50 protein-coding genes are annotated in these 50,564 nt (G+C 70.9%); 28 read left to right on the top strand and 22 right to left on the bottom strand.

What is annotated here, in order from left to right; all coding sequences use genetic code 11:
* Nucleotides 1-215 precede the first annotated feature (215 nt).
* Complete coding sequence (locus ACIRB1_RS45845) at nucleotides 216-1,022, top strand: SDR family oxidoreductase (RefSeq protein WP_403469909.1); 807 nt, start codon at nucleotides 216-218, stop codon at nucleotides 1,020-1,022.
* A gap of 44 nt (nucleotides 1,023-1,066) precedes the next feature.
* On the opposite strand, the gene ACIRB1_RS45840 is transcribed toward ACIRB1_RS45845, so the two are convergent.
* The 3 genes from ACIRB1_RS45840 to ACIRB1_RS45830 form a co-directional block, all read right to left on the bottom strand.
* Nucleotides 1,067-2,131 carry a biotin/lipoate A/B protein ligase family protein gene (locus ACIRB1_RS45840; protein WP_403469908.1) on the bottom strand — a complete coding sequence of 355 codons (1,065 nt, stop codon included), beginning with the start codon at nucleotides 2,129-2,131 and terminating at the stop codon, nucleotides 1,067-1,069.
* Between the two features lie 317 nt (nucleotides 2,132-2,448).
* On the bottom strand, nucleotides 2,449-2,982 hold the full coding sequence (locus ACIRB1_RS45835; protein ID WP_403469906.1) for a hypothetical protein: 534 nt from the start codon (nucleotides 2,980-2,982) through the stop codon (nucleotides 2,449-2,451).
* A 210-nt stretch (nucleotides 2,983-3,192) separates the two neighbouring features.
* Complete coding sequence (locus tag ACIRB1_RS45830; RefSeq protein WP_403469905.1) at nucleotides 3,193-3,372, bottom strand: hypothetical protein; 180 nt, start codon at nucleotides 3,370-3,372, stop codon at nucleotides 3,193-3,195.
* A gap of 233 nt (nucleotides 3,373-3,605) precedes the next feature.
* On the opposite strand from ACIRB1_RS45830, the gene ACIRB1_RS45825 reads away from it, so the two are divergent.
* From ACIRB1_RS45825 to ACIRB1_RS45810, 4 genes are all read left to right on the top strand, one after another.
* Nucleotides 3,606-4,802, top strand: a complete 1,197-nt coding sequence (locus ACIRB1_RS45825; RefSeq protein WP_403469904.1) for an IS110 family transposase — start codon at nucleotides 3,606-3,608, stop codon at nucleotides 4,800-4,802.
* Nucleotides 4,803-5,449: 647 nt separating this feature from the next.
* A complete protein-coding gene (locus tag ACIRB1_RS45820) occupies nucleotides 5,450-6,292 on the top strand; it encodes an alpha/beta fold hydrolase (RefSeq protein WP_403469903.1) in 843 nt (280 codons plus the stop codon).
* A 392-nt stretch (nucleotides 6,293-6,684) separates the two neighbouring features.
* Nucleotides 6,685-7,125: a GNAT family N-acetyltransferase gene (locus ACIRB1_RS45815; RefSeq protein WP_403469902.1), complete on the top strand. Its 441-nt coding sequence runs from the start codon at nucleotides 6,685-6,687 to the stop codon at nucleotides 7,123-7,125.
* 302 nt (nucleotides 7,126-7,427) lie between these two features.
* Nucleotides 7,428-7,766: a hypothetical protein gene (locus ACIRB1_RS45810; protein WP_352181727.1), complete on the top strand. Its 339-nt coding sequence runs from the start codon at nucleotides 7,428-7,430 to the stop codon at nucleotides 7,764-7,766.
* A 205-nt stretch (nucleotides 7,767-7,971) separates the two neighbouring features.
* Here ACIRB1_RS45810 and ACIRB1_RS45805 read toward each other — a convergent pair whose 3' ends face one another.
* Nucleotides 7,972-8,253, bottom strand: a complete 282-nt coding sequence (locus tag ACIRB1_RS45805; RefSeq protein WP_352181728.1) for a zinc-ribbon domain-containing protein — start codon at nucleotides 8,251-8,253, stop codon at nucleotides 7,972-7,974.
* Nucleotides 8,254-8,574: 321 nt separating this feature from the next.
* On the opposite strand from ACIRB1_RS45805, the gene ACIRB1_RS45800 reads away from it, so the two are divergent.
* Nucleotides 8,575-9,726 (top strand): acyl-CoA dehydrogenase family protein, encoded by a 1,152-nt coding sequence (locus tag ACIRB1_RS45800; protein ID WP_403469901.1) that lies wholly within the window; start codon nucleotides 8,575-8,577, stop codon nucleotides 9,724-9,726.
* Between the two features lie 582 nt (nucleotides 9,727-10,308).
* Here the strand turns inward: ACIRB1_RS45800 and ACIRB1_RS45795 are convergent.
* From ACIRB1_RS45795 to ACIRB1_RS45770, 6 genes are all read right to left on the bottom strand, one after another.
* Nucleotides 10,309-10,836 (bottom strand): PaaI family thioesterase, encoded by a 528-nt coding sequence (locus ACIRB1_RS45795; RefSeq protein ID WP_403469900.1) that lies wholly within the window; start codon nucleotides 10,834-10,836, stop codon nucleotides 10,309-10,311.
* Complete coding sequence (locus ACIRB1_RS45790; protein ID WP_403469899.1) at nucleotides 10,829-11,803, bottom strand: LLM class flavin-dependent oxidoreductase; 975 nt, start codon at nucleotides 11,801-11,803, stop codon at nucleotides 10,829-10,831. The genes ACIRB1_RS45795 and ACIRB1_RS45790 overlap by 8 nt, the downstream gene beginning before the upstream one ends.
* Nucleotides 11,800-14,217, bottom strand: a complete 2,418-nt coding sequence (locus ACIRB1_RS45785; protein WP_403469898.1) for a GNAT family N-acetyltransferase — start codon at nucleotides 14,215-14,217, stop codon at nucleotides 11,800-11,802. Before ACIRB1_RS45785 ends, ACIRB1_RS45790 begins: the two co-directional genes overlap by 4 nt.
* 23 nt (nucleotides 14,218-14,240) lie before the next feature.
* Entirely contained in the window at nucleotides 14,241-15,320 is a 1,080-nt protein-coding gene (locus ACIRB1_RS45780) for an amidohydrolase family protein (protein WP_352181733.1), read from the bottom strand.
* Between the two features lie 85 nt (nucleotides 15,321-15,405).
* A complete protein-coding gene (locus ACIRB1_RS45775; protein WP_403469897.1) occupies nucleotides 15,406-16,371 on the bottom strand; it encodes an electron transfer flavoprotein subunit alpha/FixB family protein in 966 nt (321 codons plus the stop codon).
* A gap of 35 nt (nucleotides 16,372-16,406) precedes the next feature.
* Nucleotides 16,407-17,168, bottom strand: a complete 762-nt coding sequence (locus tag ACIRB1_RS45770; RefSeq protein WP_403469910.1) for an electron transfer flavoprotein subunit beta/FixA family protein — start codon at nucleotides 17,166-17,168, stop codon at nucleotides 16,407-16,409.
* Between the two features lie 163 nt (nucleotides 17,169-17,331).
* Between ACIRB1_RS45770 and ACIRB1_RS45765 the strand changes: the two genes are divergently transcribed.
* The 7 genes from ACIRB1_RS45765 to ACIRB1_RS45735 are packed head-to-tail and all read left to right on the top strand — an operon-like array spanning nucleotide 17,332 to nucleotide 24,235.
* Nucleotides 17,332-18,651, top strand: coding sequence for a phenylacetate--CoA ligase family protein (locus ACIRB1_RS45765; RefSeq protein WP_403469896.1), 1,320 nt, complete (start codon nucleotides 17,332-17,334; stop codon nucleotides 18,649-18,651).
* On the top strand, nucleotides 18,651-19,382 hold the full coding sequence (locus ACIRB1_RS45760; RefSeq protein WP_403469895.1) for a hypothetical protein: 732 nt from the start codon (nucleotides 18,651-18,653) through the stop codon (nucleotides 19,380-19,382). Before ACIRB1_RS45765 ends, ACIRB1_RS45760 begins: the two co-directional genes overlap by 1 nt.
* A gap of 2 nt (nucleotides 19,383-19,384) precedes the next feature.
* Nucleotides 19,385-20,296 carry an SDR family oxidoreductase gene (locus tag ACIRB1_RS45755; protein WP_403469894.1) on the top strand — a complete coding sequence of 304 codons (912 nt, stop codon included), beginning with the start codon at nucleotides 19,385-19,387 and terminating at the stop codon, nucleotides 20,294-20,296.
* A gap of 1 nt (nucleotide 20,297) precedes the next feature.
* On the top strand, nucleotides 20,298-20,741 hold the full coding sequence (locus ACIRB1_RS45750) for a Zn-ribbon domain-containing OB-fold protein (protein WP_403469893.1): 444 nt from the start codon (nucleotides 20,298-20,300) through the stop codon (nucleotides 20,739-20,741).
* Nucleotides 20,738-21,886 carry a thiolase family protein gene (locus tag ACIRB1_RS45745; protein WP_403469892.1) on the top strand — a complete coding sequence of 383 codons (1,149 nt, stop codon included), beginning with the start codon at nucleotides 20,738-20,740 and terminating at the stop codon, nucleotides 21,884-21,886. Before ACIRB1_RS45750 ends, ACIRB1_RS45745 begins: the two co-directional genes overlap by 4 nt.
* A gap of 16 nt (nucleotides 21,887-21,902) precedes the next feature.
* A complete protein-coding gene (locus ACIRB1_RS45740) occupies nucleotides 21,903-23,123 on the top strand; it encodes an acyl-CoA dehydrogenase family protein (RefSeq protein WP_403469891.1) in 1,221 nt (406 codons plus the stop codon).
* Nucleotides 23,120-24,235, top strand: coding sequence for an acyl-CoA dehydrogenase family protein (locus ACIRB1_RS45735; protein WP_403469890.1), 1,116 nt, complete (start codon nucleotides 23,120-23,122; stop codon nucleotides 24,233-24,235). Before ACIRB1_RS45740 ends, ACIRB1_RS45735 begins: the two co-directional genes overlap by 4 nt.
* 60 nt (nucleotides 24,236-24,295) lie before the next feature.
* On the opposite strand, the gene ACIRB1_RS45730 is transcribed toward ACIRB1_RS45735, so the two are convergent.
* From ACIRB1_RS45730 to ACIRB1_RS45705, 6 genes are read right to left on the bottom strand one after another with little or no spacing between them, the layout of a single operon-like run.
* Nucleotides 24,296-25,453, bottom strand: coding sequence for an acyl-CoA dehydrogenase family protein (locus tag ACIRB1_RS45730; protein ID WP_403469889.1), 1,158 nt, complete (start codon nucleotides 25,451-25,453; stop codon nucleotides 24,296-24,298).
* Between the two features lie 17 nt (nucleotides 25,454-25,470).
* On the bottom strand, nucleotides 25,471-25,989 hold the full coding sequence (locus ACIRB1_RS45725) for a DoxX family protein (RefSeq protein WP_403469888.1): 519 nt from the start codon (nucleotides 25,987-25,989) through the stop codon (nucleotides 25,471-25,473).
* Entirely contained in the window at nucleotides 25,986-26,897 is a 912-nt protein-coding gene (locus ACIRB1_RS45720; protein ID WP_403469887.1) for an SDR family NAD(P)-dependent oxidoreductase, read from the bottom strand. Before ACIRB1_RS45720 ends, ACIRB1_RS45725 begins: the two co-directional genes overlap by 4 nt.
* 3 nt (nucleotides 26,898-26,900) lie before the next feature.
* Nucleotides 26,901-28,067: a CaiB/BaiF CoA transferase family protein gene (locus ACIRB1_RS45715; protein ID WP_403469886.1), complete on the bottom strand. Its 1,167-nt coding sequence runs from the start codon at nucleotides 28,065-28,067 to the stop codon at nucleotides 26,901-26,903.
* 41 nt (nucleotides 28,068-28,108) lie between these two features.
* On the bottom strand, nucleotides 28,109-28,888 hold the full coding sequence (locus tag ACIRB1_RS45710; RefSeq protein WP_403469885.1) for an enoyl-CoA hydratase/isomerase family protein: 780 nt from the start codon (nucleotides 28,886-28,888) through the stop codon (nucleotides 28,109-28,111).
* A 1-nt stretch (nucleotide 28,889) separates the two neighbouring features.
* Nucleotides 28,890-29,645 (bottom strand): SDR family NAD(P)-dependent oxidoreductase, encoded by a 756-nt coding sequence (locus tag ACIRB1_RS45705; RefSeq protein WP_403469884.1) that lies wholly within the window; start codon nucleotides 29,643-29,645, stop codon nucleotides 28,890-28,892.
* An 85-nt stretch (nucleotides 29,646-29,730) separates the two neighbouring features.
* Between ACIRB1_RS45705 and ACIRB1_RS45700 the strand changes: the two genes are divergently transcribed.
* The 6 genes from ACIRB1_RS45700 (at nucleotide 29,731) to ACIRB1_RS45675 (ending at nucleotide 36,386) form a co-directional block, all read left to right on the top strand.
* Nucleotides 29,731-30,873, top strand: a complete 1,143-nt coding sequence (locus tag ACIRB1_RS45700) for an acyl-CoA dehydrogenase family protein (RefSeq protein WP_403469883.1) — start codon at nucleotides 29,731-29,733, stop codon at nucleotides 30,871-30,873.
* Between the two features lie 91 nt (nucleotides 30,874-30,964).
* Nucleotides 30,965-32,455 carry an aldehyde dehydrogenase family protein gene (locus ACIRB1_RS45695; RefSeq protein ID WP_403469882.1) on the top strand — a complete coding sequence of 497 codons (1,491 nt, stop codon included), beginning with the start codon at nucleotides 30,965-30,967 and terminating at the stop codon, nucleotides 32,453-32,455.
* A 35-nt stretch (nucleotides 32,456-32,490) separates the two neighbouring features.
* Nucleotides 32,491-34,068 (top strand): AMP-binding protein, encoded by a 1,578-nt coding sequence (locus ACIRB1_RS45690; protein WP_403469881.1) that lies wholly within the window; start codon nucleotides 32,491-32,493, stop codon nucleotides 34,066-34,068.
* 4 nt (nucleotides 34,069-34,072) lie between these two features.
* Nucleotides 34,073-35,224, top strand: coding sequence for a thiolase family protein (locus tag ACIRB1_RS45685; RefSeq protein WP_403469880.1), 1,152 nt, complete (start codon nucleotides 34,073-34,075; stop codon nucleotides 35,222-35,224).
* The gene (locus tag ACIRB1_RS45680; RefSeq protein WP_403469879.1) at nucleotides 35,221-35,622 is read left to right on the top strand and encodes a Zn-ribbon domain-containing OB-fold protein; all 402 of its coding nucleotides are present in this window, start codon (nucleotides 35,221-35,223) and stop codon (nucleotides 35,620-35,622) included. Before ACIRB1_RS45685 ends, ACIRB1_RS45680 begins: the two co-directional genes overlap by 4 nt.
* A gap of 5 nt (nucleotides 35,623-35,627) precedes the next feature.
* Nucleotides 35,628-36,386, top strand: a complete 759-nt coding sequence (locus tag ACIRB1_RS45675) for a FadR/GntR family transcriptional regulator (RefSeq protein WP_403469878.1) — start codon at nucleotides 35,628-35,630, stop codon at nucleotides 36,384-36,386.
* 7 nt (nucleotides 36,387-36,393) lie between these two features.
* Here the strand turns inward: ACIRB1_RS45675 and ACIRB1_RS45670 are convergent, their stop codons facing one another.
* From ACIRB1_RS45670 to ACIRB1_RS45660, 3 genes are read right to left on the bottom strand one after another with little or no spacing between them, the layout of a single operon-like run.
* Nucleotides 36,394-37,416, bottom strand: a complete 1,023-nt coding sequence (locus ACIRB1_RS45670; protein WP_403469877.1) for a TIGR03617 family F420-dependent LLM class oxidoreductase — start codon at nucleotides 37,414-37,416, stop codon at nucleotides 36,394-36,396.
* Nucleotides 37,413-38,558, bottom strand: a complete 1,146-nt coding sequence (locus ACIRB1_RS45665; protein WP_403469876.1) for an acyl-CoA dehydrogenase family protein — start codon at nucleotides 38,556-38,558, stop codon at nucleotides 37,413-37,415. Before ACIRB1_RS45665 ends, ACIRB1_RS45670 begins: the two co-directional genes overlap by 4 nt.
* A gap of 21 nt (nucleotides 38,559-38,579) precedes the next feature.
* On the bottom strand, nucleotides 38,580-39,347 hold the full coding sequence (locus ACIRB1_RS45660) for an enoyl-CoA hydratase/isomerase family protein (protein ID WP_403469875.1): 768 nt from the start codon (nucleotides 39,345-39,347) through the stop codon (nucleotides 38,580-38,582).
* A gap of 102 nt (nucleotides 39,348-39,449) precedes the next feature.
* Between ACIRB1_RS45660 and ACIRB1_RS45655 the strand changes: the two genes are divergently transcribed.
* Together ACIRB1_RS45655 and ACIRB1_RS45650 are read left to right on the top strand one after the other, a co-directional pair.
* Nucleotides 39,450-40,307: a crotonase/enoyl-CoA hydratase family protein gene (locus ACIRB1_RS45655; RefSeq protein WP_403469874.1), complete on the top strand. Its 858-nt coding sequence runs from the start codon at nucleotides 39,450-39,452 to the stop codon at nucleotides 40,305-40,307.
* Between the two features lie 577 nt (nucleotides 40,308-40,884).
* On the top strand, nucleotides 40,885-42,273 hold the full coding sequence (locus ACIRB1_RS45650) for a family 1 glycosylhydrolase (protein ID WP_403469873.1): 1,389 nt from the start codon (nucleotides 40,885-40,887) through the stop codon (nucleotides 42,271-42,273).
* On the opposite strand, the gene ACIRB1_RS45645 is transcribed toward ACIRB1_RS45650, so the two are convergent.
* On the bottom strand, nucleotides 42,274-42,774 hold the full coding sequence (locus ACIRB1_RS45645; protein ID WP_403469872.1) for a MaoC/PaaZ C-terminal domain-containing protein: 501 nt from the start codon (nucleotides 42,772-42,774) through the stop codon (nucleotides 42,274-42,276).
* Nucleotides 42,775-42,815: 41 nt separating this feature from the next.
* A complete protein-coding gene (locus ACIRB1_RS45640) occupies nucleotides 42,816-43,637 on the bottom strand; it encodes an enoyl-CoA hydratase/isomerase family protein (protein ID WP_403469871.1) in 822 nt (273 codons plus the stop codon).
* Between the two features lie 107 nt (nucleotides 43,638-43,744).
* Between ACIRB1_RS45640 and ACIRB1_RS45635 the strand changes: the two genes are divergently transcribed.
* From ACIRB1_RS45635 to ACIRB1_RS45620, 4 genes are read left to right on the top strand one after another with little or no spacing between them, the layout of a single operon-like run.
* Nucleotides 43,745-44,866, top strand: coding sequence for an acyl-CoA dehydrogenase family protein (locus ACIRB1_RS45635; protein ID WP_403469870.1), 1,122 nt, complete (start codon nucleotides 43,745-43,747; stop codon nucleotides 44,864-44,866).
* 17 nt (nucleotides 44,867-44,883) lie between these two features.
* Nucleotides 44,884-46,062 (top strand): acyl-CoA dehydrogenase family protein, encoded by a 1,179-nt coding sequence (locus ACIRB1_RS45630; RefSeq protein WP_403469869.1) that lies wholly within the window; start codon nucleotides 44,884-44,886, stop codon nucleotides 46,060-46,062.
* The gene (locus tag ACIRB1_RS45625) at nucleotides 46,059-46,571 is read left to right on the top strand and encodes a nuclear transport factor 2 family protein (RefSeq protein WP_403469868.1); all 513 of its coding nucleotides are present in this window, start codon (nucleotides 46,059-46,061) and stop codon (nucleotides 46,569-46,571) included. The genes ACIRB1_RS45630 and ACIRB1_RS45625 overlap by 4 nt, the downstream gene beginning before the upstream one ends.
* Nucleotides 46,571-47,326 (top strand): SDR family NAD(P)-dependent oxidoreductase, encoded by a 756-nt coding sequence (locus tag ACIRB1_RS45620; protein ID WP_403469867.1) that lies wholly within the window; start codon nucleotides 46,571-46,573, stop codon nucleotides 47,324-47,326. Before ACIRB1_RS45625 ends, ACIRB1_RS45620 begins: the two co-directional genes overlap by 1 nt.
* A gap of 5 nt (nucleotides 47,327-47,331) precedes the next feature.
* On the opposite strand, the gene ACIRB1_RS45615 is transcribed toward ACIRB1_RS45620, so the two are convergent.
* The gene (locus ACIRB1_RS45615; RefSeq protein ID WP_403469866.1) at nucleotides 47,332-48,528 is read right to left on the bottom strand and encodes a CaiB/BaiF CoA transferase family protein; all 1,197 of its coding nucleotides are present in this window, start codon (nucleotides 48,526-48,528) and stop codon (nucleotides 47,332-47,334) included.
* A 145-nt stretch (nucleotides 48,529-48,673) separates the two neighbouring features.
* Between ACIRB1_RS45615 and ACIRB1_RS45610 the strand changes: the two genes are divergently transcribed.
* Genes ACIRB1_RS45610 through ACIRB1_RS45600 form a run of 3 tightly spaced genes read left to right on the top strand, consistent with a single transcriptional unit; the run spans nucleotide 48,674 to nucleotide 50,483 of the window.
* Complete coding sequence (locus ACIRB1_RS45610; protein ID WP_352181765.1) at nucleotides 48,674-49,165, top strand: PaaI family thioesterase; 492 nt, start codon at nucleotides 48,674-48,676, stop codon at nucleotides 49,163-49,165.
* Between the two features lie 4 nt (nucleotides 49,166-49,169).
* The gene (locus ACIRB1_RS45605; protein WP_352181766.1) at nucleotides 49,170-50,015 is read left to right on the top strand and encodes an enoyl-CoA hydratase-related protein; all 846 of its coding nucleotides are present in this window, start codon (nucleotides 49,170-49,172) and stop codon (nucleotides 50,013-50,015) included.
* A gap of 15 nt (nucleotides 50,016-50,030) precedes the next feature.
* The gene (locus ACIRB1_RS45600) at nucleotides 50,031-50,483 is read left to right on the top strand and encodes a MaoC family dehydratase N-terminal domain-containing protein (RefSeq protein WP_403469865.1); all 453 of its coding nucleotides are present in this window, start codon (nucleotides 50,031-50,033) and stop codon (nucleotides 50,481-50,483) included.
* Nucleotides 50,484-50,564 lie beyond the last annotated feature (81 nt).

Raw genomic sequence — 50,564 nt, 5'->3', positions numbered from 1 at the left:
GTGATCTACACCGTCTTCGCCGCGCTCTCCATCCCCTTCGTCCTCAAGTTCGTCAAGGAGACCAAGGGCAAGAAACTCGAGGACATGGGCTGACGCGGGCCTGCCGACGCCCGGGGACGCTGTCACACCGTTGGTTCTGCTCTGGTCCACTCCTGACGGGGCGCCACTGCGGATACCGCGAGGCGAGGCCCGTCCCTATGGAGAGAGGTATAGCCATGAAGGTGGTTGTCTTCGGCAACGGTCTGCCCACCCAGGCGGAGACCGCGCAGCGAGTGAGGGACCACGGTCATGAGGTCGCCGTGGTCTCGGCGCCCACCGGTGGCGACAACCTCACGGAGGCCGACCTGGCGGGCGCACTGACCGGCTGCTCCGTGGTGATCGACCTCTCGGGGCCGCCGTCCCTCGCCGACGGCACTCTCACCGAGGACGACGGCCTGGTCATCGATGAGGAGGCTCTCGTGGCGCGGCGGGGCCGCGCCACGGCCGGTCTCCTCGCCGCCGAAGCTGCGGTCGGCGTCGCGCACCATGTCTCGCTGTCCGTGGTGGGCGTGGACCGAGTACGCGCGGAGGGAGCCTTTCGGGCACTGCGGGCCCAGGAGGAGATGATCCGGCGATCCGGCATCCCGTACTCGATCGTCCGCGCCACCCAGCTGTTCGAGTCGGCGGTCGAGATCGCGGCCGCGACGACAGAGGACTGGATCGTCTGGGTGCCGCCCGTCGGAATACGCCCGGTCGCGGGCGCCGAAGTGGCCACGCTGCTCGCCCACACCGCCGCGTTCACACCGTCACATGCCGTTCAGGAGATCGCCGGCCCCGAGCAGTTCAGGTTGGACACCTTCGTCCGCGCGGCTCTCACCGCGGACCAGGAACACCGCCGCGTCTTCGCCGACAACCGCAGCACCGTATTCGGCGCTCGTATTCGGCACGCGGATCTGCTGCCCGGCCCTGGGGCCCACATCGCGCGGCAGCGCTACGGAGACTGGCTGGCCGGCCAACCCGTGCCCGAAGCGGCGAAGCCCTGACGGGCCGGGCGGTCCTCCCCGGCCGCGGTCCGGGCCGCCGGATTTCAGGGAACCCGGGCCGTCCATTCCGCCGTGGTGAACTTCGTGTCCACGAGTTCCCGCGCACGCTCCATCTCGGCGTCCGTCACCCTGCCCACGGTGAGTCCATAGCGGTTCGTGAAGGAACTGATCAGTCCCGCGATGACGGCCTCCCGTTCCAGGCCGGTCTGCCGTCGCAGCGGATCCACTCGCTTCTTCGCGCTCTTCGTGCCCTTGTCCGACAGCTTCTCCCGCCCGGTGCGCAGGACACTGACCATCTTGTCGGCGTCGATGTCGTAGGCCATGGTCACGTGATGCAGCACGGCGCCGGGCCCTCCGCCCGGCCCCACGACGCGCTTCTGGGCCGCGCCCGCGATCTTTCCCTGGTCGGTCGCAATGTCGTTCAGCGGCTGGTACCAAGCCTTGATCCCCATCTCGCCGAGCGCGTCGAGCACCCAGTCGTCGAGATAGGCGTAGCTGTCCTGGAAGGAGAGCCCCTGCACCAGCGCGTCGGGCACCGAGAGCGAGTAGGTGATGGTGTTGCCGGGTTCCACGAACATCGCCCCTCCGCCGGAGATGCGGCGCACGACCTCGAAGCCGTGCTCGCGGGCGCTGTCGAGGTCGACTTCGTTGCGCAGGGACTGGAAGCTGCCGATGATCACCGCCGGGTCCGCCCATTCCCACACCCTGAGCGTCGGCGGCCGACGTCCGGCGGCGACCTCGGCCGTGAGGGCCTCGTCCAACGCCATGTGGAGTGCCGGGCTCTGCGGGCCGTCGTGGATCAGCTGCCAGTCGTAGTCGGTCCAGTCACTGGCGTGCGCCAGGGCCCTGCGTACGGCGATGCCCACACCTTCGGACGTCAGGCCGTACATGACCGTGCCGTCGGGCAGCTCCCGGTCGATGCGCGCCGCCAGACCGGCTGCGTCCGTGTCGGCCGGGGCGCCGTCCAGTGCACGGTTCACGGCGTCGAGGGCCTCGTCCGGTTCGAGAAAGAAGTCCCCCGCGACCTGGGGGCGGCGCAGCACGCCGTCCTCCACCTCGATGTCCACGACGATCAGCTTGCCGCCAGGAACCTTGTACTCACCGTGCACGGTCTTACCGTCCTTTCCGCTGTGCGGTGCAACGGTGTGCGGGTCAGGCGTGTTCCCGAGATCAGGGTCGCGGAGCGCGCGGTTCGAGCGGAGCGCACAGGACGGTTGATCCGCCGTCTCGGCTACGGCTCTGGGCGGTGCCATTGTTCAGATCGAAGAGTGGCAGACGCAGGTATCCTCATCACAGTGTTCTGGGAGGGCGCGGAATGTTCGCGGCTGCTCCAGCTCCTGCTCCTGCTCCTGGGACACAGTGGCGCCCGCCTCGGTCCCGCGTCAGACCCCCCGCGGATCGCGTCCGAGGCATGGCACCCCATGCGTCACAAGGCTCGGTAGAGTCCCCGGCCGGCCCGCCGGATCCGGGACGTGCCGACGAGGCGGTCGAGCGTGCTGCGCACGGCGTTGATGCTCCCGCTGTCGGTGTCACGGCCGAGCGCCGCGGCCACGTCACGAGCCCGGACCTCCTTGTCGGCCGTGTGCGTGAAGAACTCCATGATCTGTTCGGTGAGCTGTCCGTACTGCTGCTCAGTCGTCCTGGACCGGGACGTGCCGTCCGCAGGTGGCTCTTCGACGGGAGAGGGGGCGGCTTCCTGTACCGCCTTCACACCGTGATGCCGGTCGGCGTCGCCGGCTGACGTGGAGCGCGCGGGGGCGGCGGGGGCGGCGAGGTCGGTGGGGTTGGACATCAGAACGGACAGGGCGCCCAGAGCACGCTGCACGGAGTCGAGGTGCGCGGCGACGGCGGCCAGTTCCCTCTCCAGCGCCCGCTTCTGGATTTCCAGTCGGGCCAGATCCTCCTGGAGGCTCTCAGCGGTGTTCTCGATGTTGTTCGCCGCGCGAGTTGCCGGGACCATGGCTTCCTCTCATCCTCACCCCCATGCGCCGGGCTGTGCCCAGTCAGGCGTTGGGGCCGCTGGCTCGGAATCCGGCATGGGATACCTCGTGACATCGTATGCAGGATCATACTCATCACCGCAGACGCACCAGTGCGAGTCGAAAGATGCAATCGAGTGTCCCACCGTCATGAGCGCACCGCCAGGCAGAGACGACAGGGTGCCGAACGGTCAGGGCCGACAGGGAGCGGAGCGCCGACGCAGCCTGTCGGCGGTCTCCTGGATGCGGGCATCGACGTCGTCCAGGTGCTCCCGAAGCATGCGGACCCGCTCCGTGAGCAGGGCCGCCTCCGCTGCCAGGAACACGGCGGTGACGGCGGGACGGTCGCTGTGATCGAAGCCGTGAGTCATTGAGTGTCCTACCTTTCAAGCGTGGTTGCTCTGGTCATTCGTAAGATCGGAGGGCCCAGGGGTTCTGGGTATGGCTGTCATCGAGGCGCCGTAGGCAAGGCTCAAAGGACTTGGCCGCCCGGAGCCCCGCGACGACCCGACCGCCAATGGGGAGACGCGACTCCGATCGCTGCTGTAGGACAACGTCGGCGAGGTCGTCTGCGGGTGACATGTGAGACGGCGAGCTGGCGGAGGTGGCGGTGCCCGAGATCTGGGCCGGGGTGGACATCGGCAAGGAACATCACCACTGCGTGGTGATCAACCCAGACGGTGAACGGCTGCTGTCGCGCCGGGTCCTCAACGACGAGAGCGAGCTGCTTGAGCTCATCGGCGAGGTCCTGGCGATATCCACCGACGTGCTGTGGGCTGTCGATCTCAGCCATGGCGGCGCCGCGCTGCTGATCGGCCTGCTCCTCAGCCAGGACCAGCCCCTGGTCTACTTGACCGGCCTTGCCGTCTGCCGTGCCTCGGCCACGTACAAGGGCGAGGGCAAAACGGATGCCAGGGACGCGTTCGTCATCGCTGACCAGGCACGCGTCCGCCGCGACCTCGGCCTGCTGCGGTCCGGCGACGAGATCGCCGTGGACCTGCGCACCCTGACCAACCGCCGACTGGACGTGGTTTTCGACCGCACCCGGCAGATCAACCGCCTGCGTGCCCGGCTCCTTGAGATGTTCCCCGCGTTGGAGCGGTCGCTGGACCTGGTCAACAAGGGCCCGCTCATGCTCCTGACGGGCTTCCAGACCCCCGCCGCGATCCGCCGCGCCGGCGTCCGGCGCATCGAGACGTGGCTGAGGAACCGCAAAGTCCGCGGTGCCGGCACACTCGCGAAGAAGGCTGTGGAGGCTGCGCAGGCTCAGCACACCGCGCTGCCCGGCGAGAAGCCGGCCGCCGCCATGGTGGTCCGCCTCGCGAAGGGGGTGATGGCCCTTGATGAGGAGATCGCCGAACTCGACGCCCTGATCGAGGCCAGGTTTCGCGAGCATCCGCACGCCGAAGTGATCCGCAGCCTGCCCGGCATGGGCCCCAGGCTCGGCGCCGAGTTCCTTGCCGCGACCGGCGGCGACATGGACGCTTTCGGCAGCGCCGACCGCCTGGCCGGCTTCGCCGGCCTGGCACCCAGGCCCCGTGACTCCGGCCGCGTCAGCGGCAACCTGCGCAGGCCCAAGTGGTACCACCGCGGCCTGCTGCGGTCGATGTACCTCTCGGCGATGGTCAGCATCACGACCTGCCCCGCCTCCAAGGCGTTCTACCAACGCAAGCGCGACGAGGGGAAGGGCCACAAGCAGGCCCTGCTCGCTCTCGCGCGCCGACGTCTTAACGTCCTGTGGGCGATGATCCGTGACGGTAAGTGCTATCAAGGCTCACCTCCCGTCGCGGCCGCGGCTTGACAACACGATTGGGAAGTCCTTTCTCGCCGGACGATGCGTCAGTTCACACGTCCGGACGGGGCCGGCGCGGGCAGGTCCGCCCTCGTGCGGGTGAGCTAAGTGGCCGTCCGGCGTCACCGGATGTGCCCGCTTTCCTGACCGAGCAACGAGGGTTTCTGTGACAGCCGGAGGTGTCGTCCTGCGATGGCGATGGCGAGGCCGATGGCGACGACGATGACGACGCAACAGGGATTCGGCCGCAACATCGGCGCTTGGATCGTTCAGTAGATCCGTGCCGAGGTGAACCCCTGTGGCATCAGGGCAATGTGACCGCACGTCATAACGGGAGTCGCGCGACCCTGCTCGGCGAGGCCAACGGTCCGCGACCGCCTCCGTCCCTTCTGACGGTCATGGAGTGTCACCTTTCAACAAGCTCTTCGGTCACATGAAGAGATCGCGGCACATGGGAGTTCGCCGCACTGAGTACCCCAAATCCCCCGACCGACAGCGGCCTTGACTCCGAGGCCCGTTTCAAGACGCGGGCACTGCCATCTCGGCGATGACTTCCCTCTGCCGTCGATGACTGCCACCGAACGTCCACGGGGCAGCGCCCCACCCGACTCCGCAACGTGACGCGACCACCAACCACATTCCGAAAGGCACCCCTTATGAACCCTTCATCCCGCATGCGCCGTGCCAGGACTCCGCTCACCGTCCTGGCCGGGGCCTGTATTGCCGCAGCCCTCACCGCCACGACCATCGCGCCGGCGTCCGCGGACAAGGACACGGCCACTCAGCGGCCCAAGCCGACGGTGGTACTTGTCCATGGCGCGTTCGCCGACTCCACCAGCTGGAACGGCGTCGTCAGAGAGCTCCGCCACGACGGCTATCCCGTAGTCGCCGTCGCCAACCCCCTGCGGTCCCTCAAGGGAGACGCCGCCTACCTGAAGGACATCCTGGCGAGCATCGACGGCCCTGTCGTGCTCGCGGGCCACTCCTACGGCGGTTCCGTCATCAGCAATGCCGCCACGGGAGACAAGGACGTCAAGGCGCTCGTGTATGTCGCCGCCTTCCTCCCGGAGAAGGGCGAGAGCGCGGGCGACCTGTCGGGCAGGTTCCCCGGCAGCACCCTCGGCGACGCCCTGCGTCCCGTGCCGATCACCAACCCCGATGGCTCCCAAGGCACCGATCTCTACATTCAGAACGACAAGTTCCCGCACCAGTTCGCCGCCGACGTGCCTCGTGGCCAGGCCGACCTGATGGCGGTCACGCAGCGACCGGTGACCAGCGCCGCCCTGGCCGAGGGCGCGGCCGAACCCGCCTGGAAGACCATTCCGTCCTGGGTGCTGATCGCAACGCAGGACCTCAACATCCCTCCGAAGGCCCAGGAGTTCATGGCCCAGCGGGCGGGCGCACACATCACGAAGGTCCGTGCGTCCCATGCGGTGAGTGTCTCGCAGCCCGGGAAGGTCACCGACGTCATCGAGGACGCCGCTCACTCGGTGCGATGAGGCCGCGAGGGTCCCGGTGCGCACACCGCGCCGGGACCCTCGGCGCGGGCACGGAGGTCGGGACACACCGAGCGGCCCACCGACCCCCTTCGGGTGGTGCTCCACGTCCGGGACACCAGGTTCACGTCTCCGACCGGGGCATGCGGTATCCGCCGCGCGTCGACGGCAACCCGATCAACGTCGGGGAATTCGTGCGCCCCTCCGCTCTTCATGAGGGGCCAGCTCTCGCTATGCGACAGGTCACGTTGGCGCACGGGTCACACCAGCGCCAGGAGGAGTCGATGAACCAGCCACCGCGCATCACCTCGGCAGGTCCCGGCGATCTCGACGCCGCCGTGGCTCATCACAGACGATGCTCTTCACAGACCTCGTGGAGCCGCTACCACCGAGCCATGCCCGACGCGCGCAGCTACCTGCCCCTGCTGCTGGGCCGCCCCGGATCGGTTCACCTGGCTGCCTGGGACGACTCGGATCGCATCGTCGCCCTGGGGCACCTCATGCCGGACCGCTCAACAGCCGAAGCGGCCCTGCTCGTTGAGGACTCCTGGCAGAACCGCGGGCTGGGGACCAGGTTGCTCCGTGCCCTGGGAAGCCATGCCGCCGGCGGTGGCTGGAAGACGGTCTACGGTCTCGTCCTCCCCGGCGACGAACGGATCGACGCTGTCCTGCGCCATGCACCCGGGCCGGTGCACCGGCATGACGAAGGTGGCGTCATCAGGGTCTGGACGCGTACGCGCGACCTGGAAGCCCTCCACCCGGTCCCGGTGAGGCGCGGCTCCGCAGGAACCAGCTGGTCGTCCGAGCCGTCGCCGGCCTTGTCGCGGAAGACGTGACGGCCCAGGCTTGGCGGCGCGGATTTCTATTCGGCGTGCGGTGTCACACGCCAGCTCTCGTACCGGTCTCATGAGGTGAGAATCTCAGCCTCGCTGCGGTTGCCGCGGGCTCGACCACAGCCGTCATGGCGGCCAACCGGCGTCCTGCGACCGACACCGCGCTCTCCGAGGGTCCGTTCACGGCCTGGAGGGATATCCCCTCGTAGATGCCGAGCCCGGACCGGTGATCGGGTCTGCGGACGGTGAGCGCGTCCACGGGGGTCCTGACAGCAGCACGTTCGACTTCGGAGCACACAATGGACATGGGAAAGCAGACAGCGGCTCGCGGCCTGATCGACATCGAGGCCCATCTGTACCGGGAGGCCCACCTCGGCGCGGCCCGTCGGCGGCTGGCCGAATTCACCGAGCGGGCCACGGACTTCAGCGCCGGTCAGAGACGCGATCTGGAGCGTTGGTACCTCGATGAGCAGCAATACGTGGCGCGGATGGTCACCGATCACATAGCCGACAGCATCAACGCGGTGGAGGAGGCGCACCGCCGCCGATTCGGACGGTGGCTGCGCGGAACACTGATCGCCATGACACTGATCAGTGTCGTGCTGTTCGCGTGCGCGGCGCTGGTGGTGGGCTCGGTCGCCTGATCAGCCGGACCTGGGCCGGCGTGGCCGTGTCCTTCTGCCTGCGCCGCTCGTGGCATTCGCCTCGTATTCCGGCGGCGAGCGATGAGAGCCGCGTGAGCGTGGGTCCGTACCGGACGGGCAGCACCGTAGTCCTCCCTCTGGAAGTGTGCCCGGCCGGGCACAGGGGCGCACCGAACCCACCCGCTCACTCGCGGCGCAGCCCCTGCTACTGCTGATAGGGCTGCTGCTGCGGCTGTCCGTACGCCTGGTTGCTCGCGGCCTGCGCCTGCAACTGCTCTGCCTGCTCCTTCGTGAGCTTCTGCTCCGCGCCGCAGAAGGTGCACTGCGTCGCGTACTTCGTGGAGAGGGGGAACAGCGGCACGAAGAACAGCGTGAACTTGGTGACGCGCTTCCTGAGCGTATGGGCGGCGGGATTCCCGCAGTTGGCGCACACCAGCGTCAGTATCGCGAGCTGGTAGAGGTACCCCTTGGTGCCGAAAATGATCATGTCGTTGTCTCTCCCGGGACAGTGCCGCCCGGCATGGCGTCACCGGGCGGCGGATGCGGTCACGGCGCACAGTCTCTTACACGGGGATGAGTGGGCGGGACGGCAGGGCGCCCGGCACGTTCCTAGCCCTGAGCGGAGGCGCGCGGAGGCGCGGCGTCCGGGACCGGTTTCGCGCATCGGCGTGGCCCGCCGGGGGAGTGGACCGGGGTCGCGGGATGCCTCGGTCCGACCCACCGCTCTACCCGCACGCTACCCCGGACGCCATCCGCTAACGTAGAATAATTAGCTAGATGAATAGACTGGTGCGGGCAAGGAGTGACCGTGGACTTCGGACTGACCGACGAGCAGAACCTGTTGCGCGCGACGGCACGGCAGTTCGTCGCCGACGTGTGCCCGGCCGAGCGGGCCAAGCAGTGGGACGAGGAGGGACGCGTACCGCCCGAGCTGTTCCGCGGACTGGCGGACCTGGGGTGGTTCGCCCTCCCGTTCAGTGAGGAGGAGGGCGGCGACGGCGGTAGTCCGCTCGAACTCATCCTGATCGCGGAGGAGTTGGGGCGGGCCAGCTTCGACGTCGCCATGTGCTACATCGGTGTCCTCATCCCCGGAATCACGGTGTTCCGGTGGGGCAGCGAGGCGCAGCGCGACTTCATCCGCGAGCAGGTGATGACGGGGCGGCACCGGCTCGCCGTAGGTCTCAGCGAGCCGGACAGCGGGTCCGACGCCGCCGCGCTGCGCACCACCGCCGAGGACCACGGCGATCACTTCCTCGTGCGCGGCCAGAAGGCCTGGTGCACGGGCGGCGGTCTCCCCGACACGACCATCGCGGCCTACGTGCGGACCGGGCCCCGTGAGCCCAAGCACGGCGGCATCAGCCTGCTCCTCGTCGACCCCGCGACGGACGGCGTCGAGGTGCGCCGTACGCCCACGCTGGCGCGGCACATCCTGGGCACCAACGAGGTGTTCTTCAACGACGCCCTGGTCCCCAAGACCAACCTCGTCGGTCCGCGCGACGAGGGCTGGAAGGTGATGCTCTCCAACATCGAGCTGGAGAAGGTGATCATCACCGGGGGGTATCTCGGCGCCGCGCAGGCCACGTTGGACGAGATGCTGGACTACTCCCGGAATCGGCACGCCTTCGGCCGGCCGATCGGGAACTTCCAGGCCCTCGCGCACGCCATGGCCGATCTCCAGACCGAGATCGACTCGGCCCGGCTGCTCGCCTACCGTGCGGCCTGGCTGCTCGCCCAGGGCAAGCCGTGCACCCGGGAGGGTTCGATGGCCAAGCTGAAGGGGTCGGAGACGTATGTCGCGGCGGCGCGGCTCGGGATGCAGGTCTGTGCCGGGCACGGGTTCTCGACCGAGAGCGTGATGAGTTTCCGCTACCGGGAGTCGATCGTGGCCACGATCTCCGGTGGCACCAGCCAGATCCAGCGCAACGGGATCGCCCGGAGCATGGGCCTGCGGTCCTACTGACCTCGGCCCCTGCCGCCCACGGCGTCGGCGTTTGTGGGCTCGCTCTTCCCTGCGCGGAGCGTTGGGTTGGTGTGTGGTTCTTCTGACCGAGGCCCCTTGCCGTCGGCGGCCTCGGCGTTCGCGGGCCCGCCCTTCCCTGCGCGGAGCGTTGGCGTGCGGACCTACTCACCCCGGTCCCCGCCGCCGTCAGCGGCCTCGGCGTTCGTCGGGTTCCCCGTCCTCGCGCGGAGCGTCGGGCCGGGGTCCTTCTGACTTCGGCCTCCGCAGTCCTGGCGTCCTCCGAGACTGCGGGCTGCCTGTCGATCGCAGGGAATGCGGGGCTGTGGTCCTTCTGACCGAGGCCCCTGCTGCTGGCGGCGTCGCGTTCGTAGGCCCCCTTCCTTGCGCCTTCCTTGCGGGGAGTGTTGGGATGCGGTCCTCTCACCGCCGCCCCCTGCCGCCGTCCGCGTCGGCGTTCGTTGGCTCCCCCTTGCCTTGCGCGGAGCGCTGGGCCGCGGTCCTTCAGACTTCAGCCCCCGCAGTCCCGCCGGCTTCCGAGACCGCGGGCTGCCCGCCCATCGCGGGGAGCCCGGGGCTGCGGTCCTACCGACCCCGGCCCCCGCCGTCCGGGGCAGCCGCGTCGACGGCTTCCCCGTCCGAGCCCAGTTGCCCAGCCAGCCACGTCTCGTGCCGTGCGAAGTGGCCCCGGTCGCGGGTCACCCAGATCCCGGAGGCCCGGGCCAGCACGGCACGGGTCGGCAGCAGCACCAGCTCGCCCGCGATGTACCAGCGTCGGCCCTCACGCCGCTCCACTCGGGCGCGGACCTCCAGCGGTCGTTCCACCGGCACCGGCTTCACGAAACTCACGCTCAGTTCCGCGGTGACGCTCAACACCCGGTGCAGCAAAGGGATATGACCCAGGCAGTCGTCCAGCACGGCCGCCGTCCAGCCGCCGTGCGCGACATGGGGACCGCCCTCCTGGTCGCGGGGGCAGGTCAGCTCGAAGACCGCCACGCCCTCCTCGTCGAGCCGCTCGCCCGTGACACCCAGACGGCACGAACCGGCCACGCGGCACGCGCCGCACAGCGCCACGCCGCCGGGGGTGCGGGGCGGCTCCAGGAAGTCAGTCATCGGCGAGCAGTGGACGGAGTTTCCCGGCGATGAGCCGGACCTGGCGGGCCACCATCTCCTCGGGCATCCCGGCCAGCGAGGCCCACAGGAACACGCCGTCGACCGGCAGGCCCGCCACGTACGCTCTGATCGCCTCGGCGACGTCCTGCGGGGTGCCGTAGAGGAACTGGCCGACGCCGGTCGCCTGTAGTCCCGTCCGGCGCCACTTCTCGGGGTCGATGGGGCGGGGGACGGGCTGGTCGGTTCCCTCGACCATGTACCGGCGGTAGCTGTCCCACTGGTACGCCAGGTGTCCGCGCACCACCGGCCAGTCGCCGTCGGGGTCGTCGGTGACGAACGTGGTGAACGAGCCCTGCATCCGTGCGATCGACGTGTCGTGGCCGCTCTCGGCGAGTCCGTCCCGGTACGGCGTCAGCAGCGCTGGGTTGAGGGACAGCAGGCCGGTGCCCAGTCGGCCGGCCCTGCGTGCGCCCTGCGGGCCCTGGTAGCCGAGCCAGATCGGCAGCGGGTCCTGGACCGGGCCGGGGGTGACCAGGGATTCGGACCACAGGGCGCGGATCTCCCGGACCCGCTGATCCGTGAGGGAGTAGCGCTTGGCGAGGTCGCCGCCGTAGAGCCGGTACTCGGGTACGCGGTAGCCGGTGCCGAGTCCGAGGTCCAGGCGGCCGTCGCTGATGATGTCGACGATCGCGGCCTGTTCGGCCAGTTCGGGGGCCGCGTGCAGGGGGGCGGGGATGACCGCGGTACCCAGGCGGAGGCGGCGGGTCCGGGCCGCTGCCGCCGCTGCCATGGTGAGCGGCTGGGGGAGGTAGCCGTCCTCGAAGCCGTGATGTTCGGAGAACCAGACCGAGTCGAGGCCGAGTTGGTCCGCCTCCTCGCACATCTCCAGGGCGAATCCGTAGAGACGCGACCAACTCTGCCGCCAGGGAGGGGGATTGCGCATGTCGAAGTAGATGCCGACCTTCATGAGGGGCCGCCTCTCCTTGTGTCGTGGGCGAGTCGGATCGTCGCGCGGGCGACGGCGACGCCGTCGCCGGGCGGCAGCAGCCGGATCGGGCGCAGGTCCATCGACTCGATCTCGGGCAGATCCTCGACCATCGCGGAGATCCGCAGGACGGTCTCCTCCAGGGCGGCCAGGTCCACGCCCGGGCCGCCGACCCTGCCGTCCAGCAGCGGGGCCGCCCGCAGCGAGCGGATCATCTCGCGGGCGTCGCGGTCGCTGAGCGGGGTGATCCGATGGGCGACATCGGCCATGAGGTCGGCGTAGTCCCCGGTGAGGCCGAACGCGATCACCGGGCCGAAGACCGGGTCGGCGCGGACGGAGAGGAACGCGTCCGGGCCCTCGGACTCCGTGTCCCGTACGGAGACGCCGTACGAGTGCAGCAGGTCGGCGGCGGTCCTGGCCGGCACAGGTCCGGGAGCGCCCCCGGCGAGCAGTGAGCGGGCCCGGTCCGTGTCGATTCCCGGGAGGTCCGGGACGACGCCCGCGGGGGTGCTGCGCCAGGCCTGGTAGGCGGCGGCGTGGCCGAGCGAGGCCGCCGCGGATTCGGGGAACGCGTAGGTGGGCACGACGAGTTGGCCCCGGTGTAGGAGATCGGCGACGCCCGCGCCACCGAGGAAGCTCGCCACCACCGGCTTCCCGGGCGCGCTCTCGGCCGCGTCGAGGATCGCCGCCGCGACCTCGTCGGGCTTGTCCGCCAGCGGGGGCATGAAGAGGACGACGGCGGCGTCGATGGAGTCGTCGGCCAGGACGGCGTCCAGCGCCCGGCGGTAGTCGGCGGCGGTGGCCATGGGGGTGAGGTCGATCGGGTTGGTGACCTCCGCGCGGGGCGAGAGCGCCGCGCGGAGTGTGTGCCGTAGGTGTTCGCCGAGGACGGGCACCCGCAGTCCGCTCGCCTCGCACGCTCCGACGGTCAGCGCGGCCGGGCCGCCCGCGTTGGTGATCACGGCGACGCGGTTGCCCGGTGGCGGCGGCTGGTGCGCGAGCAGCAGGGCGACGTCGAAGAGTTCCTGGAGGCTGGAGGTGCGGATGATGCCGGACTGGGCGAAGAGGGAACCGACCGCCGAGTCCGCCTGTCCCGGATGCACCGCGACGATCGGTTTGCGCGGGGCGATCCGGCGTGCGATGCGGGCGAACCGGCGCGGATTGCCGAAGGTCTCGACGTGCAGCAGGATCACCGAGGTCTCGGGGTCCTCCTCCCACCACTGGAGCAGGTCGTTGGTGGAGACGTCCACGGCGTGGCCCACCGACACGAAGCCCGAGAAGCCGAGGCGCAGTCGCCGGGCGAAGTCGAGCACGGCGAGGCCGAGCGGCCCGGACTGGCTGGACATCGCCACCCGGCCCGGTGTGGGCAGCGCGGGCGAGAAGGTCGCGGCGAGCCGGGCCGCGGGCGTGGTGTTGACCACGCCCATGCAGTTGGGGCCCACCAGGCGCATCCCGGAGGCACGGGCGAAGCGGGCCAGCTCCAGTTCGGTGGCCCGGCCGGCGGCGCCGGTCTCCCCGAAGCCGGTGGAGACGACGACCACCGCCTTGACCCCGGCCTCGGCACACTCCCGTACCGCGTCCGGCACCGCCTCGGCCCGTACGGCGACCAGCGCCAGGTCCGGCACCTCGGGCAGCGCGACGACGCTCGGGTACGCACGCGCCCCGGCGACCTGCTCGGCCCGCGGATTGACCGGGAACACGGTGCCGCGGAAACCGCCCCGCAGCAGGTTCGCCACGATCTCGTGCCCGATGGTCAGGGGGCTCCGGTTGGCGCCGATCACCGCGACCGAGCGGGGTTCCAGCAACGGGCGCAAGGAGCGCCGCACGGCCGTGTGCTCGCGGCGTTCTGCGCGGGCGACGGCCTGGGCCTGCGGGTCGACGGCGATCTCGAAGTGGACGATCCGGCCGGGCGGACCGGCCTCGACCCGGAAGCCGGAGTCGAGGAAGACGTTGATCATGCGGGTGTTGTCGACGAGGACGTCGGCCTCCAGGACCCGGATGCCCCGGGTGCGGGCGGCAGCGGCGATGTGCTCCAGGAGCAGCCTGCCGAATCCCTCGCTCTGGTGGTCGTCGCGGATGGTGAAGGTGACCTCCGCGTGCTCCGGCTCGTCGGGGTCGCGGACGTAGCGCACCAGTCCGGCGATCTCGTCGCCGGCCAAGGCGACGAGCGCCAGCTCGTTGAGGTAGTCCACGTGGGCGCCGCGCCGGATCACGTCGTCGCGGGCACGGACCACCGGACCGAGGGAGCGGTAGGCCAGCGTCGCCCGGGACAGTCCGCCGACGAAGGCGACCAGGCGGTCGGCGTCCTCCGGCCGGACCGGTCGGACGAAGGTCGACCGTCCGGTCCTGACGAGCCCGGGCCGTTCGAGATCCTCGGGGTACGGGGGAGTGGTCACGGGTGTGCCGCCGTCGGTCCCGCTCAGACGGCCGCGTCCTGGGGAGTCCGCTCGGGCAGGCGGAACAGTTCGTCGAAGGTGCCGCGGGTGACGCGCTCGCGGATGTCCGCGGGCACTCCGTCGAACAGCTGGTGCAGCGTGGACTGCGTGTGGCCGTAGGTGCCTTCGAGGTGCGGGTAGTCGTCGCCCCACATCACGTTGCGGTAGCCCGTCGACTCCACGATCTCCACCGAACTCTTGTCGTGCTGGAAGGAGGCGTACACCTGCTGCCTGATGATCTCGCTGGGCAGCCGGCTGAGCTTCGGGCGGACGAACATCCCGTGCTGGCGGTAGGCCTCGTCCATCCGGTCGCCGATGGCCGGCACCCAGCCGGCGCCGCCCTCCGCGATGAGGATCTTCAGGTCGGGGTGCCGGTCCAGCGCGCCGCCCGCGACCATGTGGGCCACGACCCGCATGCCGGGATAGGTGGTCTCCATGTAGTTGACGACCGCGCCGCCCGGCCCGCGGAAGACTACGTTCTCGCCGCCCGTGCCGATGTGGAAGCCCAGCACCAGACCGGCCCGCTCGGCAGCCGTCCACAGCGGCTCCCAGCGGTCGAGCGCGTACTCCTCGCCGGGCCGCGTCTGGCACGGCAGGAATACCGACTGGAAGCCCAGTTCCGCTACCCGCTCGACCTCGGCGACCGCGTCGTCGACGTCGGCGGTGGAGACGCAGGCGGGGGTGATGACCCGCTGGTTGCGGCCGAGGATCTCGGAGTGCGCCCAGTCGTTCCAGGCCCGGACCGTCTCCCTGGCCAGCTCCCGGTCGGTGATCGACACCAGCCAGAACCCCATGGAGGGGAAGGCCAGTTGACCCCAGACGCCCTCCTGGTCCAGGTCCTTCAGCCGGACCTGGAGGTCCCGGGCGCCCGGCGGGCGCATGGCGTCCATGAAGTCGTTGAGCTGGCGGTCGATGCGTTCGCCGTCGATGTACAGCACCTCGTACTTGTCGCCACGCTCACTGCGCGGCGCCCGCTCGGCGAGGCGCGGCGGCAGCGCCTGGACCCACAGGTCGTCGGGTTCCATCACATGGGAGTCCCCCGAGTTGACCCAGATCTTCGTCATGACGCTCCTTCGGGTCAATGGATGTAATCAGTTAGCGATTTTAGTGGTTTCGGTCGCCAGGCGGAAGGCCGGGAGGGGATGGAGATCAGCTCCGCCGCCGTTCGATCTCCTCGACCAGCTGCGGAAGCACCTGGAAGAGGTCTCCTACGACGCCGTAGTCGGCGAGTTCGAAGATCGGGGCGTCCTTGTCCTTGTTGACGGCGACGATCGTCCTGGAGGTCTGCATGCCCGCGCGGTGCTGGATCGCCCCGGAGATCCCGGCGGCGAGATAGAGCTGCGGGGAGACCTGGGTCCCGGTCTGGCCGACCTGGTGGCTGTGCGGGTACCAGCCCGCGTCGACGGCGGCACGGGACGCCCCGACGGCCGCGCCCAGAGTGTCGGCGACGCGCTCGATCACGACGAAGTTCTCGGCGCCGTTCACACCCCGGCCCCCGGAGACTACGATGTCGGCCTCCGTCAGCTCCGGACGGTCACCGCGCTCACGGGGCGTGCGGGAGACGATCCTCGCCGAGGTGGCGGCGGGGCCGAAGGCGATGTCCCGCTTCTCCACCTCGGGGGTGACGGGCGCGGGTTCGGGCGCGGTGGCGTTCGGTTTGACCGTGATCACCGGGACGCCCCGAGTGACATGGGCCGTGACCTGGTACGTCGCCGCGAACACCGACTGCTCGGTGACCGGGCCGCCGTCCCCGCCCGCCGTGATGTCCACGGCGTCCGTGATCAGCCCCGAGCCGAGCCGCAGCGCGACCCGGGCGGCGGTCTCCTTGCCGTCCGGGCTCGACGGCAGCAGGATCGCCCCCGGTGAGGTGTCGGCGGCGATCTGGGCGAGCGCGTCGACGGCGGGAGTGACGAGCAGGTTCTCGGCCTCGGGTGCGTCCACGACGTACACCTTGTGCGCGCCGTGCCGGCCGAGGGCCTCGATCGCGGGTTCCGTGCCGGGGCCGACGAGGACGGCCGACGGCTCGCCCAACCGGCGTGCCAGGGTGAGCAGTTCGAGAGTCGGCTTGCGGACGGTGCCGTCCAGGTGGTCGACGAGTACGAGGATCTCGGCCATGGTGCTGTGCTCCTGCGGTCGGCGGAAGGGGCGGGTCAGGCGAACTTCTTGGCGGTGAGGAAGGCGGCCAGGCCGATGCCGCCCGCCCCGTCGTCGGTGACGAGTTCTCCCTTGGTGCGCGGCGGACGCCTGGTCGCCGTGTCCACCGCCGACCTCGCGGCGGCGCGGCCGACCTGCGTGGCGTCGATGCCGAGGTCGGCGAGGGTGAGGGTCTCCAGCGGCTTCTTCTTCGCGGCCATGATCCCCTTGAAGGAGGGGTAACGGGCGTCGCCGGAACGGTCGGTGACCGATACGACGGCCGGCAGGTCGCCACTGATCCGTACGGTCGCCGTGTCGCCTTCGCGTCGGCCGGTCACCGCGCCGCCCTGGACCGCCAGCTCCTCGACGTGGGTGACGGCCGGCACTCCGAGCCGCTCCGCGAGCAGCGCCGGTACGACCGCCGCCCCGCCGTCCGTCGACGCCATCCCGCACAGTACGAGGTCGAAGCCGTGCCGTTCGATCGCCCTGGCCAGCACCAGTGAGGTGGCGAACACGTCGCTGCCCTCGATGCCGTCGTCGGCCACGTGCAGCGCCGAGTCGCCGCCCATGGCGAGTGCCTTGCGCAGGGCGTCCCTGGCGTCGTCGGGGCCGACGGTGAGGTAGCAGACCTCGGCGTCGGGGGCCGACTCCGCGATCCGCAGGGCCTGTTCGACCGCGTACTCGTCGAGTTCGGACAGCAGTGAGTCGACCGACGCGCGATCGGCGGTGCCCTCCTCGGTGAAGGTGCGGTCCGCCGTGGCGTCGGGCACGTGCTTCACGCAGACAACGATCTTCACGATGCCCCTCCTGGGATCTAATGAGTGCTAATAGTTAACTATATAGATCGGGCAGGCGCGAGAGCTCACCTGTAATCCGTCGAATTGGTTGACTGATTGCGCTGATAGCTGGAAGATCTGGGCAGCTGAGCCGCGAGGAGGCGTCATGGTCGACAGGGACATCGGGGACAGGTACTTCGAACCAGAGGTGGAGACCATGTCCCGCGACCGGTTGCGGGCGCGGCAGGAAGAGCGGGTCCTGGAACTCGTCGAGTACGCCTACGGCAACTCCGTCCTCTACCGCGCACTCTGGGACGACCACGGGGTGCACCCGCGCGACATCCGGTCCCTGGACGACTTCCGGGCCCGTATCCCCTTCATCACCAAGGACATGGTGCGCGCCCACCGGGCCCGCACCGGCGATCCCTTCGGCGGGCTGCTCTGCGTCCCGACCGAGGAGCTGACCTCCGTCTCCTCCAGCTCGGGCACCACCGGCGATCCGGAGTTCTTCGCCGAGATCTGGGAGGACGCGCCGCCCCTGGTGGCCGCGTCGGTGCGCGACCTGTGGGAGCTGGGGCTGCGGCCGGGGGACCGGGTGCTGAGCGCCGCCGGCAACTTCCGCAACCTCATGGACCCGGGATACCAGGCCCTCGGGGCCGTCGTGATCGAGGTCGACATCTGGCTCGGCCGGATGCGCGAGATCGTCGAGGCCATCCGCGAGTACCGGCCGGTCTACCTCCAGATGATGTATCCGCACATGGTCGAACTGGAGCACCTGGCCGACAAGGTCGACCTCAAGGAAGCCTTCTCCTCGCTGAAGGGCGCCTCCTGCGCCGGCCAGCCGCTCAGCCGCAAGATGCGCGAGCGGATCCGGAACGACTGGGGCATCGACGTCTACGAGTACACCAGCGCGGCCGACACCGGCACCGCCTGGGAGTGCCGCGAGCACGACGGCTTCCACCTCTGGGAGGACACCGTCCTCGCCGAGTGCCTGGATGTGGAGAAGGACCCCCGGCACGACGTCCCGGACGGCGAACTCGGCGAACTGGTCGCCACCGACCTGGACAACCGGGCCGCCCCGCTGATCCGTTACCGCAGCGAGGACCTGGTCCGCATGTCCCGGGACCGGTGCGGATGCGGCCGGACCCACGCCCGGATGTGGGTCGGCGGCCGGCGCGGCGACGAAACCGTCGTCCAGGGCCGCTCCGTCGTCCTCGCCGACATCTGGCAGGCCGTCGAGGACCAGCCCGAGACGGTCGCGGGCGTCTTCCAGATCGTCCGGGAGCGGCGCGAGGTCGACGCACTGCGGCTGCGCGTCGGCTACGACCCCGACATCACCGGCGACGTCGACGCTCTGGCCGGACGGCTGGGCAGGGCCGTGCACGACCGGACCGGGGTGGAGCCCATGCTCGAACTGCGCACCGAGGGAGAGCTGTTGCGGACCATGACCAGCGTCGCCAAGTTCCCCCGGGTGGTGAAGCGCTGATGACACGCGCCGACACCCTCGCCCGCGCCCGGGAACTCGACCGGCCCCAACTCGCCTACCTCGTACGCTTCCCCACCGCTCACGGGACCGGGGAGACCGACCTCACCTGGGCACAGATCGACCACGACACGGCCTGGATCGCGGGCCGGTTGAGAGAACACGGACTAGCCGCCGGCCGGCGGGCCGTGCTCACCGCCTCCGGGTTCGAGGGCTTCTGGTGCCACGCGATGATCGGCGCGCTGCGCACCCTGCGGGTGACCTACGGGATCGCGGAGGCGATGGGCTGGGACCACCGCCGAACCGCCGTCTTCCACCGGGAACTTGCACCCCAGGCGATGATCGGTCTGTCGGCCGAGACCGTGGAGGGACTCTCCGGCGCCGCCGACATCGGCGAGATGTTCCGCTCCACGTCCGTCGTCCTCGCCCGGCCCACCGCCGTACCGCTGCTGCACGCCGTGGGCGTGTCCGCCTGTGTGCTCGCACCGCTGGGGCCGGCCCTCGCCATCGAGTGCACCGAGCGCGCCGGCGCGCATGTCGACGCCGCCGCGTGGCGGATCGGCGAACGGGACGGGCAGTTGACCGTCGCGGCGGCGGAAGGGCGCGGTTCGCCGCTCGCCGAGACACCGCTCGGTGTCGTGGGCCGGGTCGTCACCGGCCGGTGCGGGTGCGGCAGCGACGACCCGCGGGTTCTGTTCGCCGAGGCCAACCAGCTTTCACCAGCGAGGAGTTGAGGATGTCCGAAGGAGTGGTCGACGGCCGGATCGTGGTCGTCACAGGCGGCGGCAACGGCATCGGCCGGGCCCACGCCCTGGCCTTCGCCGCGCAAGGCGCCAAGGTCGTGGTCAACGACCTGGGCGGTGCGCGCGACGGCGGTGGTGCCTCGGCCGGACCGGCGCAGACCGTGGTGGACGAGATCGTCGCGGCCGGTGGCGAGGCCGTGGCCAACACGGACGACATCTCCGGCTGGGAGGGTGCCGGACGGCTCGTCCGGCAGGCCGTGGACACCTACGGCGGCCTGGACGTCCTGGTCAACAACGCGGGCATCCTGCGTGACCGGATGATCGTGTCGATGACCGAGCGGGACTGGGACAGCGTGCTCGCCGTCCACCTCAAGGGCAGCTTCGCCACCCTGCACCACGCCGCCGTCTACTGGCGCGAGCGCGCCAAGTCCGGCCACGACAACGACGCACGGGTCATCAACACCACCTCTCCCTCCGGCATCTTCGGCAACCCCGGCCAGTCGAACTACGGCTCCGCCAAGGCCGGAATCGCGAGCCTCACCCTCATCGCGGCGGCCGAACTCGCCCGCTACGGCGTGACGGTGAACGCCATCGCACCCACCGCGCTGACCCGGCTGACCGAGGACATCGCGATGATGAAACAGGCCGCCGAGGCCCAGGACCTCACCCCCGAAGCGATCTCGCCGCTCGTGGTGTGGCTCGGCTCGGCCGCCTCGCGCGAGGTCACCGGCCGGGTCTTCGGCGTCGTCGGCAACCGTGTGACGGTCCTCGAAGGCTGGGTCAACGGCCCCGGCGCGAGCGCGGAATCACGCTGGACCCACGAGGAACTGACCTCCGTCGTCCCGAACCTGGTGGCCAAGGCGGCCCCGAACGCCGACGCGCTGGGCAACCGGAACGGAGCATGAGATGACGACCTCCCAAATCCCGGTGGCGGAAGGCCTGTTCACCTGGCCGCCCGACGACACCGCACCCCTCCGCCTCATCGGCTCCGAATGCACCGCCTGCGGCCTGGTGAGCTTCCCCGCCGCCCCGGACTGCGTGCGCTGCGCGAGCACCGATGCCAAGGAACGGCTGCTCGCGGACCAGGGGACCCTCTGGACGTACACCACCCAGGACTTCCGGCCGCCGTCACCGCCGTACGACGGGCCCGAGACCTTCGAGCCGTACGCGGTCGGCTACATCGAACTCCCCGGCGAACTGCTGGTGGAGGCCCGCCTCACCGAGCACGACCCGGAGAAGCTCAGGATCGGGCAGCGGATGCGGCTGACGCTGCTGCCCTACACCGTGCGGGACGACGGCACCGAGGTCGTCACGTTCGCGTTCGCCCCCGCTGAGGAGGAGACACCGTGACCGAGGCCGTCATCATCGGCGTGGGGCTGCACCCCTTCGGCCGGTTCCCCGGAAAGCCGGCCCTGGACATGGGCGCGGACGCGGTCCGCCTCGCGCTCGCCGACGCGGGCGTCAACTGGCCGCAGATCCAGGGCGGTTACATCGGAAGCTATGAGGTCGCCAACCCGGACGCCATCGTCGGCAGGCTCGGCCTGACCGGCGTCCCCCTGCGCGGGGTGTTCAACGGCTGCGCCACGGCCGGTACGGCGGTGGCGCTGGCCGCCCGCGCGATCGAGACCGGCGAGCACGACCTGGCCATCGCGATCGGCCTCGACAAGCATCCGCGCGGGGCGTTCGCCGCCGACCCGTCCGTGGCGGGCATCCCCGCCTGGTACGGGCAGACCGGTCTCTTCCTCACCACCCATTTCTTCGGCATGAAGATCAACCGCTATATGCACGACCACGGCATCTCCCACGAGACGCTGGCGCGGGTGGCGGCCAAGAACTTCGGCAACGCGGCTCGGAACGAGAAGGCGTGGCGCCGAACTCCCTTGTCCCCGGCGGAGGTTCTCGCGTCGCCGGTGCTCAACCACCCCCTCCGCCAGTTCATGTACTGCGGCCCCGACGAGGGGGCCGCGGCTCTCGTGCTGTGCCGGGCCGACCAGGCCCACAAGTACACCGGGAAACCGGTGCGGGTCCGGTCCACCGCCCTGCGCAGCCGCCGGCTCGGCGCCTTCGAGGTGCAGAGCCCGTCCTTCCCGGTCGGCGAGCTCGTGCAGAGCCCGACCGTGGACGCCTCACGGGAGGCCTACGAACGGGCAGGGATCGGCCCCGAGGACGTCGACATCGCCCAACTCCAGGACACCGACGCCGGATCGGAGGTCATCCACATGGCGGAGAACGGCCTCTGCAAGGACGGCGAACAGGAACGTCTCATCGCCGAGGGCGCCACCGAGATCGGCGGCAGGCTCCCCGTCAACACCGACGGCGGACTCCTCGGCAACGGCGAACCGATCGGCGCCTCCGGGCTCCGCCAGATCCACGAGATCGTCCTCCAACTGCGCGGCACGGCGGGCGACCGGCAGATCCCCGGCACACCCCACGTCGGCTACACCCACCTGTACGGCGCGCCCGGCGTGTCGGCGGTGACGATCCTCTCGACCTGAGAGCACAGGGACCTTCATGGAACAGGACATGCGGGACTTCACCGCCGAGGTGCGGCGCTTCCTCGACGCCCACGCGCCGAAGACCCCCGAACGCACCGCCCTCACCTGGGGCGAGGGCGACGACTCGATGGCGTACTTCAGCAGCCTCCCGCCCGAGGAGGAGCGGGAGCACGTGCGCCGGGCCCGCGACTGGCAGCGCGTCCGCCACGAGAACGGCTTCGGCTGGATCACCGGCCCACCCGAGTACGGCGGCCGGGGCCTGACCCCCGTCCACGACCTGCTCTACGACGCCGTCGAGTCCGAGTACGACGTCGCCGACACCGGCGTGCTCAGCGTGATCGGCCTCGGCATGATCGGACCGACGATCCTCGCGCATGCCCAACAGCCCCTGAAAGACCGCTGGTTGCCCGCGATGTACCGCGGGGACGCCATCGCCTGCCAGCTGTTCAGCGAACCCGGTGCGGGCTCCGACCTGGCGAGCGTCGCCACCAGGGCGGTCCGCGAAGGCGACGGCTGGGTGCTGAACGGCCAGAAGGTGTGGACCTCGGTCGCCCAGCACAGCCACATCGGCCTCGCCCTCACCCGCACCGACCCGGACGCGCCCAAACACCGGGGCATCACGGCCTTCCTGGTCCCCATGGACGCACCCGGCGTCGAGGTCAGGCCACTGCGCCAGATGACCGGCGGCGCGGACTTCAACGAGGTCTTCCTCACCGACGTCCGCGTCCCCGACGACCACCGGCTCGGCGACGTCGACGGCGGCTGGACCGTGGCCCTGACCACCCTCATGAACGAACGCGCGACCGTCGGCAGCGAAGGCGCCGGACCGGTCGCCGCGGCCCTCTCCCCGGACCACCTCTCCGCCCTGATGCGGGCCACCTGGACCTGGGACGACCGCGCCCTGCGCGCCCGCCTCGCGGAACTCCTCGTGGACACCCTGGCCACCGGGCACCTCAACTCCCGCGCCCTGCGCACCCTGCGGGCCGGGGGCACACCGGGCCCCGAGATGTCGGTGTCGAAGCTGATGTACGGCCAGAACCTCACCCGCGCCGCGCACTTCGTGTCCGACGTGCTCGGACCCCGGATCGTCGCCGACACCGGACAGTGGGGCACCTACGCCTGGTCCGAACTCCTCCTCGCCACACCGGCGTTGCGCATCCTCGGCGGCACCGAGGAGATCATGAAGAACATCCTCGCCGAACGCGTCCTCGGACTGCCCAAGGAGGTGCGGTCATGACCGCCGACGACACCGGACTGCGGGAACTGCGTTTGTCCGTGAGGGAGTTCCTCGCCGCCAAGTCGCCCGAGGAAGCCGTGCGCAAACTCATGGAGAGCGAGCCGCGCTTCGACCCGGCGGTGTGGACCCAGGCGGCCGACCAACTGCGGCTGCCCGGACTGGTGATCCCCGAGGAGTACGGCGGCGACGGCTTCGGACTGGTCGAACTCGGCGTCGTACTGGAGGAGATGGGCCGCGTCCTGTTGTGCGCCCCCTTCTTCTCGACCGTCGTCCTCGCGGCACAGGCACTGCTCGCCTCCCGTGACCGGGAAGCCTGTGCCCGGTACCTCCCGGGCATCGCGGCCGGCTCGACGTCGGCCGCCCTCGCGGTGGCCGAGGACAGCGGCTCCTGGGACCCCGCCCTGATCTCCGCGCGCGCCGTCCCGGACGGGGCCGGCGCCTGGAAGCTGAGCGGCCGCAAGTCCTTCGTCATCGACGGGACGACCGCCGATCTGGTCCTCGTCGTCGCCCGCACGGTCGCCGGCCCCACGCTCTTCGCCGTGGACCGGGACGCCACCGGACTGACGGCCGAACCGATGGAGACCCTGGACGCCACCCGGGCGATGGCCCGGCTGACCCTCGACGCCGTGCCCGCGACGCTCGTCGGCACGGACGGGGCCGGCGGGCGCACCATGGCCAAGGTGCTGGACATCGCGTCGGTCGCACTCGCCGCCGAGCAGTCGGGCGGGGCCCGCAGATGCCTGGAGACCAGCACCGGATACGCGCGCACCCGGCAGCAGTTCGGCCGGCCGATCGGCGCCTTCCAGGCGGTCAAGCACAAGTGCGCCGACATGCTCGTCCAGGTGGAACTGGCCGAGGCGGCCTCCCGGGAGGCGGCGCGGCTGGCCGACGAGGACTCCCCGGAGTTCCCCGTCGCCGCGGCCGTGGCCCACGCGTGCTGCTCACGGGCGTATCTGTTCGCGGCCATGGAGAACATCCAGGTCCACGGCGGCATCGGCTTCACCTGGGAGCATCCGGCCCATCTCTACTTCCGGCGCGCCAAGTCCTCGCAGTTGCTGTTCGGCGGCCCGGCTGTGTATCACGAGCGGCTGCTGGACCGGCTCGGGATCTGAGCGGTTCGAGAACGAGGAAGGCCCCGGGTCGCTCCGGGGCCTTCCTCGTTTTCGAACCGCTCAGCCTCTGGCCGCTTCGCCCAGCAGCGCCTTCGCGATGATGACCTGCTGGATCTGGCTCGTCCCCTCGTAGATCCGGAACAGCCGGGCGTCGCGGTAGAAGCGCTCGACGGCGACCCCGCGCATATAACCCGCGCCGCCGTGGACCTGGACCGCGCGGTCCGCGACCCGCCACACCATCTCGCTGGCGAAGTACTTCGTGCAGGACGGCCCGATCTTGGTGTCCGTACCCGCGTCGAAGGCACGGGCGGCCTCCAGGACGGTGGCGCGGCCGGCGTAGTAGTCGGTCTGCGAGTCGGCGATGAGCCCCTGGACGAGTTGGAAGGAGCCGATGAGCTTCCCTGATTGCCTGCGGGTGCTCGCGTAGGCCACCGACTCGTCGACGAGGCGCTCGGCCATGCCGACCATCAGCGCGGAGATGTGCACCCGGCCGTGCGCGATGCAGCCCATAGCCGTGGAGAACCCTCGGTTGAGCCCGGCCTCGCCGCCCACGAGTGCGGACGCCGGTACGCGTACGTCGTCGAAGAACACGTCCGCGGTCCAGGCGCCGAGCTGGCCCATCTTGTGGTCCTTGGGCGCCACCGTGAGACCGGGGGTGCCGGCCGGGACCAGGAAGGCGGAGATGCCGCGGGTGCGCGGGGCGTCGGGGTCGGTGCGGGCGAAGACCATGAAGACGTCGGCGAGCGGGGCGTTGGTGATGTACCGCTTGGCACCGTTGATCACCCAGTCCCCGCCGTCCCGATGCGCCCTGGTGGTCAGCGTCGAGGGATCGGAACCGGCGTCCGGCTCGGTCAGCGCGAACGACGCCAGGACCTCGCCCGAGGCGATCCTCGGCAGCCAGACCGCCTGCTGTTCCTCCGTGCCGCCGACCATCAGGACATGCCCGGCGATGCCGTTGTTGGTGCCGAACATCGAGCGCAGGGAAGGGGTGGTGTATCCCAGCTCGAACATCAACCGGGCTTCCTCGTACATGGACAGGCCCAGTCCGCCGAACTCCTCGGGCAGCGCGAACCCGAACAGGCCCATCTTCTTCGCCGCCTCGCGGATGTCCGCGGGCATCTCGTCCTTCTCGTCGATCTCGGCTTCGAGCGGCACCACGCGCTCGCGCACGAACCGCCGGACCTCGGACAGCACCGCGCTGAAGTCAGCCGCGTCCATGTCGACTCCCTGTCTGATCAGTCATCTGTCTCTCGCGGCTCGTGTGCGGGCCGGTAACACAGGGCGAGCAGCGCCGCCGCACTCGTCGTTCCGAGCGCCGCCGCCACCAACGCGGGCTTCAGGCCCGCACGTTGACGGCCCGTCAGTCCGTCGAGCGAGTACCGGCCGTTGCCGAGTGCCGCCAGGGCGATGGCCGCGCCGCCCACGACACCCACGTACTCCCAGCCGCCCTTGAAGACGAAGAACCCCTTGCCGCGATGGTCGGTGCGGGCCGCCACGGTCATCAGCCCCACAGCTGCCGCAGCCGGGAGGGGACCGGCCGCACCCAGCGCGATACCGGCACCGGCCGCCATCTCGGTTCCGGCGGCCATCCGGGCGTGCGCCTCGGCGGGCCGCAGACCGAGCGCCTCGAACCAGCCCGCCGTGCCCTTGAGCCCGCCCGGTCCGGCGACCTTGTTCCAGCCGTGCGCGAAGAGCATCGGGCCGAGCGTCGCGCGCAGGACGAGCGCGGCGATGTCGTGCCCCCGCTCCCTCACTGACCGGCTCCCGTGGCCCGCCCGGCGGGCACAGCACCGTACAACTGCGGTACGGCGTCCACGAGTTCGTCGTAGGTGAGGGCCTGCCCCGACGCGCTGGGGTGGACGGCGGCGATGGTCCAGCCCTGGAGCCGGTTCAGCCGGTTGCCCTCGATGCGCAGGACCTGGCCGGTCAGCCAGGCAGCGCTGTCGGAGGCCAGGTAGACGACGACGCCCGAGGCGTTGGCGGGGTCGCGCGGGTCGAAGCCGTCGGCGGCCTCAAGACCGGCGCCGACGGCCAGGCCGTCCGTCATCCGGGTCGCGGCGATCGGCGAGATCGCGTTCGCGGTGACGCCGTACTTGCGCATCTCCAGGGCCGTCAGCACGGTGAGTCCGGCTATGCCGGCCTTCGCGGCGCCGTAGTTCGACTGTCCCTGGTTGCCGAACAGACCGGTCCCCGACGTCGTGTTGATCACCCGGCCGGTGATGTGCTCACCCCGCTTCGAGGCCTCGCGCCAGTACGCGCACGCGTGCCGGGTGAGCGCGAAGGTGCCCTTGAGATGGACCGCGATCACGGTGTCGAACTCGGCCTCCGTCATCGAGAACAGCATGCGGTCGCGCACGATCCCCGCGTTGTTCACGACGATGTCGAGGCGGCCGAACTCCGCGACCGTGTCCGCGACCATGGACTCGGTCGCCGCCCAGTCCGTCACCGAGGAGTGGTTGGCGACCGCCCGCCCGCCGAGCTTGGTGATCTCGGCGACGACCTCGTCGGCGGGGGAGTCGCCGGTCCGCTCCCCGTGGATGCCCGCGCCGAGATCGTTCACCACCACGGTCGCGCCGGCTTCGGCGAGGGCCAGGCAGTGCGCCCGGCCAAGCCCCCTGCCGCCGCCGGTCACGATGGCGACCTTGTCGTCGAGGATGCCCACGACCTACCTCCTTGTTCGGCCCAACTCGTCGAGTACTTCGTCGGTGTGCTCGCCCAGCGTCGGCGCGCCGCTGCGAGGCTTGTCGTCCACGCCCCAGAAGGCGACCGGTGTCGCCACCGTCCGCAGTGGCGGCGCGCTCCCCATGCCGGGCTGTTCGACGAACGCGCCGACCGCCTCGGCCTGCGGATCGGCCGATACCTCGGCCAGGGTCTGCGCCGGTGCCCACCACACGCCCTCGGCGTCGAACCGTTCGGCCCATTCCGCCAGCGGCCGACTCGCGAAGACCGCGTCGAACTCGGCGATCAGTTCGCGTACATGGGCCCGCCGGGCCTTGCCCGTCGCGAACCGCTCGTCGCTCCCCAGGTCGTCCCGGCCGAGCGCCTTGACGACGCCGGGCCAGTGCCGGCTGCCTTCCAGACCGACCAGCCAGAACCAGCGGTCGTCGCCGGCCCGGTAGCAGTTGTAGAGCGGCGACTCGTGCTCGGTGCGCGGGCGGGTCCGGCCGCGTCGGCCGAAGAAGTTCTGAAGGGCCAGGTCATTGCCGTTGGCGTAGGTGCCGGACCGCAGCAGCGACACGTCCACCACACCGCCCTCGCCGGTGCGTTCACGGCGCAGCAGCGCGGCCAGCACACCGGCCACCAGATTGGCCGCGGCCGTACGGTCACCAAGTCCGGGGCGGATACCGGGTGGTGGCTCCCCGGCCGGGTTGAGCATGGCGGCGATGCCGGGCCGCGCCCAGAAGGCGGAGACGTCGTATCCGGCACGGTCGCGTTCGGCGCCCGTCCAGCCGTAGCCGGTCAACGTGCCGACGACCAGGCGGGGATGGCGGACCCGCAGCTCGTCCGGGGCCAGGCCCAGCCGTTCCAGCGCGCCGGGGCGGAGGTTGGTGACGAAGACGTCGGCGCGCTCCAGCAGTTGTTCCAGTACGGCCTTGCCGTCCGGTGCGCGCAGGTCGAGGACGATTCCGCGCTTGCCGCGGTTGTCGGTTTCGAACGGGGGTGCGCTGTCGATGTCCTGGCCGACATGGCGCAGCGTGTAGCGGTTGGGATCGCCGGTCGGCGCCTCCACCTTCACCACGTCCGCGCCCCAGTCCGCGAGCATGGTGGCCGCGGCCGGAGCCGCCACCCACATGCCCAGTTCGACGACCGAAATGCCTTCCAGTGGCCGCATGGCCCACCTCCCTGCTTGTCGCTGTCTCGTCGGTGGGCCCGCTACTCGCCGCGGAAGGCGCCGGGGCGGCGCTCCCGGAAGGCCTTCAGGCCCTCGGCCCGGTCCTCGGTGGCGAACAGCACGGCGACGGTCTCGCGTTCGTAGGAGATCGCGGCCTCCAGATGCATCCCGAGACCGTGGTCGACCAGTCGCTTGCCCGCCGCGAGGGCCAGCGGGGCGCCGGCCGCGAGCGTGCGGGCCAGTGTCTCGGCGGCGGCCAACCCCGCGCCGGGCTCGGCGAGTTCGTTGACGAGACCGAGCGCGTGCGCGCGCTCCGCGTCGATCGGCTCGCCGGTGAGGATCATCTGCTTGGCGACGCCGGGCGGGATCAGCCGCGGCAGCCGCTGGGTGCCGCCCGCGCCGGGCAGCACGCCGAGTTTCATCTCCGGCAGGCCGAGCCGGGTGCCGTGCTCCGCGACCCGCAGGTCACAGGCGAGGGCCAGTTCGAGGCCGCCGCCGAACGCGAACCCGTGGACGGCCGCCACCGAGGGCTTGGGGAACTCCTCGAGGAGCGCGAACGCGTCGGTCAGCCGCTCCACGAAGGCACGGAACTGCCAGGGCGTCGTGAACGACTCGATCTCACCGAGGTCGGCCCCGGCCGAGAACGCCCGGCCCGATCCGGTCACCACCAGGGCGCGTACGTCGTCGTTGTCCCGCAGATCGTCCAGCGCCCGGGTGAGCAGGGCCACGGTCCGGGACCCGACGGAATTCAGCCGCTCCGGCCGGTCGAGCGTCAACACGGCGATTCTGTCGCGGAGTTCGACACGCAGCACGGTGCTCACCTCAGACCATCGTGAGTCCGCCGCTGACCGAGAGCGTCTGCCCGGTCATGTAGGCGGCGTCGTCGGACGCGAGGAAGGCCACCACACCGGCGATGTCGGCGGGCCGGGCGACGCGGCGCAGCGGGATCGCCCGGACCGTCGCGTCGTACATCTTCTGGCTGTACTCGGCGACCTGGCCGAGCAGCGCGGTGTCCGTGGGACCCGGGCAGACGCAGTTCACGGTGATGCCGTGCCGGGCCGTCTCGCGCGCGAGGGCCTTGCCGAAGGCGATGACACCGCCCTTGGTCGCGGAGTACACGACCTCGCCGGACGAGCCGACCCGGCCGGCGTCCGAGGCGATGTGGACGATCCGGCCCCCGCCCCGCTCGATCATCGGGTCGAGGACGGCCCGGGTCATCGTGATCGTGCCGCGTAGATTGACGGCGATGATCCGGTCCCAGGTCTCCTCGTCGCTGTCGACGAACCGGCCGATGACATCGACCGCCGCGTTGTTCACCAGCACGTCCACCGGGCCGAGTTCGACGCTCACGCGCTCCACGGCCGCGTGGACGGCCGCGCTGTCGGAGATGTCGGCCCCGACTCCCGTGGCGCGCACCGCGTACCGCTCCGTGAGCCGGCCCGCGACCTTGGCGGCGGCCTCGGCGTCCAGGTCGCAGACGGCGACGGCGGCTCCCTGGGCGGCGAGCCGGTCGGCGATCGACTCGCCGATGCCGCGGCCCGCTCCGGTGACGAGTGCCACCTTGTCCCGTACGCTCACGCGCCCTCCCTCGCCCGACTGCCGATACAGCGCTATCGTATAACTACTTCAGCTAAATAAGCGAGATGCCTGAGCGGAGTCCAGCATGCGCCGTACGATCTTCACCGAGGAGCACGAGCAGTTCCGGGACACCGCCCGCGCCTACTACCTGCGGGAATGCGCGCCCTACGCGGAGCAGTGGGAGCGGGACGGGCAGGTGAGCCGGGCCGCCTGGGCGGCGGCGGGCAAGGCCGGACTCATCGGCTGGGAGTTCCCCGAGGAGTACGGCGGCCAGGGCATCCGGGACTTCCGCTACAACGCCATCATGGCGGAGGAGATGGCGGCCACCAGCTCGGTCGGCATCGGGCTCGGGCTCCAGAACGACGTCGTCCCGCCCTACCTGATGAACCTCACCACCCCTGAGCAGAAGGCCCGTTGGCTGCCCGGAGTGACAAGCGGCGAGACGATCTGCGCGCTCGCCCTGTCCGAACCGGCCGCCGGGTCCGACCTCAAGGCCATCCGCACCACCGCCCGCCGGGACGGCGACGCGTGGGTGATCGACGGGTCCAAGACGTTCATCACCAACGGCATCCTCGCCGACCTGGTCATCGTCGCCTGCAAGACCGACCCGGCCGCCGGGCACCGGGGCATCAGCCTGATCGTCGTCGAGCGCGACGCCGAGGGTTTCGAGCGCGGACGCAAGCTCGACAAGGTCGGGATGAAGGCCCAGGACACCGCCGAACTCTTCTTCCACGAAGTCCGCGTCCCCGCCGAGAACCTCATCGGGCAGGAGAACCGCGGTTTCCACCACATGATGGGCAACCTCCCGACCGAGCGCCTGGCCATCGCCGTCTCCTCGCTGGCCGCCGCGGAGCGGGCCTTCGAGCTGGCACTGGACTACGCCAGGACCCGGACGGCGTTCGGGCAGCCGATCGGCGAGTTCCAGGCCAACCGCTTCGCCCTCGCCGACATCAAGGCCAAGCTGGGTGCCGCCCGCGTCTATGTGGACGGCTGCATCCTGGCCCTGGTCGAGGGCGAGTTGACGGCCGAGGAGGCCGCGGCGGCCAAGTACTGGACGTCGGAGACCGGCTGGCAGGTCATCGACCGCTGTATGCAGCTGTTCGGCGGCTACGGCTACGTCAACGAGTACGAGATCGCCAGGATCTGGCGCGACAGCCGGGTGCAGCGGGTCTTCGGCGGCACCTCGGAGATCATGCAGGAGATCATCGGGCGGTCGCTGGGGCTCTGAGACGGGCCCACGCTCATTGACTATCTTGGATAAATAGGTTAGCTATTTAGCCTGGATAGGCGCGACGTCCGAAGGGCTCAGGGAGGCATCCATGGTCACGGTCGATGTGAAGCTGCACCAGGACAGAGCGGAGCGCGACCTGCCGCGACCCCGGCTCGTCATCGGCGGCAAGGACGTCACCGACACCAGCGGTGGCCTCTACGAGCACCGCAACCCGGCGACCGGCCTCGTCCAGGCGTACATCCCGCTCGCGGGCCCCACCGAGGTGGACCGGGCCGTGGCCGCGGCCCGCCAGGCGTTCGAGGTGTGGGGTGTCATGCGCCCCGCCGAACGCCGCCGCCTGCTCACCCGCTTCGCCCAGCTGCTGCGCGACCACATCCCCGACTTCGCGGCGATCTGCCCGCTGGAGAACGGCGTCTGCGTCGGCGGCTGGGCGGAGAACGTCGGACCGCACGTCGCGGAATGGACCGAGTACTACGCCGGCTGGGCCGACAAGATCGAGGGGCTCGTCGGCGCGGCCCACAGCCCGCACGAGAACGTCGAGTACACCATCGCCGAGCCCTACGGCGTCATCGCCCACATCATCACCTGGAACTCGCCCGCGCTGTCCCTGGCGATGAAGGTCCCGCCCGCGCTCGCCGCCGGCAACACCGTGGTGATCAAACCGGCCGAGTCCACGCCGTTCTCCGCGCTGCTCTTCGCCGACCTGGCCCGCGAGGCGGGCATCCCGGACGGAGTCGTCAACGTCGTCACCGGACTCGGCGACGCGGGCTCGGCCCTGGTCACCCACCCCGGCGTCGACAAGATCTCCTTCACCGGCGGCCCCGCCACCGCGCGCCGCATCATGGCCGACGCCGCGCCGAGCCTCAAACCGGTCGTGTTCGAACTCGGCGGCAAGTCCGCCAACCTGCTCTTCGCCGACACCGACCTGGACAGCGTGGTGCCCTACTGCGCCGCCTTCGCCATGAGCAACACCGGCCAGGGCTGCGCACTGCCCACCCGACTGCTGGTCGAGCGGCCGATCTACGACGAGGTCGTGGCGCGGGTCAGCGGTGTGGTGGCCCACCTGCCCGTCGGCGACCCGCTCGACCCCACGACGTACATCGGGCCGCTCATCGACGACGTCGCCCGCCGACGGGTGGAGGGCGTGATCGACAAGGCGGTCGAGAGCGGCGCCGGACGCCTCGTGCTCGGCGGTGAACGTATCGACGCCGACGGGTACTTCGTCACCCCGACCGTCTTCGCCGACGTCGACAACCGCAGTGACCTCGCCCAGCAGGAGATCTTCGGACCCGTCCTGGCGATCACCCCCTTCGACACCGAGGACGAGGCCGTCGCCCTCGCCAACGACACCGAGTACGGCCTCTCCGCCTACATCCAGTCCCGTGACATCGCACGCGTCAACCGCCTGGTACCGCGCCTGAAAGCCGGGACGGTCTACGTCAACCCCGGCCCGAATCCGATCACTTCGCCCGCCACGCCGTTCGGCGGCGTCGGGATGAGCGGGTTCGGCCGGGAGGGCGGCAAGGCCGGTCTGGACGAGTTCGTCAGCGTCAAGGGTGTCGGCATCGGCCGCGTCTGACCCCCCACCTTCCGAAAGCCCTGGGAGCCAAGAGCATGCATTCCGCCCGCCGCCTGACGTTCGGCGACATCATCCGTGAGCACCGCAGGTCCTACCCCGACGGCATCGCCCTCGTCGACGGCGAAGTCCGCCTGACCTGGCCGGAGTTGGACGAGCGCACCAACCGCCTCGCGCAGGCCCTCACCCGGGCCGGCGTCGGGCCCGGCGACCGCGTGCTGTGGCTGGGGCAGAACTCCTTCCGCATCTGGGAACTGCTCGGTGCCGCCGCGAAGATCGGCGCCATGGTGTGCCCCGGCTACTGGCGCTGGGCCGCCCCCGAAATGGCGTTCGCCGTCGAGGACTTCGACCCCCGGGTCGTGGTCTGGCAGGACGAGGAGATCGGCGAGACGGTCAACAAGGCCCGCGTCGAACTGGGCAGCGCCCACCGGGCCTTGTGGCTGCGCCACGACACCGAGGGCCCCGGCTCCTACGAGTCCTTCCTCGCCTCCGGCCCGGCCGAGGACCCAGGCCTCGACATCGACCCGGACTCCGCGCTCCTGGTCATCTACACCGCCGCGATCTCCGGCCGTCAGTCCGGCTCGATGCTCTCGCACCGCAACCTCCTCGCCCTGGGTGCGAGCGCCGCCTGGATGGGGGACATCGGCACCGAGACCGCCTTCCTCGGCGCCGGACCCATGTTCCACATCGGCAACTACCAGTTCTGGGGCGTCCCGGCCTTCGTGCACGGCGGCAAGAACGTCGTCGTCCGCCGGGTCGTCGCCGAGGAACTGCTCCCGCTGCTGGCCCGGGAGCAGTGCACGCACGCCTATCTGATGCCGCCGACGATCGCCCAACTCGTCGCTCTGAACCGCGAATTGGGCCACGACCTCTCCCGGCTGCGGGCCAGTGTCGCCGCCCCGCTGTGGCAGGGCACGGTCCCCACCGACCACAGCCGCTTCACCCGCAACGGCGGCGGCGAGGGCCGCGGCTACGGCCAGACCGAGGTGACCGGCTTCGCCGTGACCGGCGCCTACGGCGGGACGGGCACCGGCAACGCGGGGCGCCCCGGCCCCTTCACCGCCGTACGCGTCCTGGACGACACGGGTCGGGAGTGTGCTGTCGGCGAAGCGGGCGAGATCTGTGTCCGCGGCGACCTGGTGCACCTCGGCTACTGGAACCGGCCCGAGATCAACGAGGAGCGCTTCCGCTTCGGCTGGTGGCACACCACCGACCTCGGCAGGCGCGAGGCCGACGGCACGATCAGCTTCCTGGGGACCTCGACCCGCATGCTCAAGTCGGCCGCCGAGAACATCTTCCCGGCCGAGGTGGAGAACTGCATCGAATCCCATCCGGCGGTGAAGGAGGCCGCCGTCATCGGCGTCCCGAACGAACGCTGGGCCCAGGACGTCAAAGCCGTCGTCGCCCTCCACCCGGACGCCGACCCGCCGGTCACGGCCGCCGACGTCATCGAGCACTGCCGGGCGCGGATCGCCTCGTACAAGAAGCCGAAGACGGTGGAGTTCGTCGACGTCCTGCCCCGCACCAAGGACTTCGCCAAGGACTACGAGGCGCTCGACGAGCGCTTCGGCGGGGGCGGCTACCCCGGCGGCGACACGCTCGGCGCGGGGCGGTGACCCGGTGACCGACCGCCGGCCCGTCGTCGTCGGCGTCCACGCCACCGAGCAGGCACTGTCCCTCCCGCACCGCACCGCCATGGACCTCGCCCTCGAAGCGGTGCGCGGCGCGATCGAGGACGCCGGGCTGACCCCGGCGGACATCGACGGCGCCCAGGTCGACTGGCCGGGCCCGGGTGGCGTCCCCGGTGAGGGCAGCTCCTGGGCCCGGATGCTCGGCCGGGACCTGCGCTGGACCAGCGACTCGATGCTCGACAACGCCGGCTCGCGCGGCCTGTTGAAGGCGGCGGCGGCCGTCCGGGCGGGTTTCGCCGACACCGTGGTGGTCGGCGGCTGCAAGCTGGTCTCGCGCGGTGCGGGTCCGGTCAGTGCGGGGGTGCCGCTGGAGTTCGCCGATGTCTGGGGGAGCTATGTCGTCGCCCAGTTCGCGCTGGTGGCGGCCCGGCACATGCACGAGTACGGGACGACCGCCCGCCAGCTCGCGGAGGTCGCCGCCACCGTCCGGAACAACGGCACCACCAACCCCGAGGCGATGATGTACGGTCGCGGCCCCTACACCGCCGACGACGTGCTCGCCTCCCGCATGGTGGCCACGCCGTTCCACCTGCTGGACTGCTGCATCGTCGGCGAGGGAGGCGCCGCCCTCGTGGTGACCACCGCCGAACGCGCCCGGGACCTGCCCCGGCCGCCCGTCGCGGTCCTCGGCGGCGGCATGGAGTACCACCAGGCCGCGTACGCCAACCCCGCCCTGTACCGCGAGGTCGGACAACTCGGCCGGGACGCGGCCACCCGCGCCTACGCGATGGCCGGAGTGAGCCCGCACGACGTGGACGTCTTCTCCCTCTACGACCCCAACTCCTTCGAGATCATCCGCCAGTTGGAGACCCTCGGACTGTGCGGCGAGGGCGAGGGCGGCCCCCTCGCCGCGAGCGGCGCCATCGCCGTCGGCGGCAAGCACCCCGTCAACCCCGATGGCGGCTGCCTGGCGTACGCGTGGAACGGAACCCAGCAGATGACACTCAAAGTCGTCGAGGCCGTACGGCAGTTGCGCGGCACGGCCGTCCACCAGGTCGAGGACGCGGAGCTGGCGGTCGTCGGCAACGCGGGCTCCGGCGCGCAGCACTACGAGATGAGCGTGCTGGGGAGGCCGCGATGAACCGCCCCGTGCCCGTGCCCACCGACCTGTCCCGGCCGTTCTGGGAGGCGGCCCGGCGCGGCGACCTGGTCGTCCCCGAGTGTCCGGCCTGCGGGCTGCGCTTCCTCGTGCCCGAACCGGCCTGTCCCGGCTGCATGTCGGCGGACTGGCGGTACGCGCCCAGCGCCGGCCTGGGCACCGTGTACTCGGTGACCGTCGTGCACCGCGCGCCCGGCCCCGGCTTCGACACCCCCTTCGCACTGGCCGTGATCGACCTGGACGAGGGCGGCACCCTGCTGACCCACGTCGACGCGGGCGACCCCGAGGACGTGGGCATCGGCATGCGGGTCCGCGTGGACTTCCGGTCGCTCACCGACGAGATCACCCTGCCGTACTTCGTGCCCGTCCCAGCTGACTGAAGGAGATGGATGCCGTGGCGAACACACCGGTACGGGTCCCGAAGATGGCCGAGCTGGTCGCGGCACAGCTGCGCCGCAAGATCGTGCGCGGGGAACTGGCCGAGGGGGAGGCGCTGCCCGCCGAGACGGCCCTGATGGCGGAGTTCGCGGTCTCCCGGCCGACCCTGCGCGAGGCGTTCCGCGTGCTGGAGTCGGAGTCGCTGATCAGCGTGCGCCGGGGCGCCCGGGGCGGGGCACGGGTGCAGATACCGGAGGGCACGGTCGCCGCCCGCTACGCGGGGGTGGTCCTGGAGTACCGAGGCACGACCCTCAAGGACGTCTACGACGCCCGTACGGTCATCGAGGCGCCCTGCGCCGGCCTGCTGGCCCAGCGTCGCACCGACCGGGACCTGGAGCGGCTGCGGGCCTCCGTCGCCGGGGCCGAGGGGCTCATGGACGACCCCTCGGCGTTCATCCGCGCCCACATGGAGTTCCACGCCCTCGTCGTCGAACTCGCCGGCAACCAGACGCTCAGCGTCCTCAACGGCATGGTCCGCAACATCATCGACCAGGCGAACTGGTCCCATGTCGACCTCGACGCCGGCAGCCCCGAGAACATCCGCGCCAACCGGCGGGGCTTCCGGGCCCACGGAGCCCTCGTCGACCTGATCGCCGGGCGCCGGGCCGAGGCCGCCGAGGAACTGTGGCGCGTCCATCTCCAGGAGGCCGAGGACTATCTGCTGCGGAGCAGGTCCATGACGACGGTGCTGGACCTGCTCGGCTGACATACCGTCAACTCCCGCGCAATTCCTGCACGATCGGCTCCCACACCTCGGCGTCGATCTCGTACGCGGTGTAGAAGGACACCCGGTCGACCAGCGTCCCGTACCGGCGCCGGATCTCCCCGGCCACCCGCTCAGGCTCCGCGACCACCGCGAAGGTGTGCAGCACCTCGTCGTCGACGAGCCCGCCCATCGCCTCCCACTTGTCCTCGCGGGACGACGTCGACAACGCGTGCAGCTCGTCGCCGAGTTCGCCCCAGCCGTGCAGCTCCAGGACACCGCGATAGGCGGGTGTGCTGCCGTAGAAGGCGATCTGTCGGCGGGTGCCGTCGATGGCGCGGTGCAGTTCCTCCTCGGTGCGGCCGGTCGCGGTGAGCAGGAGATGCGAGACGGAGAAGTCGCCGCGGGTCCGCCCGGAGCGTTCGAGGCCCGCTTCGACGGTGGGCAGGGTCACCTCGCGCAGATAGCGCTCTGTGGTGAAGCCGTGCGCCAGGAGCCCGTCGGCGACCTCGCCGGCCACCCTGGTCATCGCCTCCCCGACGGCGGCCACGAAGACCTTCGGGGCGCCGCCGGGCGCGGGCGGCGGGGAGAAGAACGGGGACATCAGGGTGTGCGTGTAGAAGTCGCCCCGGAAATCGAGCTTCTCGCCCTCGTTCCAGGCGGCCCAGATGGCGTGCAGCGCGCTCACGTACTCCCGCATACGGGCGGCGGGGCGGCTCCACGGCATGGCGAAGCGCCGCTCGATGTGCGGTTTGATCTGACTGCCCAGACCGAGCGAGAAGCGCCCGCCCGCGTAGCACTGCAAGTCGTGGGCCGTGTAGGCGAGTTGCATGGGGGAGCGGGCGAACGCCACCGCGATCGCCGTACCGACCTCCAGCCGGTCGGTGTGCTCGGCCGCGAGCAGCAGCGGCAGGAACGGGTCGTGTCGGGACTCCGAGGCCCACAGGCCGTCGTAGCCCGCCTTCTCGTGCTGCCGGGCCTCCTCCACGACCTCCGCCGTACCCCATACATTGAGCTTTCCGTCGACCTTCATGCCGCGCCCTCCGCTGTGACCGCGTCCAGCCCGATGCGCCGCGCGAGCAGTTCGCGGTGGTACGCCGGGTCCCCGAACAGGTGTTGTGACGTCTTGGCCCGCTTCAGATACAGGTGGGCCGGGTGTTCCCAGGTGAAGCCGATGCCTCCGTGGACCTGGATGTTCTCCGCCGTCGCCCGCAGGCACGCGTCCGAGCAGAACGCCTTGGCCAGGCTCGCCACCGCGGGCAGGTCCGGGTCGTCGCCCTCGGCGGCAAGCAGCGCGTAGTGCGCGGCGGCCCGCGCCGACTCCACTTCGAGGAGCACGTCGGCGAGCAGGTGCTTCACGGCCTGGAAGGAGCCGATGGGCCGCCCGAACTGGTGCCGTACCTTCGCGTAGTCCACCGCCATGTCCAGCACTCGGGAGGCCACTCCGACCTGCTCGGCGGCCAGCGCCACCGCGGCCCGGTCCAGCACCTCCGAGACCAGGTCCATGCCGTCGCCGTGCGTGCGCAGACGGGTCGCCGGTACGTCGGCGTAGTCGAGTCTGGCCTGCCGGCGGGTCGGGTCCATCGTCGGCAGCGGTGTACGGGTCAGTCCCGGCGCGTCGCCGTCCACCGAGAAGACGCCGAAGCCGTCGTCGTCCGACCGGGCCACGGTGAGGACGACATCGGCGGTGGCACCGTCCAGGACGAACATCTTGTGTCCAGTGAGCAGCCAACAGCCGTCCGAAGCACGGGCGTTGAGTCGGACACCCGCCGCGTCCCAGCGTGCGGAGTCCTCGGTCAGGGCCAGTGTCCCCACCGACTCGCCCGAGGCGAGTCCGGGCAACAGCCGTTTGCGGGCGTCCTCGTCGTCACTGCGCAGCAGCGTGGTGGTCGCCAGTACGGCCGAGGAGAGGAAGGGTGCGCACAGCAACGCGCGGCCCATCTCCTCCATCACCACGCCCACTTCGACCAGGCCGCATCCGGCACCGCCGTACTCCTCGGGTACGGCCAGCCCCTGGAGGCCGAGTTCGCCTCCCATCCGGCGCCACAGCGCCCGGTCGAAGCCCTCCGGCGTTTCCATCAGCCGCCGTGTCTCCGTCTCGGGCGAGGTGTCCGCGAGGAACGCCCGTACCGTGCGCCGGAGTTGGTCCTGCTCCTCGCTGAACGCGAAGTCCATGTCCCGCTGCTCCTCTCCGGTTCAGCCACGGCCGCGCGACGCGATGATCCGCTCCACGGCGGCGATGTGCTCCGGTCCGTGCATCGTGTCCCGCTCGGCCAGCAGGGCCGGTTCCATCACGGTGTCGAGGGCCTGCTCCAGATGCCGGTTCACCGCGCGCTTGGTCTCTCGCAACGCCTGGGCGGGCAGGGCGGCCAGCCGCGCGGCCAGCTCCATCGCCTCGTCCAGGAGTTTGTCCTTCGGTGCGACACGGTTCGCGATGCCCAGCCGGACCGCGTCCTCGGCGCCCACCCGGTCGCCGAGGAACAGCAGTTCCTTCGCCCGGGTCGCGCCCACGAGCAGCGGCAGGACGAAGGCGCCCCCGTCGCCCGCGACCAGCCCGACCTGGACATGCGGGTCGGCGACATAGGCGTCGTCGGCGATCAGCACCAGGTCGCTCAACAGGGCGAGACTGCAACCGAGTCCCACGGCGGGCCCGTTGACCGCCGCCACGACCGGCAGCGGGCAGCGGATCAGGCCCGTGATGATCCGCCGGGCCTCGTCGACCTGCCGCTCCCGGTAGGCGGTGTCCCGCTGTACCCGGGTCATGGCGTCGATGTTGCCGCCGGCGCTGAACGCCCGGCCCCGCCCGGTGAGGACCACCGCGCGGGCCGCCGGATCGGCGGCCACCTCGTCCCACACCGACGCGAGCCCGGTGTGCAGTTCGTCGCTCATCGCGTTCCGCTGCTCCGGCCGGTTCAGTTCCACCAACCGGACCGGCCCGACGGCCGTCACCACAAGATCCGTCATCTCCACCGCCGTACATCCGACATCCGAGGACAGGAATAAGTAAGTAGAGTTGAATGGTATAACTAATTCCACTCAACTGGAACCAGGCAGTGGAGGGTGCGCATGCAGTACGAGACCGTGCGGGCCGAGGTGGCGGACGGGATTCTCACCGTCACGCTCAACCGGCCCGAGAAGCTGAACGCCTTCAACCCGCGGATGATGGGCGACCTCCTCGACGTCCTGGACGCGGCCGACGCCGACGACGACGTACGGGTGATCGTGGTGACGGGGGAGGGGCGCGGGTTCTGCGCGGGCGCCGACGTCAGCTCCGGTGGGTCGTCCTTCGACCATCGCACCGCGGGCTCCTGGCACCGGGACACCGGTGGCCGGGTCGCGCTGCGGATCTTCGCCTGCACCAAGCCGGTCATCGCGGCGGTCAACGGCCCGGCGGCGGGAGTCGGGGCGAGCATGACGCTGCCCATGGACATCCGGCTGGCCTCGACCTCGGCGAAGTTCGGGTTCGTCTTCGCGCGCCGTGGGATCGTTCCGGAGTCGGCGGCGAGCTGGTTCCTGCCGCGGGCCGTGGGGATGCAACGCGCCATGGAATGGGTGGCCACCGGCCGCGTCTTCGGCCCCGACGAGGCACTGTCGGCCGGGCTGGTCCGCTCGGTCCACGCGCCGGAGGACCTGCTGCCGGCGGCCCGCGAACTCGCCCGCGAGATCGCCGAGAACACCTCCGCGATCTCGGTCGCGCTCTCCCGCCAGATGATGTGGCGGATGCTCGGCGAACCGCACCCGATGGCCGCGCACCGGCTCGACTCACGGATCATGAGCCAGATCGGCGGCGGCCCGGACCCGGTGGAGGGCGTCGAGTCGTTCCTCGCCAAGCGCCCGCCCCGATTCCCCGGCCGGGTCACCAAGGACATGCCGGAGATCTACCCCTGGTGGCGGGACGAGGAGTTCCGGCCGTTCGGCGAGTAGGCGTCACCGAACACTCTCGCCACTCCGAACTCCGGCGCGCGAGGGGCCTGTTGGCCGCCCCGGGGTGCATGCCCTGCCGGACCGCTGCGGCGCAGGGCGCGGCCGTCGTGCCGGGGGCAGCCTCCGTCCTTGTGTGGGCGAGCCCTGCGCGACCACGCCGACCGCCGAACACCGACCGGATCATGGCCGAAACCCGGCCCCGCCGCACGGCACGGGGATGACCGGTGCGGGTCCCGCCGACGGCCGCCACAGCCGCGGTGTGGTCGGAACCCGGGCGACGGGCCCGGCCGGGGAGGGCGTCACCGACGCCTGATGGCACGCGCGGGACCCCGCCCGTCAGCGGATCGTCGGCCCGCCGATCACGCCGCTCATGGCCCGAGGGAATCCTGGCGTGCCGAGCACGCCATGGCGCGGCGCCCGCCTCCTCGTCCCGTTCAGCGGAGACGAGCCCCCGCGCCGCACCACGACGGACCGATGAGATGTGTCCGAAACATTGTCGTCGCATCCCCGAAGTGTTAGCGTCCGGACGGCGGGCATTCAGTTGAATGCGTTAGCTATTCCGCTCGGGACGGTGACCATGAGTGATGGTTTCCTGCATGAGTCTTTCCACGGTGTCGACTGGGGGGTCGCCACCGCGGACTCGATCACGGCCCCGCCGCCGCCCGCGCCGGAACGCGTCGGGCACTTCCGGCAGTGGACCGACGACATCCGGCAACTGGTCGGCGTCACGCCCGACACGCACCGGATGGTCGCGGGATGGCCGCGGCTCCAGCCCGACGGTCCCGACAGCTGGGACCGCGCCGCCCTGGACCGCTGCGACCGTGAACTCGACTCCCTGCTCGAACTCGGCCTGCGCCCCTGCCTCACCCTGTTCGACCGGTCGCTGCCGCCCTGGCTGGAGGACCGCGGCGGCTGGCTCGACCGCGACACCGCCGAGCACTTCGCCGCCTTCGCCGCCGAGCTGGGCCGCCGCTACGGCGACCGCGTGACCCGCTGGATCACCTCCACCGACCTCGCCGGCCCCACCCTCGCCGACCACGTGGCCGGGATGTACACGCCGGGCCGGGGCATCGGCCGTGCGGGCCTGTCCTCGGTCCACCACATCCTGCTCGCGGGCGGACTCGCGACCCGTGCGCTGCGCGCAGCCGGTGCCGGCGGCCGGATCGGGACGACCGTCACCCTGGTCGGTGGTTACGCGGCCACCGAGGACCCGTTCGACCGGCTCGCCGTGGACCGCCTGCTGAGCTGGACGAACCGCCTCTTCCTCGACCCGCTGCTGCTCGGCGCGCACATGGTGACCGAGGACGGCGTCTCACCGGTCGAGGACACCGGCTGCGTGCACCCCGGGGACCTGGACGTCATCGCCACCCCGCAGGACCTGCTCGGCCTGTCCTGGCACACGCCGTTCCGCGTCACCGCACCGGAGAACCTCGCCCGCACGCTGCCGGCCGACAAGTGCCAGAGCAGGCTCAACGAGGTCAACCGTCTCCTCGTCGGCCTCGGCTTCGCGATCGTCCCCTTCGACGACGTGGAGACGACGGCGTACGGCTGGCCCATCCTCCCCGAGGGCCTGGCCGACGCCGTCGCGGACCTGCACGACCTCTACGGGGAGCTGCTGCCGCCGCTGTCCGTCGTCGACAACGGCATGGGCGACCTGGACCTCGTCGACGAGACCGGTCACAGCGACGACGCCCGGCGCCGGGCCCTGCTGCGCGCCAGGCTGTCCTGGCTGGGCCGGGTGATCCAGCGTGGTGTGGACGTCTGCGGCTACGAGTACTGGTCCGTCCTCGACAACCTGGAGGCGAAGTTCCGCTACACCCGCCTCTACGCGATGGCCGTCCCCGACCACGAGCCGCCGCCACGCCCGCCGATGCCCTCGGACTGGCTGCGGGCCGGCACCTTCGCCGGTCCCGGTGCGCCGGGCCGGGCGGCCGGGCTGACCCTGGTCCCGCCCGGCTCGGCGTGATCATCCTGTCGGAGCCTCGTAGTCCCGGCCCCGGATCAGCCGCACCGGCGTGTAGACGAGGACGTCCTCGTCCCGCTGGTTGCGTACGGTGATACGGCTGGTCACCACGCCCCGGCCGGGCTTCGTGGACGGCCGGGAGCCGGTGGTCTCGACGACGGCGTACAGGGTGTCGCCGACGTACACCGGTCCCCGCACGGTCAGTTCCATGTGCAGGAAGGCGAGGCCCGTGCCGTGCAGCACGTTGGTCTGAAGGACGAGTCCCTCCGCGATGCAGTACGTCAGCGCGCCCGGGACCAGCCGCCCGGTGTAGCCGCCGTCCGCCGCGTGTGAGGCGTCCCAGAAGAGCGGTTCGTTGAAGCCGCCCCAGGTCACGAAGTTGACCAGGTCAGTCTCCGTGATCGTGCGGCGGGCGCTGCGGAAGATCTGCCCGACCGGCATCTCCTCGAAGGTCAACCCCCTTACCAGCGGGGGGATTTCGGTGCGGGTGTGGTCAGCCGTCATGGCGCGCTCCTCATCCGTGGTGTCCGGCTCGCGGAACCGGCTCACAGGTCGATCGGGTGTTTGCCGCCCACGCCCTCGAAGTCCGGGGCGCGCTTCTCGCGGTGGGCGGCGAGTCCCTCGACGACCTCGTGCCCGCCGAAGCCGAAGAACTCCAGCCCGAGCGAGGCCTCGAAGATCGGCTGGGCGGTGCGGTACCAGTGGTTGAGGGACCGTTTGGTCCAGCTGAGGGCGCTGGCCGGTCCGGCGGCGAGCAGGGTCGCGACCCGCAGCCCCTCGGCGTGCACGTCCTCGTCGTCCACGCACTTCGACACCAGACCTATCCGCTCGGCCTCCTCGCCGGTGAGTGCCTCGCAGGTGAGCAGGTAGTACTTGGCCTTGGCCATCCCGCACAGCAGCGGCCAGCAGATCGCCGCGTGGTCACCGGCCGCCACCCCGAGCCGGGTGTGCCCGTCGACGATCTTCGCCCGGCGTCCGGCGATCGAGATGTCCGCCAGCATGCCGATGACCAGGCCCGCGCCGACCGCCGGACCGTGGATCGCGGAGACCACCGGCTTCGAGCAGTTGATCACCCCGTGGACCATGTCCCGCGCCTCCCGCATCGTCCGGGCGCGCACGGCGTAGTCCTCGGTCATGGCCTCGATCGAGTCGAAGGTCCCGCCCGCCGAGAAGGCTCTGCCGGCTCCCTGGACCAGCACGGCCCGGGTCCGGTCGTCCCGGTCGACGACCGGCCAGACGTCCGCCAGTTCACCGTGCATGCGCGGATCGACGGCGTTGAGGTTCGGTGCGTCGAGCACGATGCGGAGCACGCCGGACGCGGGCCGCTCGAAGGTCAGGCTCGTGAACGGTGCGTAGGGATCGGTCACGTCGCGCTCCTGGTGTATTCAGTGCGGATACTATAATTATCTAACTGTATCGAGAGGCGGGCGGCAAGCGACCGGCACGCGGTCGCATCGAGGACGGGAAGCTCGGCATGGATCTCACCTTCAGCGAGGAACAGGACGAACTGCGCAAGGTCGTACGGTCGTTCCTCACCCGGCACGCCACCGAGGCGGACGTGCGCCGCCTCGCCGCGGACCCGCTCGGGCATGACCCATGGGTCTGGCGGCGGATGGCAACCGAAATCGGCCTCCAGGGCCTCGCCGTACCGGAGGAGTACGGCGGCTCCGGATTCGGCTACGTCGACCTCGGCGTCGTCTTCGAGGAGACGGGCCGCGCCCTGCTGTGCGCCCCGTACTTCGCCACCGTGGCCCTCGCCGCCGAGGCGCTGCTGCGCTGCGCCGACGAGTCCGCCCGCGCCGACCTGCTCCCCGGCATCGCGGCCGGCGAGACGGTCGCCACGCTCGCGCTCACCGAGGACGACGGCCGCTGGGACGAGTCGGGCGTACGGCTCGACGCCCGTCACACGCAAGGCGGTTGGCGGCTCACGGGCGTGAAGGCCTATGTCCCCGACGGACACCTCGCCGACCTCCTCCTGGTCGCGGCCCGCACCTCCTCCGGCATCAGCCTCTTCGCGGTCCCGGCAGCCGACGCGCCGGGCCTCACCCGCACCCCGCTCCCCACCCTCGACCAGACCCGCAAGCAGGCGCGCCTCGCCTTCGCGGACACCCCGGCACGCCTGCTGGGCGATGACGGCACGGCATGGCCCGCGCTCGCCCGCACCCTCGCCACGGCCTCCGTCCTGTTGGCCGCCGAACAGGTCGGAGGGGCTGCCGCCGCCCTGGACGCGGCGGTCGGCTACGCCAAGATCCGCGAGCAGTACGGCCGTCCCATCGGCTCGTTCCAGGGGATCAAGCACAAGTGCGCCGACATGCTCGTCGAGATCGAGTCCGCCCGCTCGGCCGCGTATGCCGGACTGTGGGCTCTCGACGCCGGTGACGACACGGAGATCGCGGTGTCGGCCGCTCTCGCCCAGGCCTTCTGCTCGGAGGCCTTCACCAAGGTCGCCGGAGACAGCGTCCAGGTGCACGGCGGCATCGGCTTCACCTGGGAGCACCCCGCCCACCTCTACCTCAAGCGGGCCAAGAGCTCCGAGGTACTGCTCGGCACCCCCGCCCACCACCGGGAACTGCTCGCCGCCCGGCTCGGCATCTGACACCAGGAGGAGCAGACATGGAAGTGGACTTCGGGCCCGCCGTACGCGACTTCCGCGACGAACTGCGGGACTGGTTCGCGGACCACCTCGTGGGGGAGTTCGCCGACCACCGGGGCGTGGGCGGCCCCACCGACGGCACGGCCTGGGACGTACGGCTCGCCTGGGACCGGGAGTTGTCGGCCGGGAACTGGCTGGGCGTGGGCTGGCCGAGGGAGTTCGGAGGGCGCGGGCTCGGCCTGATCGAGGAGATCGTCTTCGAGTACGAGTACGCCCGCGCCGACGCCCCCTACCGCGCCACCGTCAACGCCCTCGACCTGCTCGGCCCGATGCTGCTGGCGATGGGCGACGAGGCCCAGAAGAAGCGCTTCCTGCCACCGATCCTCGCCGTCGAGGAACTGTGGGGACAGGGCTTCAGCGAGCCCGGCGCGGGCTCCGACCTGGCGTCGGTCCGCACCCGCGCCGAGCGCGACGGCGACGAGTGGGTGGTCGACGGGCAGAAGGTGTGGACCTCGTTCGGCGTCCACGCCGACTGGCTCTACGTCCTCACCCGCACCGACCCCGACTCCCGCCGTCACAAGGGCCTGACGCTGCTGCTCCTGCCGACCGACCAGCCCGGCGTGGAGATCCGGCCGATCCGCAATCTCGCCGGCCAGGACGAGTTCGCCGAGGTCTTCCTCTCCGGCGCGCGCACCGGCGCGGACATGGCCGTCGGCGAGGTCGGCCAGGGCTGGCGCACCGCGATGGCCACCCTCGGCATCGAACGCGGCACCACCCTGCTGCCCCAGCAGCTCACCTTCGAGCGCGAGGCCGAGGCCCTGATCGAGCTGGCCCGCGCGCGGGGCGCGCTCGACGACCCCATGCTGCGCCGCCGGATCGTGGACGCCTGGATCTCCGTCCGCATCATGCGCACCACCAACCTGCGGACCATCGCCGAACTCACCACGGGCCGCACCCCGGGCGCACAGGCCACCACGGCCAAGCTGTACGCCTCGACACGCCACCAGCAACTCGGCCATCTGGCCATGGAGTTGGCGGGACCGGCCGGCCAGATCGTCGGCGAGGACTACGGCCTGGACACCCGGCAGCGCTCGTTCCTGCTCTCCCTCGCCGAGACGATCTACGGCGGTTCGAGCGAGATCCAGCGCAACATCATCGGGGAGCAGGTCCTCGGGCTGCCGAAGGAACCCCGACCATGACCTCGACCGCGGACCGCCTCGACCGTGTCGAATCGCACCTGGCCATCCAGCAACTGCCGGTCCGCTACGCCCTGGCCGTGGACGCCCGCGATCTCGACGCCTGGGCCGGCTGCTTCCGCCCCGACGTGGACATGGGGCGCCACGGGCAGGGACGGCAGGTCCTGCGGCAGCACATCGAACCGCTCGTGCGCGGTTTCCGCCGCTCGGTGCACCAGATCTGCGGGCACCGCGTCGAGTTCACCGGCCGTGACACCGCGACCGGCGCGGTCTACTGCCGCGCCGAACACGAGGTGGGGGACCGGTGGATCGTGATGGCGATCTGCTACTTCGACGACTACGCGCGCGTGGACGGCGAGTGGTACTTCTCCCGGCGCCGCGAACAGCACTGGTACGCGGCCGACGTGACCGAGCGCCCCCAGACGGTCGGATTCACCGGTTGGGAGGGCGCGGGCGCACCGGCGCTGCCCGACGCCTTTCCCACCTGGACACCCTTCTGGCAGGAGACGTGATGGCACGCTTGGCGGGCAGGACGGCGCTGGTCACCGGCGGCGGACAGGGCGTGGGCCGAGGCATCGCCCTCGCCCTGGCGGCAGAAGGCGCGGCCGTGGTCGTCACCGGCCGCACCGAGAGCAGACTCAAGGACACCGCCCAGGAGATCACCGCGCGCGGCGGCCGGGCGTACACCGTGGTCGGGGACGTGGGGGAGCGGGACGACGTCGACCGGATGGTGGCCGAGACGGTCCGGGAGTTCGGCGGCCTCGACGTGCTCGTCAACAACGCGCAGTCCTCGGTGCAGCGACGGCTGGAGCAGACGTCGTACGACGATGTCGAACTCGCCTACCGCAGCGGTCCGTTGGCCGTCTTCCACGCGATGCGGGCCGCCCTGCCGCATCTGCGGGAGAGCCGTGGCAATGTCGTCAACCTCGGTTCCTCGGCCGCCGTGCAGGGCGAGGCGACCTTCGCGGCCTACGCCATGGCGAAGGAGGCGATCCGCGGGCTGAGCCGGGTCGCCGCCCGGGAGTGGGGTCCGTACGGGGTCCGGGTGAACGTCATCTGCCCGGCCGCGCTCAGCCCGGCGGCCGAGGACTACCTCGCCGCGCACCCGCACAAGGCGGCGGAACTGGCCCGGGAGATCCCGCTCGGCCGGCTCGGGTCGCCCGAGGCGGACATCGGCAGGGCGGTGGCCGCGCTGGTGAGCGACGACATGGCCTATCTCACCGGTGCGACGCTGATGCTGGAGGGCGGCCGTACCCTGATCGGGTGACGTCGCTATACGACGCCCCGCGCGCGCAGTCCCGCCAACTGACTCTCCGTCACCCCCACAAGCCCGCACAGGACTTCGGCCGTGTGCTCGCCCAGTGCGGGCGGCGGGGCGTACCGCTCGACCGGGGTCGCGGCGAGCCGGATGGGGTTGGCGAGCAGGGGCAGCCGGCCCGACACCGGGTCCTCGATCTCGACGAGCATCCCCCGGTGGCGGATCTGCGGATCGGCGAACACGTCGGGCAGTTCGTTGAACGGGCCCGCGGGTACGTCGTGCCGGTCCAGCAGGGCCAGCCATTCGTCCCGGGTGCGGGTGCGCATGATGGCCGCGAGGACCGGCAGGATCTCCTCCCGGTGGGTGATCCGGGCGGAGGTGGTGGCGAACCGCGGGTCCTGGAGCAGGTCGGTGCGGTCCGCCGCCGCGCAGAACGCGGCGAACTGCTTGTCGTTGCCCGCGACGAGGAAGAGCGGCTTGTCCGCGCAGTCGAAGGCCTGGGAGGGGATTCCGCCGTAGCCGCCGTTGCCCCGGCGCCGCGGAACCTCCCGGGATATCAGGTAGTTCATCGCGAAGTGCGACAGCGAGGCGAGTCCGCAGTCCAGCAGGGAGAGGTCGACGAACTGGCCCTCGCCGGTGGCGTCGCGGTGTCGCAGCGCCGCCAGGACGGCGGTGGAGGCGTACAGGCCGGTAAGGATGTCGACCATGCTGACACCGACCTTCATCGGTTCGTCCGGGTGGCCGGAGGCGCTCATCATCCCGGACATGGCCTGGAAGATGCCGTCGTATCCCGGACGCCCGGCGTACGGGCCGCTCTGGCCGAAGCCGGTGACCGACAGATAGACCAGGCGCGGGTTCAGCGCGAGCAGGCTCTCGTGGTCGAGGCCGTACTTCGTCAGCGTTCCCGCGCGGAAGTTCTCGACCAGGACGTCCGACCGGGCGGCCAGGGCGCGGATCAGCTCCTGCCCCTCGACGGTGGCGTGGTTGACGGTGACGGACCGCTTGTTGCGGTTGCAGGAGAGGTAGAAGGCCGCGGCGTCCGTCCCGGGGGCGAACGGCGGGCCGTACGTCCGTGAGTCGTCGCCGGTGCCGGGCCGCTCGACCTTGATGACCTCCGCGCCGAGGTCGGCCAGCAGCTGGGTGGCCAGCGGCGCGGCGAGGATGCGGGACAGGTCGAGGACGCGGATCCCGGCCAGGGCGGTCGACGGCATCGTGTCTCCCTCTGTTCACAGATGGGGAATGAGTTATATAAATAATACATCTGGCGCCCTGGCTGCGTCTCGCTTGATTGCTTGAACTATCTTATTCATGTAACTATATGGATCGGCTGACCGGCCGAGACCGGAGGGCGTGCGGATGACCGTCGCGGCGAGAACCCTCACCGACCAGGAGCAGCGCGAACGCCGCGCCTGGTTCCGGGCCCGCTGGGAGCGCGGCGTCGCGTTCAACCGCCGCTGCCGGATGCGCATGGTCCGCTGGGACCCCGACGGCGTCGAGGTCGCCCTGCCCTACGCCGAGGCACTCTCCGCCCACGAAGGCGTCTTCCACGGCGGAGTCGTCTCCGCGCTCATCGACACCGCGGGCGCGGGAGCGGTGATCGCCGGGCACGACTTCCAGAAGGGGAGTCTGCTCAGCACCGTCTCGATGTCGGTGCAGTACCTCGCGCCCGCCCGGGGCCCGGTGGCCGTCGCCTACGCGCGCTGCGTCCGGCGGGGCCGCAGGCTGCACTTCGCCGATGTCGAGGTGATGACCGACGGCGTCGTCTGCGCCCGGGGGCAGGTGGTGGTGACCATCTCCGGCGAGCGACCCGGCGTGGGCGAACCCGTCGAACCACTGACCGAGGAGTGACGCGATGCCCGACGAACCCGACCAGGACCTGGTCCTCTACGAGGTCGACGAGGACGGCGTCGCCACCGTCACCCTCAATCGCCCCGAGCGCAAGAACGCCTGGAGCCTCCCCATGGAGCGCCGCTTCTTCGCCCTCCTCGACGAGGCCGCCGCCGACCCCGCCGTGCGTGCCGTGATCGTCACCGGCGCCGGCCGGGCGTTCTGCCCCGGCATGGACGTCCAGCGGCTGGAGCAGAACGCGCGGCCCGGCCAGTCCCTCGACCTCCAGGCCCGCGTGCCCATGTACAGCAGGCGGACCCTCCCGAAGCCGCTCATCGCTGCCGTCAACGGCGCCTGCGCGGGCATCGGCCTGGTCCAGGCGCTGATCTGCGACGTACGCTTCGCCGCCCGAGGCGCACGCTTCACCACCGCCTTCACCCGCCGGGGCCTCGCCGGCGAGTACAACCTCCCCTACGTCCTGCCGCGTGTCGTCGGACTGGAGAACGCCCTCGACCTCCTGCTGTCCGGCCGGGTCTTCGACGCCGACGAGGCGAAGGAACTCGGCCTCGTCAGCCGGGTCGTGGAACCCGCGGACCTGCTCGAAGCGGCCCGCGCCTACGCCCGCGACATCGCCCGCAACTGCTCGCCGCGCGCCATGGCCGTCGTACGCCACCAGGTGTACGGCGATCTCGACCGGCCCTTCACCGACGCCCTCGCCCGCTCCTACTCCGCCATGGAGTTCTTCGCGGGCTCGGCGGACTTCCGCGAGGGAGTCGCCAGCTTCATGGAGAAACGGGAGCCCAAGTTCGAGGGACTGCCCCCGGACTTCGACCCGGACGAGGCCACCCGCGACGCGTTCCTGCCGTACTGACCGAGGAGCAACAAGATGACAGGGCAGCCGTTCCCCGTCGAGGCCGGGCACATCCTGATGTTCGCCCGGGCCATCGGCGACGAGAACCCGGCGTACCGCGGCGACAGCCCGCTCGCACCGCCGACCTTCACCATGGCGAGCGCCCACCACGACCCGGACCACCGGCTGCGGCCGAAGGAGGGCGAGGAGTGGTTCGGGTCCGGCGCCGAACCCGGCGTCATGCCCGAGGGCGGCGGCGGGCTGCACGCCGAGCAGCACTTCGAGTACCACCGGCCCGTCCGGGCCGGCGAGACCCTCTACGCGCACACCGCCGAAGGGCGCACCTGGGAGAAGCGGGGGCGCACCGGCCGGCTCCTGTTCAGCGAGCGGGTCACCGAGTACCTGGACGCCGACGGCGAACCGGTCGTCAGCGCCGTGACCGTGGCCGTCGTCCCCGAGGGCCCCGTGACCCCGAAGGAATCTCAATGATCGTGTCAAGCTGCTTGCGTGACGGGCGGGGCGGAGGTGAACAGCCTTTTGTCACGCAGCATCGCCCACAGGACGTCGACT

Origin of the sequence: Streptomyces sp. NPDC096013, assembly GCF_044763565.1 — a bacterium.
GTDB lineage: Bacteria > Actinomycetota > Actinomycetes > Streptomycetales > Streptomycetaceae > Streptomyces.
Note: the sequence above shows the minus strand (reverse complement) of the source record. Positions and strands in the feature narration are given on the sequence as shown.

Coding starts and splice junctions, on each gene's coding strand:
- ACIRB1_RS45680 (WP_403469879.1), top strand. CDS start 35,221: ATGAACCGCCCCGTGCCCGTGCCCACCGACCTGTCCCGGCCGTTCTGG.
- ACIRB1_RS45675 (WP_403469878.1), top strand. CDS start 35,628: ATGGATGCCGTGGCGAACACACCGGTACGGGTCCCGAAGATGGCCGAG.
- ACIRB1_RS45610 (WP_352181765.1), top strand. CDS start 48,674: ATGACCGTCGCGGCGAGAACCCTCACCGACCAGGAGCAGCGCGAACGC.
- ACIRB1_RS45750 (WP_403469893.1), top strand. CDS start 20,298: ATGACGACCTCCCAAATCCCGGTGGCGGAAGGCCTGTTCACCTGGCCG.
- ACIRB1_RS45655 (WP_403469874.1), top strand. CDS start 39,450: ATGCAGTACGAGACCGTGCGGGCCGAGGTGGCGGACGGGATTCTCACC.
- ACIRB1_RS45740 (WP_403469891.1), top strand. CDS start 21,903: ATGGAACAGGACATGCGGGACTTCACCGCCGAGGTGCGGCGCTTCCTC.
- ACIRB1_RS45645 (WP_403469872.1), bottom strand. CDS start 42,774: ATGACGGCTGACCACACCCGCACCGAAATCCCCCCGCTGGTAAGGGGG.
- ACIRB1_RS45695 (WP_403469882.1), top strand. CDS start 30,965: ATGGTCACGGTCGATGTGAAGCTGCACCAGGACAGAGCGGAGCGCGAC.
- ACIRB1_RS45795 (WP_403469900.1), bottom strand. CDS start 10,836: ATGACTGACTTCCTGGAGCCGCCCCGCACCCCCGGCGGCGTGGCGCTG.
- ACIRB1_RS45775 (WP_403469897.1), bottom strand. CDS start 16,371: ATGGCCGAGATCCTCGTACTCGTCGACCACCTGGACGGCACCGTCCGC.
- ACIRB1_RS45625 (WP_403469868.1), top strand. CDS start 46,059: ATGACCTCGACCGCGGACCGCCTCGACCGTGTCGAATCGCACCTGGCC.
- ACIRB1_RS45780 (WP_352181733.1), bottom strand. CDS start 15,320: ATGACGAAGATCTGGGTCAACTCGGGGGACTCCCATGTGATGGAACCC.
- ACIRB1_RS45735 (WP_403469890.1), top strand. CDS start 23,120: ATGACCGCCGACGACACCGGACTGCGGGAACTGCGTTTGTCCGTGAGG.
- ACIRB1_RS45835 (WP_403469906.1), bottom strand. CDS start 2,982: ATGGTCCCGGCAACTCGCGCGGCGAACAACATCGAGAACACCGCTGAG.
- ACIRB1_RS45760 (WP_403469895.1), top strand. CDS start 18,651: ATGACACGCGCCGACACCCTCGCCCGCGCCCGGGAACTCGACCGGCCC.
- ACIRB1_RS45715 (WP_403469886.1), bottom strand. CDS start 28,067: ATGCGGCCACTGGAAGGCATTTCGGTCGTCGAACTGGGCATGTGGGTG.
- ACIRB1_RS45755 (WP_403469894.1), top strand. CDS start 19,385: ATGTCCGAAGGAGTGGTCGACGGCCGGATCGTGGTCGTCACAGGCGGC.
- ACIRB1_RS45805 (WP_352181728.1), bottom strand. CDS start 8,253: ATGATCATTTTCGGCACCAAGGGGTACCTCTACCAGCTCGCGATACTG.
- ACIRB1_RS45670 (WP_403469877.1), bottom strand. CDS start 37,416: ATGAAGGTCGACGGAAAGCTCAATGTATGGGGTACGGCGGAGGTCGTG.
- ACIRB1_RS45605 (WP_352181766.1), top strand. CDS start 49,170: ATGCCCGACGAACCCGACCAGGACCTGGTCCTCTACGAGGTCGACGAG.
- ACIRB1_RS45665 (WP_403469876.1), bottom strand. CDS start 38,558: ATGGACTTCGCGTTCAGCGAGGAGCAGGACCAACTCCGGCGCACGGTA.
- ACIRB1_RS45660 (WP_403469875.1), bottom strand. CDS start 39,347: ATGACGGATCTTGTGGTGACGGCCGTCGGGCCGGTCCGGTTGGTGGAA.
- ACIRB1_RS45690 (WP_403469881.1), top strand. CDS start 32,491: ATGCATTCCGCCCGCCGCCTGACGTTCGGCGACATCATCCGTGAGCAC.
- ACIRB1_RS45615 (WP_403469866.1), bottom strand. CDS start 48,528: ATGCCGTCGACCGCCCTGGCCGGGATCCGCGTCCTCGACCTGTCCCGC.
- ACIRB1_RS45650 (WP_403469873.1), top strand. CDS start 40,885: ATGAGTGATGGTTTCCTGCATGAGTCTTTCCACGGTGTCGACTGGGGG.
- ACIRB1_RS45820 (WP_403469903.1), top strand. CDS start 5,450: ATGAACCCTTCATCCCGCATGCGCCGTGCCAGGACTCCGCTCACCGTC.
- ACIRB1_RS45810 (WP_352181727.1), top strand. CDS start 7,428: ATGGGAAAGCAGACAGCGGCTCGCGGCCTGATCGACATCGAGGCCCAT.
- ACIRB1_RS45600 (WP_403469865.1), top strand. CDS start 50,031: ATGACAGGGCAGCCGTTCCCCGTCGAGGCCGGGCACATCCTGATGTTC.
- ACIRB1_RS45790 (WP_403469899.1), bottom strand. CDS start 11,803: ATGAAGGTCGGCATCTACTTCGACATGCGCAATCCCCCTCCCTGGCGG.
- ACIRB1_RS45815 (WP_403469902.1), top strand. CDS start 6,685: ATGCCCGACGCGCGCAGCTACCTGCCCCTGCTGCTGGGCCGCCCCGGA.
- ACIRB1_RS45630 (WP_403469869.1), top strand. CDS start 44,884: ATGGAAGTGGACTTCGGGCCCGCCGTACGCGACTTCCGCGACGAACTG.
- ACIRB1_RS45830 (WP_403469905.1), bottom strand. CDS start 3,372: ATGACTCACGGCTTCGATCACAGCGACCGTCCCGCCGTCACCGCCGTG.
- ACIRB1_RS45635 (WP_403469870.1), top strand. CDS start 43,745: ATGGATCTCACCTTCAGCGAGGAACAGGACGAACTGCGCAAGGTCGTA.
- ACIRB1_RS45845 (WP_403469909.1), top strand. CDS start 216: ATGAAGGTGGTTGTCTTCGGCAACGGTCTGCCCACCCAGGCGGAGACC.
- ACIRB1_RS45765 (WP_403469896.1), top strand. CDS start 17,332: ATGGTCGACAGGGACATCGGGGACAGGTACTTCGAACCAGAGGTGGAG.
- ACIRB1_RS45730 (WP_403469889.1), bottom strand. CDS start 25,453: ATGGACGCGGCTGACTTCAGCGCGGTGCTGTCCGAGGTCCGGCGGTTC.
- ACIRB1_RS45620 (WP_403469867.1), top strand. CDS start 46,571: ATGGCACGCTTGGCGGGCAGGACGGCGCTGGTCACCGGCGGCGGACAG.
- ACIRB1_RS45700 (WP_403469883.1), top strand. CDS start 29,731: ATGCGCCGTACGATCTTCACCGAGGAGCACGAGCAGTTCCGGGACACC.